The organism is Rhodovarius lipocyclicus (assembly GCF_009900765.1).
Taxonomy (GTDB): domain Bacteria; phylum Pseudomonadota; class Alphaproteobacteria; order Acetobacterales; family Acetobacteraceae; genus Rhodovarius; species Rhodovarius lipocyclicus.
In genome coordinates, this window is sequence record NZ_JAAABL010000014.1 from 1 (window position 1) to 54,969 (window position 54,969).

General features: G+C 70.1%; 57 protein-coding genes and 1 tRNA gene (1 of these 58 only partly in view). 26 read left to right on the forward strand and 32 right to left on the reverse strand.

Features of this window, described 5'->3' with window-relative positions:
* Positions 1-129: 129 nt before the first annotated feature.
* The 4 genes from GT007_RS22440 to GT007_RS22200 all read right to left on the reverse strand — a co-directional run bounded on the left by GT007_RS22440 (position 130) and on the right by GT007_RS22200 (position 1,821).
* Positions 130-357, reverse strand: coding sequence for a hypothetical protein (locus GT007_RS22440; protein WP_236571621.1), 228 nt, complete (start codon positions 355-357; stop codon positions 130-132).
* Entirely contained in the window at positions 290-490 is a 201-nt protein-coding gene (locus tag GT007_RS22940) for a LysR family transcriptional regulator (protein ID WP_236571622.1), read from the reverse strand. The genes GT007_RS22440 and GT007_RS22940 overlap by 68 nt, the downstream gene beginning before the upstream one ends.
* Before the next feature lie 60 nt (positions 491-550).
* A complete protein-coding gene (yghU, locus tag GT007_RS11575) occupies positions 551-1,450 on the reverse strand; it encodes a glutathione-dependent disulfide-bond oxidoreductase (RefSeq protein WP_160121774.1) in 900 nt (299 codons plus the stop codon).
* A 131-nt stretch (positions 1,451-1,581) separates the two neighbouring features.
* Entirely contained in the window at positions 1,582-1,821 is a 240-nt protein-coding gene (locus GT007_RS22200; RefSeq protein WP_201451889.1) for a hypothetical protein, read from the reverse strand.
* Positions 1,822-2,365: 544 nt separating this feature from the next.
* On the opposite strand from GT007_RS22200, the gene GT007_RS11585 reads away from it, so the two are divergent.
* A complete protein-coding gene (locus GT007_RS11585) occupies positions 2,366-3,676 on the forward strand; it encodes a hypothetical protein (RefSeq protein WP_160121775.1) in 1,311 nt (436 codons plus the stop codon).
* A 257-nt stretch (positions 3,677-3,933) separates the two neighbouring features.
* Here GT007_RS11585 and GT007_RS11590 read toward each other — a convergent pair.
* Positions 3,934-4,008, reverse strand: a tRNA-Val gene (locus GT007_RS11590).
* 121 nt (positions 4,009-4,129) lie between these two features.
* Here GT007_RS11590 and GT007_RS11595 point away from each other — a divergent pair.
* Positions 4,130-4,918 (forward strand): DUF3108 domain-containing protein, encoded by a 789-nt coding sequence (locus tag GT007_RS11595; protein ID WP_160121776.1) that lies wholly within the window; start codon positions 4,130-4,132, stop codon positions 4,916-4,918.
* A gap of 100 nt (positions 4,919-5,018) precedes the next feature.
* Here GT007_RS11595 and GT007_RS11600 read toward each other — a convergent pair whose 3' ends face one another.
* Genes GT007_RS11600 through gloB form a run of 4 tightly spaced genes read right to left on the reverse strand, consistent with a single transcriptional unit; the run spans position 5,019 to position 7,382 of the window.
* Complete coding sequence (locus GT007_RS11600) at positions 5,019-5,624, reverse strand: SAM-dependent methyltransferase (RefSeq protein ID WP_160121777.1); 606 nt, start codon at positions 5,622-5,624, stop codon at positions 5,019-5,021.
* A complete protein-coding gene (locus tag GT007_RS11605) occupies positions 5,621-6,049 on the reverse strand; it encodes a cupin domain-containing protein (protein WP_160121778.1) in 429 nt (142 codons plus the stop codon). The genes GT007_RS11600 and GT007_RS11605 overlap by 4 nt, the downstream gene beginning before the upstream one ends.
* Positions 6,046-6,642, reverse strand: coding sequence for a glutathione S-transferase N-terminal domain-containing protein (locus tag GT007_RS11610; RefSeq protein ID WP_160121779.1), 597 nt, complete (start codon positions 6,640-6,642; stop codon positions 6,046-6,048). Before GT007_RS11610 ends, GT007_RS11605 begins: the two co-directional genes overlap by 4 nt.
* A gap of 17 nt (positions 6,643-6,659) precedes the next feature.
* Positions 6,660-7,382: a hydroxyacylglutathione hydrolase gene (gloB, locus tag GT007_RS11615; protein WP_160121780.1), complete on the reverse strand. Its 723-nt coding sequence runs from the start codon at positions 7,380-7,382 to the stop codon at positions 6,660-6,662.
* A 54-nt stretch (positions 7,383-7,436) separates the two neighbouring features.
* On the opposite strand from gloB, the gene GT007_RS11620 reads away from it, so the two are divergent.
* Positions 7,437-8,129, forward strand: a complete 693-nt coding sequence (locus GT007_RS11620) for a methyltransferase domain-containing protein (protein WP_160121781.1) — start codon at positions 7,437-7,439, stop codon at positions 8,127-8,129.
* Positions 8,130-8,403: 274 nt separating this feature from the next.
* On the opposite strand, the gene GT007_RS11625 is transcribed toward GT007_RS11620, so the two are convergent.
* The 10 genes from GT007_RS11625 to GT007_RS11670 form a co-directional block, all read right to left on the reverse strand.
* Entirely contained in the window at positions 8,404-9,312 is a 909-nt protein-coding gene (locus GT007_RS11625; protein ID WP_201451890.1) for an SDR family NAD(P)-dependent oxidoreductase, read from the reverse strand.
* Positions 9,313-9,412: 100 nt separating this feature from the next.
* Positions 9,413-10,384 carry a tripartite tricarboxylate transporter substrate binding protein gene (locus tag GT007_RS11630; RefSeq protein WP_160121783.1) on the reverse strand — a complete coding sequence of 324 codons (972 nt, stop codon included), beginning with the start codon at positions 10,382-10,384 and terminating at the stop codon, positions 9,413-9,415.
* Between the two features lie 49 nt (positions 10,385-10,433).
* The gene (locus GT007_RS11635; protein WP_160121784.1) at positions 10,434-11,681 is read right to left on the reverse strand and encodes an NAD(P)/FAD-dependent oxidoreductase; all 1,248 of its coding nucleotides are present in this window, start codon (positions 11,679-11,681) and stop codon (positions 10,434-10,436) included.
* Entirely contained in the window at positions 11,678-12,859 is a 1,182-nt protein-coding gene (locus GT007_RS11640; protein ID WP_160121785.1) for an MFS transporter, read from the reverse strand. Before GT007_RS11640 ends, GT007_RS11635 begins: the two co-directional genes overlap by 4 nt.
* Positions 12,852-13,625: an ABC transporter permease gene (locus GT007_RS11645; protein ID WP_160121786.1), complete on the reverse strand. Its 774-nt coding sequence runs from the start codon at positions 13,623-13,625 to the stop codon at positions 12,852-12,854. The genes GT007_RS11640 and GT007_RS11645 overlap by 8 nt, the downstream gene beginning before the upstream one ends.
* A 24-nt stretch (positions 13,626-13,649) precedes the next feature.
* Positions 13,650-14,609 carry an ABC transporter substrate-binding protein gene (locus GT007_RS11650; protein ID WP_160121787.1) on the reverse strand — a complete coding sequence of 320 codons (960 nt, stop codon included), beginning with the start codon at positions 14,607-14,609 and terminating at the stop codon, positions 13,650-13,652.
* Between the two features lie 20 nt (positions 14,610-14,629).
* Positions 14,630-15,382, reverse strand: a complete 753-nt coding sequence (locus tag GT007_RS11655; protein ID WP_160121788.1) for an ABC transporter permease — start codon at positions 15,380-15,382, stop codon at positions 14,630-14,632.
* A complete protein-coding gene (locus GT007_RS11660; protein WP_201451891.1) occupies positions 15,372-16,148 on the reverse strand; it encodes an ABC transporter ATP-binding protein in 777 nt (258 codons plus the stop codon). Before GT007_RS11660 ends, GT007_RS11655 begins: the two co-directional genes overlap by 11 nt.
* Positions 16,149-16,169: 21 nt before the next feature.
* Positions 16,170-17,591: a glutamine synthetase family protein gene (locus GT007_RS11665; RefSeq protein WP_160121789.1), complete on the reverse strand. Its 1,422-nt coding sequence runs from the start codon at positions 17,589-17,591 to the stop codon at positions 16,170-16,172.
* A gap of 256 nt (positions 17,592-17,847) precedes the next feature.
* Positions 17,848-19,170, reverse strand: a complete 1,323-nt coding sequence (locus GT007_RS11670) for an aromatic ring-hydroxylating dioxygenase subunit alpha (protein WP_160121790.1) — start codon at positions 19,168-19,170, stop codon at positions 17,848-17,850.
* Positions 19,171-19,283: 113 nt separating this feature from the next.
* Between GT007_RS11670 and GT007_RS11675 the strand changes: the two genes are divergently transcribed.
* A complete protein-coding gene (locus GT007_RS11675) occupies positions 19,284-20,102 on the forward strand; it encodes an IclR family transcriptional regulator domain-containing protein (RefSeq protein WP_160121791.1) in 819 nt (272 codons plus the stop codon).
* Positions 20,103-20,202: 100 nt separating this feature from the next.
* Here the strand turns inward: GT007_RS11675 and GT007_RS11680 are convergent, their stop codons facing one another.
* The 4 genes from GT007_RS11680 to GT007_RS11695 all read right to left on the reverse strand — a co-directional run bounded on the left by GT007_RS11680 (position 20,203) and on the right by GT007_RS11695 (position 23,941).
* Positions 20,203-21,000, reverse strand: coding sequence for a ribonuclease H-like domain-containing protein (locus tag GT007_RS11680; RefSeq protein WP_160121792.1), 798 nt, complete (start codon positions 20,998-21,000; stop codon positions 20,203-20,205).
* Positions 20,997-22,130: an MFS transporter gene (locus GT007_RS11685; protein WP_160121793.1), complete on the reverse strand. Its 1,134-nt coding sequence runs from the start codon at positions 22,128-22,130 to the stop codon at positions 20,997-20,999. The genes GT007_RS11680 and GT007_RS11685 overlap by 4 nt, the downstream gene beginning before the upstream one ends.
* A complete protein-coding gene (locus tag GT007_RS11690) occupies positions 22,127-23,224 on the reverse strand; it encodes a DmpA family aminopeptidase (protein WP_201451892.1) in 1,098 nt (365 codons plus the stop codon). Before GT007_RS11690 ends, GT007_RS11685 begins: the two co-directional genes overlap by 4 nt.
* Positions 23,225-23,512: 288 nt before the next feature.
* Positions 23,513-23,941: a DoxX family protein gene (locus GT007_RS11695; RefSeq protein WP_160121795.1), complete on the reverse strand. Its 429-nt coding sequence runs from the start codon at positions 23,939-23,941 to the stop codon at positions 23,513-23,515.
* A 112-nt stretch (positions 23,942-24,053) separates the two neighbouring features.
* Here GT007_RS11695 and GT007_RS11700 point away from each other — a divergent pair, with 112 nt between their 5' ends.
* From GT007_RS11700 to GT007_RS11715, 4 genes are read left to right on the forward strand one after another with little or no spacing between them, the layout of a single operon-like run.
* Positions 24,054-24,986 carry a LysR family transcriptional regulator gene (locus tag GT007_RS11700; RefSeq protein ID WP_160121796.1) on the forward strand — a complete coding sequence of 311 codons (933 nt, stop codon included), beginning with the start codon at positions 24,054-24,056 and terminating at the stop codon, positions 24,984-24,986.
* Between the two features lie 30 nt (positions 24,987-25,016).
* Complete coding sequence (gene mobB / locus GT007_RS11705) at positions 25,017-25,508, forward strand: molybdopterin-guanine dinucleotide biosynthesis protein B (protein WP_160121838.1); 492 nt, start codon at positions 25,017-25,019, stop codon at positions 25,506-25,508.
* A complete protein-coding gene (locus tag GT007_RS11710; RefSeq protein ID WP_160121797.1) occupies positions 25,508-26,743 on the forward strand; it encodes a molybdopterin molybdotransferase MoeA in 1,236 nt (411 codons plus the stop codon). Before mobB ends, GT007_RS11710 begins: the two co-directional genes overlap by 1 nt.
* A gap of 33 nt (positions 26,744-26,776) precedes the next feature.
* Entirely contained in the window at positions 26,777-27,529 is a 753-nt protein-coding gene (locus GT007_RS11715) for an enoyl-CoA hydratase-related protein (protein ID WP_160121798.1), read from the forward strand.
* Between the two features lie 31 nt (positions 27,530-27,560).
* Here the strand turns inward: GT007_RS11715 and GT007_RS11720 are convergent, their stop codons facing one another.
* The 3 genes from GT007_RS11720 to GT007_RS11730 are packed head-to-tail and all read right to left on the reverse strand — an operon-like array spanning position 27,561 to position 30,216.
* On the reverse strand, positions 27,561-28,937 hold the full coding sequence (locus GT007_RS11720; protein ID WP_236571623.1) for an ATP-binding protein: 1,377 nt from the start codon (positions 28,935-28,937) through the stop codon (positions 27,561-27,563).
* Entirely contained in the window at positions 28,934-29,668 is a 735-nt protein-coding gene (locus GT007_RS11725; protein ID WP_201451893.1) for a response regulator transcription factor, read from the reverse strand. Before GT007_RS11725 ends, GT007_RS11720 begins: the two co-directional genes overlap by 4 nt.
* Positions 29,632-30,216 (reverse strand): MarR family winged helix-turn-helix transcriptional regulator, encoded by a 585-nt coding sequence (locus GT007_RS11730; protein WP_236571624.1) that lies wholly within the window; start codon positions 30,214-30,216, stop codon positions 29,632-29,634. The genes GT007_RS11725 and GT007_RS11730 overlap by 37 nt, the downstream gene beginning before the upstream one ends.
* Before the next feature lie 139 nt (positions 30,217-30,355).
* Between GT007_RS11730 and GT007_RS11735 the strand changes: the two genes are divergently transcribed.
* The 4 genes from GT007_RS11735 (at position 30,356) to GT007_RS11750 (ending at position 33,165) form a co-directional block, all read left to right on the forward strand.
* Positions 30,356-31,276 (forward strand): branched-chain amino acid aminotransferase, encoded by a 921-nt coding sequence (locus GT007_RS11735; protein WP_160121800.1) that lies wholly within the window; start codon positions 30,356-30,358, stop codon positions 31,274-31,276.
* Between the two features lie 283 nt (positions 31,277-31,559).
* A complete protein-coding gene (locus GT007_RS11740; protein WP_160121801.1) occupies positions 31,560-32,147 on the forward strand; it encodes a regulatory protein RecX in 588 nt (195 codons plus the stop codon).
* On the forward strand, positions 32,144-32,845 hold the full coding sequence (locus GT007_RS11745; protein ID WP_160121802.1) for an AzlC family ABC transporter permease: 702 nt from the start codon (positions 32,144-32,146) through the stop codon (positions 32,843-32,845). Before GT007_RS11740 ends, GT007_RS11745 begins: the two co-directional genes overlap by 4 nt.
* Complete coding sequence (locus GT007_RS11750) at positions 32,842-33,165, forward strand: AzlD family protein (RefSeq protein ID WP_236571625.1); 324 nt, start codon at positions 32,842-32,844, stop codon at positions 33,163-33,165. The genes GT007_RS11745 and GT007_RS11750 overlap by 4 nt, the downstream gene beginning before the upstream one ends.
* Here GT007_RS11750 and GT007_RS11755 read toward each other — a convergent pair.
* Positions 33,162-34,160 (reverse strand): dipeptidase, encoded by a 999-nt coding sequence (locus tag GT007_RS11755; RefSeq protein WP_201451894.1) that lies wholly within the window; start codon positions 34,158-34,160, stop codon positions 33,162-33,164. The genes GT007_RS11750 and GT007_RS11755 overlap by 4 nt on opposite strands.
* 104 nt (positions 34,161-34,264) lie before the next feature.
* Here GT007_RS11755 and GT007_RS11760 point away from each other — a divergent pair, with 104 nt between their 5' ends.
* Entirely contained in the window at positions 34,265-34,585 is a 321-nt protein-coding gene (locus GT007_RS11760; protein ID WP_160121803.1) for a hypothetical protein, read from the forward strand.
* A gap of 29 nt (positions 34,586-34,614) precedes the next feature.
* Here GT007_RS11760 and GT007_RS11765 read toward each other — a convergent pair whose 3' ends face one another.
* Both GT007_RS11765 and GT007_RS11770 read right to left on the reverse strand, forming a co-directional pair.
* Positions 34,615-36,936 carry a mechanosensitive ion channel domain-containing protein gene (locus tag GT007_RS11765; RefSeq protein WP_160121804.1) on the reverse strand — a complete coding sequence of 774 codons (2,322 nt, stop codon included), beginning with the start codon at positions 36,934-36,936 and terminating at the stop codon, positions 34,615-34,617.
* A 129-nt stretch (positions 36,937-37,065) separates the two neighbouring features.
* Positions 37,066-37,743 (reverse strand): tRNA1(Val) (adenine(37)-N6)-methyltransferase, encoded by a 678-nt coding sequence (locus GT007_RS11770; RefSeq protein ID WP_236571626.1) that lies wholly within the window; start codon positions 37,741-37,743, stop codon positions 37,066-37,068.
* 135 nt (positions 37,744-37,878) lie between these two features.
* Here GT007_RS11770 and GT007_RS11775 point away from each other — a divergent pair, with 135 nt between their 5' ends.
* From GT007_RS11775 to GT007_RS11800, 6 genes are all read left to right on the forward strand, one after another.
* Positions 37,879-38,448: an EF-hand domain-containing protein gene (locus GT007_RS11775; protein WP_160121806.1), complete on the forward strand. Its 570-nt coding sequence runs from the start codon at positions 37,879-37,881 to the stop codon at positions 38,446-38,448.
* A gap of 130 nt (positions 38,449-38,578) precedes the next feature.
* A complete protein-coding gene (locus GT007_RS11780) occupies positions 38,579-39,013 on the forward strand; it encodes a CBS domain-containing protein (protein WP_160121807.1) in 435 nt (144 codons plus the stop codon).
* Between the two features lie 85 nt (positions 39,014-39,098).
* A complete protein-coding gene (locus GT007_RS11785; protein WP_160121808.1) occupies positions 39,099-39,365 on the forward strand; it encodes a hypothetical protein in 267 nt (88 codons plus the stop codon).
* Positions 39,366-39,562: 197 nt separating this feature from the next.
* Positions 39,563-40,546, forward strand: a complete 984-nt coding sequence (locus GT007_RS11790) for a TRAP transporter substrate-binding protein (RefSeq protein ID WP_160121809.1) — start codon at positions 39,563-39,565, stop codon at positions 40,544-40,546.
* A 2-nt stretch (positions 40,547-40,548) separates the two neighbouring features.
* Positions 40,549-41,088, forward strand: coding sequence for a TRAP transporter small permease (locus GT007_RS11795; protein WP_160121810.1), 540 nt, complete (start codon positions 40,549-40,551; stop codon positions 41,086-41,088).
* A gap of 19 nt (positions 41,089-41,107) precedes the next feature.
* The gene (locus GT007_RS11800; protein WP_236571627.1) at positions 41,108-42,397 is read left to right on the forward strand and encodes a TRAP transporter large permease; all 1,290 of its coding nucleotides are present in this window, start codon (positions 41,108-41,110) and stop codon (positions 42,395-42,397) included.
* A 176-nt stretch (positions 42,398-42,573) separates the two neighbouring features.
* On the opposite strand, the gene GT007_RS11805 is transcribed toward GT007_RS11800, so the two are convergent.
* Positions 42,574-43,953 (reverse strand): aspartate aminotransferase family protein, encoded by a 1,380-nt coding sequence (locus GT007_RS11805; RefSeq protein ID WP_160121812.1) that lies wholly within the window; start codon positions 43,951-43,953, stop codon positions 42,574-42,576.
* 116 nt (positions 43,954-44,069) lie between these two features.
* Positions 44,070-45,818: an AMP-dependent synthetase/ligase gene (locus GT007_RS11810; protein WP_160121813.1), complete on the reverse strand. Its 1,749-nt coding sequence runs from the start codon at positions 45,816-45,818 to the stop codon at positions 44,070-44,072.
* Between the two features lie 61 nt (positions 45,819-45,879).
* Here GT007_RS11810 and GT007_RS11815 point away from each other — a divergent pair, with 61 nt between their 5' ends.
* The 3 genes from GT007_RS11815 to GT007_RS11825 all read left to right on the forward strand — a co-directional run bounded on the left by GT007_RS11815 (position 45,880) and on the right by GT007_RS11825 (position 50,510).
* Complete coding sequence (locus GT007_RS11815; protein ID WP_160121814.1) at positions 45,880-47,697, forward strand: M3 family oligoendopeptidase; 1,818 nt, start codon at positions 45,880-45,882, stop codon at positions 47,695-47,697.
* Between the two features lies 1 nt (position 47,698).
* Positions 47,699-49,063, forward strand: coding sequence for an ABC1 kinase family protein (locus GT007_RS11820; RefSeq protein WP_160121815.1), 1,365 nt, complete (start codon positions 47,699-47,701; stop codon positions 49,061-49,063).
* Between the two features lie 217 nt (positions 49,064-49,280).
* Positions 49,281-50,510, forward strand: a complete 1,230-nt coding sequence (locus tag GT007_RS11825; RefSeq protein ID WP_236571628.1) for a Bcr/CflA family multidrug efflux MFS transporter — start codon at positions 49,281-49,283, stop codon at positions 50,508-50,510.
* On the opposite strand, the gene GT007_RS11830 is transcribed toward GT007_RS11825, so the two are convergent.
* A complete protein-coding gene (locus tag GT007_RS11830; RefSeq protein ID WP_160121817.1) occupies positions 50,507-51,715 on the reverse strand; it encodes an O-antigen ligase family protein in 1,209 nt (402 codons plus the stop codon). The two genes, GT007_RS11825 and GT007_RS11830, sit on opposite strands and share 4 nt — an antisense overlap.
* Positions 51,716-51,880: 165 nt before the next feature.
* On the opposite strand from GT007_RS11830, the gene GT007_RS11835 reads away from it, so the two are divergent.
* The 4 genes in view from GT007_RS11835 to mrdA are tightly spaced (at most 52 nt apart) and all read left to right on the forward strand, a layout consistent with a single transcriptional unit that may run on beyond the window.
* Entirely contained in the window at positions 51,881-52,924 is a 1,044-nt protein-coding gene (locus GT007_RS11835; RefSeq protein ID WP_160121818.1) for a rod shape-determining protein, read from the forward strand.
* A gap of 52 nt (positions 52,925-52,976) precedes the next feature.
* Complete coding sequence (gene mreC, locus GT007_RS11840; RefSeq protein ID WP_268894555.1) at positions 52,977-53,834, forward strand: rod shape-determining protein MreC; 858 nt, start codon at positions 52,977-52,979, stop codon at positions 53,832-53,834.
* Positions 53,831-54,367 (forward strand): hypothetical protein, encoded by a 537-nt coding sequence (locus GT007_RS11845; RefSeq protein ID WP_160121820.1) that lies wholly within the window; start codon positions 53,831-53,833, stop codon positions 54,365-54,367. Before mreC ends, GT007_RS11845 begins: the two co-directional genes overlap by 4 nt.
* Positions 54,364-54,969 carry the 5' portion of a penicillin-binding protein 2 gene (gene mrdA, locus GT007_RS11850; protein ID WP_236571630.1) on the forward strand. The gene runs 1,281 nt beyond the window's last position, so only the first 606 of its 1,887 coding nucleotides appear in the window; its start codon is at positions 54,364-54,366; its stop codon lies beyond the right edge, outside the window. Before GT007_RS11845 ends, mrdA begins: the two co-directional genes overlap by 4 nt.

Here is a 54,969-nt window from a genome sequence, read left to right on the forward strand (position 1 = left end):
ACGGACCCGCTTCTCAAGGTCAACATAGCTGAACAAGGAACCAGCCACCGCGTCGCTGCCGCGCATTCTCACCCCGTCCGACTGCGCCAACAGCGAATCATGGACGGGAAATTCGGGCTACGAATTTCATCAGCCTGCTAGCAGCGGCTCCTCCAGCACCAGCGCATGGGCCAGCTCATCGTCTTGGGTGAGGGAGCGGACGAAGCCGACGGACAGGCGCCGGTCCTTCAGCGCCTGCACCTGGTCGCCCTTGCGGGCCTGGCGCACGCCGGCCAGCACCGGGCGGATCTCATGCAGGAAGGCGCGGCCGGCGTCGGTCAGGCTGACACGCCGGGCGTTGCGGGCCAAGAGCTCCACGCCCAGCTCCTCCTCCAGCAGGGTGGATCTGGCGGCTGAGCGGTGGCTGGGAACGGTGCAGCCGCTCCGCCGCCCGGCCGAAGTGCAACTCTTCGGCGAGGACGAGGAAATACTCGATCTGGTTCAGTTTCATGGTGCTGGATCATCCGCGCGGTTCCGCGCGGATGGCAAGGCGGCAGTGGCCCTGGGCGCGTCAGCCGAGCTTGTCGGCCGTCCTGGTCTCGAAATCCGAGGCGTCGTGCCGCTCATGCAGCTGGCTGGCCGGGTCGCCCCAGGCGCGGTTGACCATCTTTCCGCGCTTCACCGCCGGGCGGCCGGCGATTTCCGCCGTCCAGCGCTGGACGTGGGTGTAGCTGTTCAGGTCCAGGAAGGTCGCGGCATCGCCGTAATATTCGCCCTGCGCCATCCCGCCGAACCAGGGCCATGCCGCCATGTCCGCGATGGTGTAGGCATCGCCCGCGAGGAAGCGGGTTTCGGCCAGCCGGCGGTCCAGCACGTCGAACAGGCGCTTCGTCTCCATCGCATAGCGGTCGATCGCGTATTGGATGTGGAACGGCGCATAGGCGTAAAAGTGCCCGAAGCCGCCCCCCAGGAAGGGCGCCGAGCCCATCTGCCAGAACAGCCAGTTGAGCGCCTCGGCGCGGCCGTGGGGGTCGGAAGGCAGGAAGGCGTTGTCGAACTTCTCGGCCAGGTAGAGGAGGATGGAGCCGGATTCGAACACCCTGACCGGCGCGCCGCCGCCCTTGGGGGCGTGGTCCATCAGCGCCGGGATCTTCGAGTTCGGGTTGACGCCGACGAAGCCCGATCCGAACTGGTCGCCGCTGATGCGGATCAGCCAGGCATCGTATTCCGCCCCGGCATGCCCGGCTTCCAGCAGCTCCTCCAGCATGATGGAGGCCTTGATGCCGTTGGGCGTCGCCAGGGAGTAGAGCTGCAGCGGATGCTGGCCGACCGGCAGTTCCTTGTCATGCGTCGGCCCCGCTATCGGGCGGTTGGTGCTGGCGAAAGCACCGCCATTGGCTTGCTCCCAGGTCCATACCTTGGGGGGCTCATATCCCGCCGGGAGGCTTTCAGCAGGGTTTCTCGATGCCATGGGATTATCTCGTTCTTGATGCTGATGGTGCATCTGGTGGCGCGCTGGGGTCTGGGAAGGCCGGCATCGCATTTCGCGGTCGGTTGCAGGTATGTGGGCTGTGGTGTGCAGGCGGTAGAGCTGAAGAGTAGCTAGCCCTGGCCGCGGGTGCGGGTGGCCATCTGATCGCGTTTTGATTCACGTTCCTGCGAGGGGAGCGACCAACTGCGCATCGAGATGGGCATCAGCAGGCTTGTCTCGATCCACGTTCCAGCGAACCGGAACGCCGCGTCGCCGCCGCGGATCATGTGATCGAAGATGCTGAAATAGGCCGCCGCCACCACCCCTTCCAGCGTGTGCAGCGGTACCCGGCCGGTTTCGGTTCCCTCCACCTCCACCTCCAGATTGGCGCCGTCCTTGCGCAGCTAGGCGCCGTCGGTGGTGACATAGATGGTGTTCAGCATTCGCCGCATCACTCACTCCCGAGTTGCGCGGCCAGCCAGCGCGCCACGGCTAGCGGCTTCTCCTGCCGCTCAGGGCAGCACAGGTCATGCAGCGAGCAGTGCGGACAGCCCGCCAAGAATACCGCCGGCGGCGTGACCTAGTTAGGATGTTGTCCGGTGCCTTACGCGCTACGCGCCGCGTCGGTTCACGCAGCTGCGACGTCACAATTACGGGCCAGTTTCACTACAGCAGCATTGAATTTCCGGCTGAACACCCGTCGTTGCATGCTGACCTCCGATAAGGTTGGAAAACCTTACCTCTGTCTGCGCCAAGCCCGCAGTAGCGCAAATGAATTTTCGTGCAGCCAGGTACCGTCTCAAGCGTCCGAGCGCATTGTCGAAAATCACCAGAATTCATGAGCATACTGATCCCTGCTCAGGCTTGCTCTTGCAGGAAAAACTTGGACTATTACTGTGAAGTCAGGGGGATCGAATGGCGATTCGAAACATTCCGCTCAGTTCGCTCATGGTTAACCGTGCCAATGATCGGCACGGCGAACTCGAAAACGAAACAGCCGCTATCGCTTGGCTCTTCAAAGAGCGCGAGCAGCATATGCGCAATCTGACGAAGGACATTGTTGATCGGGGTGAGATCTACGAAGTTCCCCTGGTCGGCCCGGAAAAAAGCCAGTTCATCGTCTTCGACGGCAACCGCCGCGTGACGTGCCTGAAGCTGCTCGACGACCCACGCCGTGCGCCGACAGTGGAACTGCAAGCCTTTTTCAAGGAACAGCGGGCGTGCTGGAGAGGTGCTTTCCTGAAAGACATCCAGTGCCAAGTTGAGACGGACCGCGACCGCATCGACGAGATCCTGTTCCGGCGACATACCGGCACGCAGAATGGTGTGGGCCAGAGCACCTGGGACGACCGCATGAAGTCGACCTTCGTTGCCCGCACGGGCAAAGGAAACGGCCCGAGCGTCGCCGACGAAATTGAAAAGCGCTTGAGCGATGCCCGCCTGTTACCGGCGCGGCGGAAAATCCCGCGCTCCACCCTCAATCGCCTGCTGTCTGCTGAGCCCTTCCGCAGTCGGGTCGGGTTCAGCATGAAGGGTGGCAAATTCGAGTTTACCCACGACCCAGCAAAGTCGCTCAACGCGCTTGCGCGGATCGCCACCGACTTGACGAACCGCGATCTTGTCCTTGGTGACATCTGGGACGTGGACGGGAAGCAGCGCTATCTGGACAAGCTCGCGAGCGAAGGAATCCTTCCTGCCGCTGGCGACTCCCTGAATGGGAGCGACGAAGGAAAACTCAAGCCCAAAGTGCGAGCGAAACGCAGCAAGCCGACCGCGAAGGCCACGCCAACGGTGCGGTCAACGCTGATCCCACAAAAAGATTTCGCGTTCACTTGGCCCGGCCGTCTCCAGCGTCATCACCAGATTTGGGAGGAACTCCAGTTCCACCTGGATGTGCGGAGGAACCCTAACGCCATCTCGGTTCTACTGCGCGTTCTGCTGGAACTTGCCCTTGAGAACTACATTAAGGAGGCGAAGGTCTCGGTCCACGAGAACGACAAACTCGCAATGCGGCTGGAGAAAGTCGGCCTGCACCTTCAAGCGGCGGGCAAGATCGATGCGAAGCAACTGGATGTAATCAAGAAGTTCAAACAGGGCGAAAAGCTCGTCTCGGCGGACACACTCAACAAGTACGTTCACTCCCCGAATTTCGCGCCATCGCCTGAGCACCTCATGTCGATGTGGGACAGCTTGGCGGACGTCGTCGTGCTTTGCTTGAAGGCTTAGGTTGCGTGGACAAACCTGATCGACGCTGTGCTGGACGCGGCGTTTCCGCTTGGTCAGGATTTCCGGCGCTATGGTCGTGCAGATCCTGCCGGATGCCTGCATAAGGGGTCTCAACCGCCTGGGGCCGTTCCAGCAAGCGCAAGCGAATTACAGACAGGCCGATGCGGCGACCGTATGCGCTTCTGGCGACTGCGTGATATGCGCGCGATGGCGGCACGCCTGAAAAAGTGCCTAACGCTCTAACCGCTTGAAAAGGATGGTGGGTGCGACAGGGATTGAACCTGTGACCCCTGCCGTGTGAAGGCAGTGCTCTACCGCTGAGCTACGCACCCATCGTGTGTGGGGCGCCATTTGCCTGTCCCGCGCGCCAGTGTCAACCCGGGGGGGCGCCATCATGTGCCCGCACCGCAGAAACCCCTTGCGCCGAGGCCATCGCATCCCTGATTCTACACCATGCGACGCATCCTGCTTCCCTTGCCGATCCTCGGCCTGGCCATGCTGGGCATGCGCCCGGCGGCCGCCGCCATCTGGTATGCCACCTACGATCTGCACGTCGCAGGCCTGCACGTGATGCAGACGCGCGTCACCATCGATTCGGACAGCACCCGCTACCGGCTGGAAATGCAGAGCCGCTCCCGCGGGATGCTCGGCATGCTCTCGCGCTCCGACCAGACCACGGTGGTGGAGGGCGATTGGCGCGGCAACACCCCGCGCCCACGCCGCTACAGCGTCAGCGGCATCATGCGCGGCGAACGGCGGGAAGCCCTGATGGACTACGCCGCCGACGGCCGCCCGCTGGTGCGTGCCCTCATCCCCTCCCTGATCACCGAGGACCGGGAGGATGTGGCCGCGGACCAGCTCTCCGGCACCATGGACAGCCTCTCGGCGCTGCTGATGCTGTCGCGCAACGTGGCGGCGACGAACCGGTGCGAGGGCGGCGCCCGCCTGTACGACACCCGCCGCCTGAGCCAGGTGGAGGCCCGCACCGAGGGGCAGGAGATAGTACCGAACGAATGGGGCGTGATCATGCCCGGCCCCGCCCTGCGCTGCACGCTGGAAAGCCGGATGCTGGGTGGCTTCCTGCGCGGCCAGGATCCCGCCCGCGCGCGTGAGCCCAGCCAGATCACCGCCTGGATCGCCGTGCCCAGCCCCGGCGCGCCGCCCCTGCCGCTGCGGGTCGAGATCGCCTCCCGCTGGTGGGGGCGGGTGTACGCGACGCTGACGCGGATCGAGGGCGGTTAGAGCATCATCCGATCGGATGGAATCATCTGATCGGATAAAGATGATCGTGAAAACAAATACCTGGAGCGGTTGCCGTGAGCCGGTGCGAACGGAAACCGGTCTAGGGCGCGCGCAGCACGGCGCGCACCACCTCGGCCAGCCCCTGGTGCTTCGGGCCCTCATCCAGCCGGACGGCGCCTTCCAGCAGCGCCAGCACTGCGAAGGCAGGGAATTCTGCCTCCACGATCGCGCGGGTCCACAGCAGCGCGGCCTCACGCGGGCCGCCGCTGCGCCGGCCTTCCTGCGCGGGGGAAAAACATTCCAGCACCAGCAGCCCGCCGGGCTTCAGCGCGCGGCGCACGCCGGCGCAGGCCTTGGTGCGGTCCTCGGGCGGCAGGTGCACGAAAATCCAGGCCACCAGATCGAAGGCGGCCTCCGGCCAGTCCCAGGCGGTGGCATCGGCCACCACGGTGGTCAGCGCCACGCCCTCCCGCGCCGCCAGCTCCGCCGCATGGGCCATGCCGGTGGCGGACCAGTCCAGCGCCGTCACCTCCAGCCCCTGGCGGGCCAGCCAGACGCCGTTGCGCCCCTCCCCGTCGCCCAGCGCCAGGGCCTGCATGCCGGGGCGCAGGCGGTGCGCCTGCGCGGTCAGGAATTCATTGGGCGCCCAGCCGAACATGCCCGGGGTGGCACCATAACGGGCGTTCCAGGCGGCGCTGTCGCTCATGCCCCGGGTTCCCAGCCTGGCGGGGCCATCTCGAACCCCGCGAACTCGAAGGCGGGTGCCACGGTGCAGCCCACCAGCACCCAGCCCGCCCCGGCCGGTTCCGCCGCCTGCCAATGCCCGGCCGGCACATGGCCGAAAGGGCGCTGCCCGGCGGCTAGGTCCAGCCCCAGCACCTGCTCCGTCACCGCCACGCCATCGGCGGAGATCCGCAGCCGCAGCGGCACGCCGCCATGCCAGTGCCAGCCCTCGGCGGCGTCCAGTACGCGGTGCCAGTGGCTGCGCTCGCCCGCCTTCAGCAGATACAAGATGGCCGTGCCGGCGCCGCGCCCGCCCCCGGGCGGGGCGTCGCGCCAGACCTCGCGGTAATAGCCACCCTCGGGGTGCGGTTGCAGCCCGAGGGTGGCGATGATCTCCTCGGCGGTCACGCCGGGGGCATGGTCTCGGCGAAGGCGCGGTTGGCCTTCACCGCATCGAACCAGGCGGCCAGCTTGGGGTGCGTGGGCCGCCAGGGTTCATGCGCGTAACGGAAATCCAGATAGCCCAGCGCGCAGCCGATGCTGACCAGGCCGAGATTGCCCAGCCCTTGGGGCTCCGCCTTCTCCAGCGCCGCCAGGGAGCGCTCCATCACGCCCTTCTGCCGGGCGTCATAGGCGCGGCGGCCGTCATCCTGCGGCAGTTGCGCCATGCCGCGCCGGGCCACCGCCGCATCCATCAGCCCATCGGCGATGGCGTGCAGTTGCAGCACCTTGATGCGCTCGGGCCCGGCGGCCGGGATCAGCCGGGGCGCATCGCCCAGCGTGTCCAGGTATTCGCAGATCACCAGGCTGTCGATCAGCGCCACGCCGTCATCGGTCACCAGCGCCGGGATCTTGGACAGCGGATTGTCCACCAGCAGATGCGCCGGGCTTTCATGCGGGTTGGTCGGGATCTTCTCGATCTTCCCGTCCAGGCCGCGCAGGATGGCGGCGGCCATCACCTTGCGCACGAAGGGGCTGGACGGGCTGTGATGCAGTTTCATGGAATTCCTCCCCGGATTCAGCGGAAAGAGTCCTTCCCGGCGCGGATTTCCGCAAGCCGTTCCACCGAGGAAACCCGCAGGAAGGGGTTGGTCGCCAGCTCCTGCGCCAGGGTGGTGGGCACGGTGGGCTCGCCGATCAGCCGCAGGGCATGGGCTTCCCGCCCGCGGGCCTGCAAGGCCTCGTTCTCCGGCTCCACCGTCAGGGCGAAGCGGATGTTGCTCTCGGTGTATTCATGGCCGCAGCAGACCAGCGTCTCCGCCGGCAGCTTCGCCAGCTTCTGCAGAGAGGCGAACATCTCCGCCGCCGTGCCCTCCAGCAGCCGCCCGCAGCCCACGCTGAACAGCGTGTCGCCGCACAGCAGCACATCGCCGAACAGCAGCGCGATATGGCCGCGCGTGTGGCCCGGCGTGTCGAACACCTGGCCCTTGGTGGCGCCCAGCGCCGGGGTGTCGCCCTCGCTCAGCGCCAGGTCCAGCGCGGGCAGGCGGTGGGCGTCGGCGCGGGCCCCCATCACTTTCGCGCCGAAGGCCGCGCGCACGCCCTCCACCCCGTTGATGTGGTCGCCGTGGTGGTGGGTCAGGATGATCCAGTCCAGCTTGCCGCCATGGCCGTTCACGAAATCGATGATGGGCTGGGCCTCGCCCGGGTCCACCACGGCGGTCTGGCCGGTTTCGGCATCCTTCAGGAACCAGGCGTAGTTGTCGGACTGGTGCGGAATGGGCAGGACGGACACAGGCATGGAAGGTTCCTTGCGAATCTCCCGCTCAGGCGCGGTTGCCCCTATATCCCCTGCATGAGCCATGAGGTCCACGCCCTGCCGGCCTTCTACGCCAGCCCGCCCGGGGAGGCAGCCAGCCGCGTGCTGGCCACCGCCCTGGCCGGCTTCTGGCCGCTGCTGCCCGGCATGGCCGTGGCCGCCGTGGGCTGGGGCGCGCCCTATCTGCCGCTGTGGCGGGGCCAGGCGGAGCGCTGCCTTTCCCTGGTGCCGGAACCGCTGGCCGATGGCGCGATCCCGCCCGCCGCCGTGATGCCCGAAGCCAGCCTGCCCCTGCCGGACCTGTCGCTGGACCGCATCCTGCTGATCCATGCGCTGGAGCACGTGGAACGCCCCGACGCGCTGCTGCGCGAATGCTGGCGCGTGCTGCGCGACGATGGCCGCCTGCTGGTGGTGGTGCCGAACCGGCTGGGCTGGTGGTCGCTGACGGACCACACCCCCTTCGGCCAGGGGCGGCCCTATTCGCGCGGACAGATCACGCGGCTGCTGCGGTCCCGCCTGTTCGCGGTGGAACGCTCGGCCCCCGCGCTGTTCGTGCCGCCGTTTTCCAGCCGCTGGGCCCTGGCCGGGACCGGGCTGTGGGAGGCCGCGGGCCATCGCGCCTTCGGGCGCTTCGGCGGGGTAATCATCGCGGAGGCGCGCAAGGATGTGTTCGGAGCCGTGCCCACCGGGGCGGTGCCGGCGCGGCGGATGGTGGAAGTGCCGGCTTAAGGGCGGTGGCTCGGGGTGGGCGGTATCCAGGGGGCGCCGCCCCCTGGACCCCCGGCAGGAGCCGAAAGGCCCCTGCACCCCATGAGTTTGGCGCTTTACAGTGCCAAGGGGTTTCCCATTGAATTTTATAAAGAAAAAGGCGCCCCACCTGCCAAGGTAAGGCGCCAATTCCTGAGTTCCAAGGGCCTTTCGGTCCCTGGGGTGTGGGGCTGGGTTGTCAGGGGCGGAGCCTCTGACCGGGGGGGCGAAGCCCCCCCAACCCGCGCCCGAAACCTCAGACCGGATCCCAGCTGAACACATCGCCCGAGCGGTCGAGCGGCGTGAAGTTCGCCTTGAACGCCGGCAGCGCGATTTCCGCGATGCGTTCCGGCGTCCAGCCATTCTCGCTGTGGATGGAGCGGATGGGGCGGGACTGGTTGAACAGGAACAGCTCATGCATGCGGGGCGCGAAGATCTGGCCCGACACTTCCTTCGCCGCGTCGGAGGCGAGGAACACCGCCAGCGGCGCGTTCTTCTCGGGCCCCATGCGGGAGATGCGCTCGACGCGCGCCTTCTGCTCCGGCGTTTCCGCCGGGATGGAGCTGGTCATGCGGCTCCAGGCAAACGGCGCGATGCAGTTGGAGCGCACGTTGTAGCGCTGCATGTCCAGCGCGATCGACTTCGACAGGGCGGCGATGCCCAGCTTGGCCGCGGAATAGTTCGCCTGGCCGAAATTGCCGATGAGGCCGGACGTGCTGGTCATGTGCACGAAGGCGCCGCTTTCCTGCTTGCGGAAATGCTCGGCCGCGGCGCGGGAGACGAAGAAGCTGCCGTTCAGATGCACGGAGATGACGGAGAGCCATTCCTCCGGCGTCATGCGGTGGAAGATCTGGTCGCGCAGGATGCCGGCGTTGTTCACGACGATGTCGATCTTGCCGAAATTGTCCAGCGCGCACTGCACGATGCGCTTGGCGCTGTCCCATTCGGAGACGCTGTCGGTGTTGATCGCGGCCTGGCCGCCGCGCTGCTCGATCAGGGCCTTGGTCTGCTCGGCGGGGCTGGTGGAAAAGCCCTCGCCGCCCAGGGAGGCGCCGACGTCATTGATGACCACCTTGGCGCCGGCGGCGGCCATGGCCAGCGCGATCTCGCGCCCGATGCCGCCACCGGAACCGGTGACGACCGCGACTTTGCCTTCGAGAAGCATGCTGCGTTTCCTCATTGATGCATTGCTGCGCAAACGCTAACCCGGGGCGCGCGGCAAGTGAAGCCCCGGGTGGCCAGCATGCCCGACCGGCCGGTAGGTATCAGTCCAGGCTGACGTTGCCCGCCCGCACCACCTCGGCCCATTTCGCCGTCTCCGCCGCCACGAAGGGCGCGAATTCGGCCGGGCCCACCGCTTCCACGATGAAGCCCTGGGAGGCGAAGCTGTCCTTCACCTCCGGCAGTGCCATGATTTTCGCGATTTCCTCATGCAGCCTCGCCACCACCGGTGTGGGCGTGCCGGCGGGCGCGAACACCCCTTGCCAGGAGGTCGCCGAAAACCCCGCCAGCCCCGCCTCCTGCATGGTGGGCACCTGCGGCAGCATGGGGTGGCGCTGGGGGGAGGTCACGGCCAGCGCCCGCAACTGCCCGTCGCGGATCAGCGGCATGGTCACCAGCATATCCGCGAAGGAGGAAACCAGCCGTGCCGCGATCAGGTCCGTCGTCATCTGGGCCGTGCCGCGATAGGGCACATGGGTCAGCTGCGTGCCGGTGGCGTTGGCGAACATCACGCCCGTCAGGTGCATGGAGGTGCCATTGCCCGGCGTGCCGTAGGTGACGGCGTTGGGCGCGGCCTTCGCGGCGGCCACATAGCCCGCCACATCCGTCACGTTCATCGAGGGATGGGCCACCAGCACCAGCGGCGCGGAGATGACGCGCGTGACCGGCGCGAAATCCCGCACCGGGTGATAGGGCAGGTTGCGGAACAGGCTGACGGCGATGGCGTTGCTGCCCGTCACGCCCATCAGCAGGGTGTGGCCGTCGGGGGCGGATTTCGCCACCGCGTCGGCCCCCGTGGTGCCGCCGGCGCCGGGCCGGTTTTCCACCAGCACCGGCTGGCCCAGCGCCACCGTCAGCTTCTCTCCGATGCGCCGCGCCAGCACATCGGTGCTGCCCCCGGGCGGGAAGGGCACGACGAGGCGGATGGGTTTTTCCGGCCAGGACTGCGCCCGGGCGGGGGCTGCGGCCAGGGCCGACAGGCCCAGCGCCCGGCGCCCGATCTTCAAAGACATCATGCAAGCTACTCCTGTGTTCGTGACACCGGTTTCTGGCTGGCTTTGTTGTTCAAGCGGCCCGGCGGAAGCGTGTCGGGCTGAAGGGGGAAAGGTCGATCTGCGGCATGCGCCCGGCGACGAGGTTCGCCACCTCCCGCCCCGTGCTGGCGGCGCCGCACATGCCCACATGGCCGTGGCCGAAGGCGAACCAGGCGTTCTCCGCGCGCGGCGCGCGGCCGATCACCGGCAGGCTGTCCGGCAGGCAGGGGCGGTGGCCCATCCATCGGGTGGTGCGGCTGGTGTCCAGATGGGGGAACATCTCCTGCCCGCGGGCGAGCAGGCTGTCCGCGCGGCGCCAGTCGGGGGCGGCCTTCAGGCCCGCGAACTCCACCGTGCCCGCCAGCCGCAGCCCCATGCGCATGGGGTTCACCATCAGGTTGTGCTCGACGGCCATCACGGTGTGGGTCAGGGCCAGGTTGTTGCTCTCGACGGTCACGTGATAGCCGCGCTGGGTCTCCAGCGGGATGGCGGGGCCCAGCTGGTTGGCCAGCTTCGCCGACCACGCGCCGCCCGCCAGCACCACGCCGTCCGTCTCATGCCGCGTGCCGTCATCGAGCTGCACGGCCCGCACGGTGCCGCCCGCCATGTCGAAGCCGGTGACGCGCTTTCGCACCACCGCCGCGCCATCCTTCACGCATTGCTCGAAGATGGCCCGGGTGAAGGCGGCGGGGTCCAGCGTCGAACCGTTCTCCGGCGCCAGGATGCCGAAGCGGAAGCGGCCCTTCAGGTCGGGTTCCAGGCTGACCAGCTCATCCTCGGCCACATCGCGCATGTGCACGCCGAGCGAGCGCCGCAGCTTCATGCCCCAGGCCCATTGCCGCGCCGCTTCCTCGCCGGAATAGACGTAGAGGCAGCCGCTGCGCCGCATCAGCCCCATGGCGCCCGCGCGTTGCAGCAGCGGCTCGTAGCAGTCGAAGATGGGTTCCAGCAGGTGCCGCAGGGCGGTGGCGATGCGCACCACCTCCGCGCGGTCGGAGGCACGCAGGAACCGCACCAGCCAGGGTGCGACGACGGGCGCGTACCACCAGCGCACCGCCAGCGGCCCCAGCGGGTCCAGCAGCCAGGACGGCACCTTCTTCCACATGCCCGGCATGCCCACCGGCAGGCAGGCGCTGGGCGACAGCGAGCCGGCATTGCCGAAGCTCGTGGCCTCGGCGGGGCCCAGCGGGTCGATGAAGGTGACGTGATGGCCTTCGCGTTGCAGCCAGGCCGCGGCGCAGGCCCCCATGATGCCATTGCCGATGACGGCGAGTTTCATGCCCTGTCCCCCAGACGCATCAAAGGCCACGCGCACAGCGCCAGCGTGACGCCCGCCAGCAGCAGCGGCACCGCCGACCCGCCCCAGCCATGGCCCACGGCGGCGGCGATGATGGGCGGTGTCAGCACCTGCCCCAGATTGTTGCACTGGATCACGAGGCCCATGGCGGGCCCGATCAGCCCCGGGCCCGGCACCACCAGCGGCACGGTGGCGAACAGGCAGGCCGGCACCGCGCCGCCCACCAGCGACGCCGCCATGGACAGCGCCAGCGCCACCACCAGCCCCGGAGAGGCCGCGTAGCTGGCCGCCGTCAGCACCGACATCGCCACCCCCGTGACCAGCACCAGCCGCCCGGGATTCATGCCGCGCCGCAGCGCCTCTCCGGCGGCCAGGTTGCCCACCACATTCGCCCCCGCGGCCACCGCGCCGATCGCGCCCGCCAGGCTGAGCCCGGCGCCGAAACGCTCGATGACGAAGGCCGGCAGGAAGGCCGCGATGCCGAAATAGATCGCCACATAGCTGGCGAAGCAGCCCGCCACGAGCAGCGGCCGCCGCGCCGCCACCAGCGCCCGCAGCGCCGCCAGCGGCGAGCCCAACCCCCTCTGCGGCCCGCCCACCGCGCGCGGCACCAGCGCCGTCACCACCAGGGCCATCAGCAAGGCCAGACCGCTTGCCAGCACCCAGGCCCCGCGCCAGCCCCAGGCGCCGATCAGCGGCGCGCCCAGCATGCCCAGCGCGATGCCCGCCGGCATGAAGGCCGCCCAGATCGACAGCGCCATCGCCCGGTCGCGCGGCGCCGAGCGCTGCGCCACCAGCGTGGGGGCGGAGACGACGATGGCCAGGAAGCCCAGCCCCTCGACCAGCCGCGCGCCATACAGCAGCGGCACATTGGGGGCGGCGGCCAGGGCCAGCCCCGCGCCGCCCGCCAGCCACAGCCCGCCGATCAGCACGCGGCGCGTGCCCAGCCGCGCGGCCGTGCTGCCCGCCACGCAGCCCATCAGCCCGGTCAGCAGCGCGAAGAAGGAGAGCAGCAGCGCCGCCCCCGGCAGGCCGAAGCCGAAATCCGCCGCCAGCACCAGCAGGGCGGGCGGCACCTTGCCGGTCTGCAGCGCGCCGATCACGCCCGCGCCGACCAGGGCCGAGACCTCGGCCCAATCCGTGCGGGCGGGTTCAGCCATCCGCTTGCCGGCCCAGCGCGAACCACCAATGGATCGCCCGGCGCTCCACCGCCACGAAGCCGCGGTTGAGCGCATAGCCCAGCACCGAGAGCAGGATGATGGTGGCGTACATCTCGGGCGCGCGGCCGGCGAATTGCATCATCACCAGATAATGGCCGATGCCGGCCTCGCCCGCGATCATCTCCGCCACCACCGCCACCACGAGGGAGAGGCCGAGCGCCACCCGCACCCCCGCCAGCGCGTAGGGCAGGGTCGCGGGCAGCACGATGAAGGCCGCGCGTCGCAACGGCCCCACGCCGAAGGTGCGGCCCATCTGGATCGCCTCGGCCTCCACGGCGGCGACACCCTGCATGGTGTTGGTCAGCACGGGGAAGAAGGCCGTGAGTGCGACGACCGTGATCTTCATCGGGTCATCGAGGCCCAGGAACAGCACCAGCGGCGGGATGACGGCGGGCACCGGGATGGGCCGCAGCAGCTCCACCGCCGGCGCCAGCAGCATGCGCGTGACCGGGGCCAGGCAGAAGGCCAGCCCCACCACCACGCCCGCCACGCTGCCCGCCGCCAGCCCCGCGCCCATGCGCCACAGCGTGCCGCCGATCAGCGGCGGCAGCTCGCCGGAGGCGATGTCGTGGAACAGCGCCGCCAGCACCTGGGACAGCGCGGGCCAGTTGGGGCTGTCCACCCAATGCAGCCGGGCGGACAACTCCCACAGCGCCAGCAGCGCCGCGACCAGCCAGAAGCCGGAGGTGATCCGGCCTGCCTTCACTGGCCCACCCTCACTGGCCCAACCTCACTGGGCGGTCTTGTGGATCAGGCTGGCGCTGGCCGGATAGCGCCCGGTCAGGCCATAGCGCTGCATGGTGCCCACCAGCTCGTCGATCTCGGCGGGCGTCACGTTCTTGGCGTAGGCGGGCAGGGCCACATTGCGCATGCGCTCCAGCGGCACGCGGGAGAAGTTGGAGATCAGTTCCAGCAGCGGCGGCTGGCCCAGGCGCTCATTCACCCAATCCACGCCCTTGTGCAGCGCGCGCGCCCAGCGGTCGAAGATCTCGCCGTTGCGGGCCAAATCGGGGCCCATGCCCACGTAATGCGCGTTGGTGCAGCCGGGCTGGGTTTCGCTCATCGGCCAGCCGATGCGTTCGATCTGCCCGGTCTCCAGTGCCGCGGCCACGAAGGGCTCGGAGGAGATGACGGCATCCACCCGCCCGCCGATCAGCGCATCGGCCATCTGCGGGAACGGGATTTCGACGGTGGTGACTTTCCGCCAGTCGCCGCCGGTCTTTTCCACCCAGGCCATGCCGCGCAGCCAGACAATGTTGTTGCGCGTGTTGCTGGCGATGCGCTTGCCTTCCAGGTCCTTGCCCGAACGGATGCCGCTGCCCTTGCGCGTCAGCACCGCCAGGATGTCCGGCGGGCCCATGGTGGCGCGGGAGGCCCCGGAGATGAACTTGAACTCCTGCCCCTCACGCACGCCCAGCATGGTGGACACGCCGTTGGAGAACACGGCGCGGAACTGCCCCGCGATCAGCCCCGGCAGGCCGGTGGCGCCGCCGGCGGTGGTGGAGGTGTCGATCTCGATGCCCTCGGCCGCGAAGAAGCCCTGGGCGATGGCCGCGTGCAGCGGCGCCACATCCAGCACCGGGATGACGCTGACGCGCATCTTCGTCAGCGCCTGGGCGTTGATCGCCGGCGCCATCAGGGTGGAAGCGCCCAAGCCCAGCAGGGCGGCGCGGCGGGTGGCTTGCGTCATCACTTGGGTCTCCGTGGTGGTCAGCGGCGCTGCCAGAACAGCGCGCGCCGTTCCGCCAGCAGGAAGATCGAATTCAGCAGCAGGCCCAGCACGGCCAGGATGACCAGCCAGGCGTACATCTGGCGCAGCTGGAAGCTGCGCTGCATGTCCAGGATCAGGAAGCCGAGGCCCCCCTGGCCGGCCAGCATCTCGCTCAGCACCGCCAGCACCATGGCCAGGCCCAGGCTGACGCGCATGCCGGCCAGGATGAAGGGCAGGGCCGCGGGCAGGATCATGTGCCACAGCGTGTGGCCCAGCCCCCAGCCATGGGTGCGGGCCGCGTCCAGCATCACCCGGTCCACCCCGCGCACGCCCTGAAGCGTGTTCAGCAGCACGGGGAAGGTGACGACGAGGGTCACGGAGGTGATCTTCATCGCGTCGTCGATGCCCAGGAACAGCATCAGCGGCGGCACCAGCGCGGATTTCGGGATGGGACGGATCAGCTCCACCAGCGGCTCGAACAGGCGGTACATGGCGGGCGAGACGCCCATGGCCGTGCCCAGCCCGATACCGATGGCGCTGCCCAGGAAGAAGCCCGCGAAAACCAGTTTCAGCGTGGACAGCAGCGGCGGGAGGAATTCCCCGGTGCTGAGCAATTCCCACAGCACCTCGGCCGTGGCGCTGGGCGGCGGCAGCAGGGCGCGGCGGATCATCCCCGCATCCACGGCGAATTCCAGGAAGGCGATGATCATCGCCACCACGAAGAGGCCGGGAAGCAGGGTCCTAAGCCGCATCGCGCGCCAGCAGCCGGTTCAGCAGGTGGTGGCGCAGTTCCAGGAAGCGCGGCGCCTCCCGCGTCGCGATCGCGTCGCGCGGGCGCGGCAGGCCGACCTCGATCACCTCCCCGATCGTGCTGGGGCGGGGCGTCAGCACGGCGATGCGGTCGGCCAGGAAGATCGCCTCCTCCACATCATGCGTCACCAGCATCACGGTCAGTTTGCGGCGTGCCCAGATGTCCAGGATCAGCGATTGCAGCTGGATGCGCGTCAGCGCGTCCACCGCGCTGAAGGGCTCGTCCATCAGCAGCAGGGCGGGTTCGGCCGCCAGGGCGCGGGCGATGGCCACGCGCTGCTGCATGCCGCCCGACAGTTGCCAGGGGTAATGGTCCCCGAACCCCGCCAGCCCGACCTGGGCCAGCTGCTCATCGGCCGCCGCGCGCGCGGGTTTGCGGCCCAGGCGATGCTCGGTGGCGAAGGCCACATTGTCCCGGCAGTTCCGCCACGGCAGCAAGGAACGGTTGTATTGCTGGAACAGGTACACCGCCTCCGGCGGCGGCCCGGCCACGGCGCGGCCGTTGATGCGGGCCTCGCCCTCGCTGGGCGTGGTCAGCCCCGCCACCATCTGCAACAGCGTGGACTTGCCGCAGCCCGAAGGGCCCAGCACGGCCAGGAACTCGCCCTCCGGCACGGTCAGGGAGACGCGCTCCATGATCCGCGCCGGCGGCGCGCCGCCCGGCTGCGGGTAGAATTTCCCGAGTGCGTCCAGTTCCAGGAACGCCATAAGCCCCACCCCGCAGCGCTGTCAGAAAAGCTCGAAATACTCCCGGTGTTCCCACTCCGAGACCTCGGCCTCGAAGCGCGCGATCTCCGCGCGCTTGATCCGCAGGTAGTAGTCGATGAAGCCGTCGCCGAAGCTGGCCCGGGCCAGCGTGTCGGCATCCAGCGCGTCCAGCGCCTCGGCCAGGCTGCGCGGCAGCATGGGGGCCTCGGTGTCATAGGGGGCGTCGGCGCTGGGGCCGGGGTCCAGCCCTTCCTCGATGCCCGCCATGCCGAAGGCCAGCTGGCTGGCGATGTACAGGTACGGGTTGGCCGCCGGCTCCCCCACGCGGTTCTCGATGCGCGTGGCGGGGTCGCCCGGCGTGCCCAGCGCGCGCAGCATCACGCCGCGGTTGTCGATGCCCCAGATCGCGCGGTCCGGCGCCAGGGAATGCGAGCGGTAGCGGCGATACCCGTTCAGCGTGGGCGTGGCGAAGGCCGCCGCCGCGCGCGCATGCCGCAGCAGCCCGCCCAGATAGTGCTTCGCGGTGCCCGACAGCAGCTCGCCCTCACCCACGAAGGCGTTGCGGCCGCTGGCGGTGTGCTTCATCGACTGGTGCAGATGCCAGCCGCTGGACATCACCTGCGGGATGCGCGGGCGGCACATGAAGGTGGCATGATAGCCATGCCGCCGCGCCACCTGCTTCACCGCCGAGCGGAACAGCACCATCATGTCCGCCGAGCCCATGCCCGGCAGCGCGCTGAAGGTGAACTCCACCTGGCTGGGGCCGAACTCCACCTCGATGGAGCGCAGCGGCAGGCCCAGCGCCTGCACTTCCCGGCGCAGGATCTCCACGGCGGGGTCGAGCTGGTCGTAGCGCAGCTCGGTCAGGTAGTTGTAGCCCTGGGTCAGCAGCGCGACATCAGGCGGCGTGCCGGGCTGGCCGGCGTCGCTGGGGGCCAGCTTCGGGTCCAGCAGCTTGAACAGGTGGAACTCCACCTCGAGGCCCGTGATCAGCTCGAAGCCTTTCGCCTCGGCCCGGGCCAGTTCGCGCGCCAGCATGGCGCGGGTGGCGAAGGGCGCGACGCGGCCATCGGGCATATAGGCATCGCACAGCATCCAGCCCGTGTGCGGCGCCCAGGGCAGCACCTTGAAGGTGGAAGGATCGGGGATCAGCACCAGGTCGGCGGCCCCTTGCAGGGCGGCATCGCCCAGACCCCCGCCCGCGCTCCAGACCGGGAAGACGGTGCGGTGGGACGTGTCCTTCAACAGCAGGGTGGAGGTGAGGGCGACGCCATTCTCCATGGCCGAACGCGCCTCGGCGGCGACCAGGGTCTTGCCGCGCAGGATGCCGTGCTGGTCGGGGAAGGCGAGGCGCAGCATCTCCACGCCGCGCACCTCGATCTCGCGCAGCACCTCGGCGCGATGGGCGGCGTCCGAGAGGGAATGTCGGGCGACGAAACTCATCGGGCGGCACTCCGGGGGCCTTTCCCCCGGGCCCCCACCGAGGGGCGCCGCCCCTCGGCACCCCGGCAGGAGCCGAAAGGCCCCTGCACCCCATGAGTTTGGCGCTCTACCTTGCCAGGTGGGGTGCCAATTTCATGATAAAATTCAATCGGTAACATGTTTTGAAGGCCAGGTGCCAAACAGACCGAAGGTCCAGGAAACTGAGTTTCCTGGCGGGGTGCAGGGGCAGAGCCCCTGCGTTGCGCGACCACCCCCATCACTCCGCCGCCAGGGCCGGCGGTGCCCAGGGGGCGGCGGCGCGCCTGCGGGCCACGGCCTGTTTCCAATGCGCTTCCCAGCCTTCGGCCGGGGCCATGCAATCGATGGTGGAGGGCCCGGTCATCGCGGCGGTGCCTTCGCCCTGCATCAGCGGCGGGCGTTCGCCGGCCTCGATGGCGGCCATGGCGCGCAGCAGCAGGCGGCGGTTGGCGGCGATGGCCTTGTCGGTGCTGGCCAGGTGTTCGCGCGTGCGGTCCTGGATGCGGCCCTGGCTTTCCACCGCCCATTGGTCATGGACGTTGATGTCCTCGCCCATGCCCGTGTAGGTGCTGCGCGTCTGTTCGTCCGCGTCGAAGCCATAGTCGTTGGTGGCGTTCTTCTTCGGCAGGTAGTCGGGCAGGGAGTAGCTGTCGAGCCGCTGCGCGCGCATCTGGGCGCGGTCCACGGGGGCGGCGAAGCTGGTGAAGATCGCCACCCAATAGCAGTTCTCGTCATCCACCGGCATGTGCCACTGGGTGATGGTCATCTCGGCGCTCATCGGGATGACGAAGGCGGTGGGGAAGAAGCTGTTGGTCACCCGCACATGGGTGGTTTTCTCGTTGATCTCGCGCAGGGCGAACACGCGCAGGCCGTGGTCGGTGTTCTCCACCTCGATGCGCGGGCGCGGGAATTCGCGCAGCACATAGGTCATCGGCAGGTCGGAACCGTCCGAGGTCGCGCGGAACTGCTTGCCATAGGCATCGTCCTGGTCGCCGTCCTCGAAGAAGCGGTGCAGGAAGCTGGCATGGGCGGGGTCGATGCCCACCTCCAGCGCCTGCAGCCAGTTGCACTCGATCAGGCCCTTGAAGGCGAAGGTGTGCGTCTCGGGTGCCGCGAAGCAGTCGAAGGCGGGGAAGGGCGCGGGCTCGGCATCGCCCAGCCAGGCGAAGATGACGCCGCTGCGCTCCACCACCGGATAGCTCTTCTGGCGGATGCGCTGGCACAGGGTGCTGCCCTCTGGTTCCGCCGGCGTGTCCAGGCAGGTGCCCTTGGTGTCGAACAGCCAGCCATGGAAGGGGCAGCGCAGCCCGCCATCCTCCAGCCGGCCGAAGGCGAGGTCGGCGTTGCGGTGCGGGCAGTCGCGGTCCAGCAGGCCCAGATTGCCGGCCTCGTCCCGGAACAGCACGAAATCCTGGCCCAGCGCGCGCACGGGGCGGATGGGGCGCGGGCCCGCCACCTCATCGGCCAGCGCGATCGGCTGCCAGTAATGGCGCAGCACGGCGCCCCCCGGCGTGCCGGGGCCCACCCGGGTCAGGCGGTCATTCTGTTCGACGGTCAGCATGCGCTTTGTCTCCCGCTGGCGGCGGCGAATAGGGAGTGTTCGCAGAGCGAACATATGTGCGATGATAGCGAGGCGGCTTGACCTGCATCAACGGTGAAGCCGTGCACCGCACCATGCGAAGGAGCCTGACCCTGCCGAGATTGCGCGAAGAGGATGCGGTGCTGCGCAAAGCATCGGCAAACGGCCCCGATTTCCTGGAGGCATTGGCCCGTGGCCTGGCGGTGATCCAGGCCTTCGGCGCCGGGCGCCGCCCGATGACCCTGGCCGAGATCGCCCGCGCGGTGGACCTGCCGCGCGCCACCGCGCGCCGCGCGCTGATCACCTTGCAGGCGCTGGGCCATGTGGACAGCGACGGCCGGCTGTTCCGCCTGACGCCCCGGGTGCTGACGCTGGCCGCCGCCTATCTGGGTTCCAACGGTGCCTCGACCGTGTTGCAGCCTCGGCTGGAGGCCCTGGCGCTGGAGCTGGGCGTCGCCTGCAGCGCGGCGGTGCTGGATGGGCCGGATGTGGTGTTCATCGCCTATGGCCGGCCCACGCGGATGCCCAGCATGTCCTCCATGCTGGGGGAGCGGCTGCCGGGTTTCTGCTCCGCGCTGGGGCGCGTGCTGCTGGGCGCGATGGAGGACGCGGCGCTGGAGGCCTTCCTGGCCGGGCTGTCGCCGCAGCCGGTCACGCCGCACACGGTGCTGGATGTGCCGGCGATCCGCGCCAGCATCCTGGCCGCGCGGGCCGAGGGCTTCGCCCTGGTGGAGCAGGAGGCGGAGCAGGGCTTCCTGTCGCTGGCCATTCCGCTGACGCGCTTCGACGGGCGGGTGGTGGCGGCGGTGAATATCGGCTGCCCCGCCGGGGGGGCGGGGGCGAAGGTCCGGCTGCTGGCCATGCTGCCCCGGCTGCGGGACGCGGCGGAGGAGGTTTCGGCGCAGTTGGTTTAGATCATCAGCCGATCAGATGGAATCATCTGATCGGGTAAAGATGATCGTGAAAACAAATGCCTAGGGCGGTTGCCGTGAGCCGGTGCGAACGGAAGCCGCCCTAGGCGGCCAGCCTGCGCAGCCCCTCCAGCAGCGGCAGCAGTTCGGGTTTGCCCGCCTCCTCCACATGGTCGGCCAGCGCGGCCATGCTGGCCCGCGTGTCCTCCGGGCCCAGCAGGCCGGTTGCCAGCATCCAGCGCAGGCACAGCGCCCAGGTGTTCACCACATCCTGCTCGCAATAGGCCGCGACATCGCCCAGCTTGCCGGCCTTCGCCGCTTCCTCCACCGCCGCCCCGCCCATGAAGGATTTGGCATCCAGCCCCAGCAGCGCCGCGGCCTCCGCCAGGGAGGGCGGCGTGCTGGCGCGGTGGCCTGAGAGCCGGTCGCACAGGTCGATGTGGTCGTTGCCGTAGCGGTGGCCGTAATCCCGCCCGCCGCGCCCGAACAGGTTGGGCATGGCCACGCCCAGCGCCATGGCGCGATAGCGCAGCACCGGCAGGTCGAAGCCCTGGGTGTTGAAGCCCACCAGCACCGGCTGGTTGCGGAAGGCGTGGTCCAGGCGTTCCAGCAGCGCGGCCTCCGGCACGTCATCGGTGCCGCGCGCTTCCAGCTGGGTCACCTGCCAGGGCTCGCCCTGGCCGTCGCGGCGCAGGCGCAGCACGCCCAGCACCACCAGCCGGTGCAGCGGCGCCTTCAGGAAGGCATGCGCCGGGTCCTCCCCCGCGCGGGCATAGCGGGCGCCGAGCGCCGCGCGCAGGGCGGTGTCGTCCATCCCCTCGGCGGCGGCGCCCAGCAGGGTGCGGCCGGTGGCCAGGTCCGGCACGGTTTCGATATCCAGCACCAGGATGCGATCGGTCACGGCAGGGCCCGCCACAAAGCCAGGGTGCAGACCAGCACGGCCACCCACATCAGCGCCAGCGCCATGGCGGTGCCCAGCGCGTCCGCCCCCAGCCCCACCAGCAGCGGCACGGCGGAAAACCCCACATGCGCGATCAGGAAGAAGCCCGCGGTGGCGCGCGGCCGGTCATCGGGGGCGGCGATGGTCGCCGCCGCCAGCCCGCCCAGATAGACCAGCCCGTGCGCCGCCAGGCCGATGATCGCGGCCCCCAGCATCAGGGCCGGCAGCCCCCCGCCCAGTGCCCCCCAGAACATCACGCCGCCGCCCAGCACCAGCAGCGGCAAGCCGAGCCGCAGGGACCGCGCGGGCGGCAGCGCCCGCGTGCGCCCCTGCACCGCCAGCCCCATCAGGATCATGCAGGCCACGGCCCAGGCGCCCGCGCGCGGCTGCCCGGCGGCGGCCAGCGCGGCGGGCACGGTGGTGATGGCCACCCCCGTCAGCCCCCAGGCCGGCACCATCGCCAGCGACGACGCCAGCGTGCCGCGCGGAAAGGCCGGCCAGCGCAGCGCGGGCCCGCCCAGCGGCACCCGGGTTTCCGGCAGGCGCAGCGCCATCACGATGCACAGCCCCAGCAGCAGCAGATGCAGCGGCAGGGTGATGGGCGGGCGCGCCAGCGGCCAGGCCAGCAGCGCCAGCAGCGTCAGCACCGGCCCCAGCCCGAAACTGCCGGAGGTCCCGGCGGTGACGGTGGCCGCGCCCTCCCGGCTGGCCTGTTCGCGCGGCCTGCCCTGGCGTTCCAGCAATTCGGCGGCCCAGGCGGCGGCGGCATTGGCCACGCAGCCCATGCCGAGGCCCTGGAACACGCGCGCCAGCGCCAGGCTGCCCAATCCCGGCCACAGCGCCAGGAACAGGCTGGAGGCCGCGGCGAGCGCCAGCCCCAGCACCATGGTGCGCCGCCGCCCGATGCGGTCCGGCAGCGGCCCCAGCAGGGGCGCGGTCAGGATCAGCACCCCGGCATAGCAGGCGAAGGCGGCGGCCAGCGCCCCATTCCCCGCCCCATCGGCATATTCCACATACAGCGGCAGCGGCAGGGTGGTGGACAGCCCCGCGGCGAACACCATCAGCCCGACGCGCCAGGCGGGGCCGGTCATGGGGCCTCGCCGCCCAGCCCGTGCCGGGCCAGCACCTGGCGCACCGCCTCGGGCGGGATGGCCTCCAGCCGGCGGCCCTGGTGGCCGGTGATCGTCACGGCCCGCAGCATGGCGTTGCAGACCGCCTCCTCCGTCGCCTCCACCACCGCCTGGAACAGGGGGGACATGGCATCGTTCGGCCAGTCCTCGATGGTGCGCGGCCCGGGCGTCCGCCGCACGGAAGCGGCGGTCGAGAAAGCCAGCGCATAGTCGCCAGACCCGTTGGCCATGCACGACCCCGTGCGGCCCAGCCCCAGGAAGGCCCGCTGGGCCAGGCGCTTCAGGTTGCGGTCCGACAGCGGCGCGTCGGTGGCGATGACGATCACGACCGAGCCATCCCCGCCATGATCGTCGATCCGGTCCTTCAGGAAATACCGCCCCAGCGCCCGCCCCACCGGCGCGCCCCCCATCGAGAGGATGCCGCCGTAATTCGTCTGCACCAGCACCCCCACCGCATGCCCGCCCAGCGAGCCGGGCAGCAGGCGGGAGCTGGTGCCGATGCCGCCCTTCCAGCCGAAGGCCTGGGTGCCGGTGCCGGCACCCACGCAGCCCTCGGCCACCGGGCCCGGGGCGCTGGCCGCGATCGCCGCCAGCACATGCGCCGCCGTGACATGCCGGCCCCGGATGTCGTTCAGCACGCCGTCATTGGTCTCACCCACCACGGCGTTGACGGAGACCACGGCCTCATTGCCCGGCTGGGCCAGGGTCCAGGCGACGGCGCCCGCGATCCCCTCCGCGACCGAGAGGGTGTTGGTCAGGATGATGGGGGTCTCGATCTCGCCCAGCTCCTCGATCTGGGTGGAACCCGCGAACTTGCCGAAGCCATTGCCCGCGGCGAAGCCGGCCGGGGTCTTGTCCTGGAACAGGTTGCCGGGGTGGGGCAGGATGGCCGTGACACCGGTGCGGATGGCCTCGCCCTCGATCAGCGTGACATGGCCCACGGCCACGCCCGCGACATCGGTGATGGCGTTCAGCGGGCCAGGGCGCAGCACGCCAGGGGCGATGCCCAGGTCACGGGCACGGGGCCGCTGTTCGTCAGGGGAAAATGCGGCCATCGAAGGGCTCCTGCTGCCTGCGGGGAGCATGACAGGCAATGGAGCGCGCCGGGAGGCACCAGGGGGCGCTGCCCCCTGGACCCCCGCCAGGACCGTGCTCGGTCCTGGACCTAGATCAGTTGGGCGCTGATCCTGGGAAGGTGTTTCCCATTGATTTTTATCATGAAAACGGCGCCCCGCCTGCCAAGGTAAGGCGCCAATAATTGGGTTCCAAGGGCCTTTCGGCCTTTGGCGGGGATGCAAGGGGCAGGGCCCCTTGCTGGGGGGGTCAGGGGGCGAAGCCCCCCCTTACACCGCCCAGCCCGGCAGGAACTGGCGTAGCTTCTCGCGCACCGGCTCCAGCGCCAGGGCGCCCGTGCCCAGCAGTGCCTGCACCACGGCCAGCACCACCAGCAGCAGCGGGTATTCCCACCCGCCGCGCGGGGCGGAGAAGGACCAGCCATTGCCCGCATGCTGCCAGAAGGCGCCGATCAGGATCGGCAGCAGCAGCACGGAGACCGGGCGCACCATCACGCCCAGGATCAGCGCGATGCCCGCCGCCGTCTCGGCGAAGGCCACCACGGCGCCCAGCGCCGGCGGGTAACCGATGCGCTCGAAATAGCCCATCGTGCCGGCCAGGCCGAAGGTCATGATCTTCAGATACAGGCCATGCGCCAGCATGGTGACGCCCAGGGAAAGACGCAGCAGCAGCGTGCCACAGGCAACGGAGGAGGGCATGCGGGGGGTCCGGTCAGAATGACAAGCCGTTCATATAGAACGGCATGCACCAACCCTTCCAACTCGCCCGGTGAACGATCATTATCACCCGGATGAATGATGCGGGGGCCGCATGAGCGGGCTGGATGGGCTCGACCTCAACCTGCTGCGGGTGTTCGACGCGGTGGCGCGCGAACGCCATGTCACGCGCGCGGCCCGGCGGCTGCGGCTGTCCCAGCCCGCCGTCTCCAACGCGCTGGCGCGGCTGCGCGTGGCGCTGAACGACGAGCTGTTCCTGCGCAGCCCGGGCGGGGTGGAGCCCACGGCCCTCGCCCTCAGCCTGATGGGCCCGGTGGCGGAGGCGCTGGACCGGCTGGAGGAAACCCTGGTCGCCACCGCGCCCTTCGACCCCGCCACGGCGCGGCGCGTCTTCACCATCGCCATGTCCGAATACGCCGAAACCGTGCTGGCCCCGGCCCTGCTGGAGGCGATGATGCGCGAGGCGCCGGGCTGCATGCTCGCCATTTCCCACGCGGACCGCACCAACGCCTTCGCCCTGCTGGAATCGAGCGTGGCGCAGATGGCCGTCGGCGTGCTGCCGGAGCCCACCGCGCTGTATACCAAGCTGCGCCTGCTGCCGGAGGCTTTCATGGTGCTGATGCGTCCCGACCACCCGCTGGCCCAGGGCGAACTCACGCTGGAACGCTATGTCTCGGTGCCGCATCTGCTGCATTCGCCCAATGGCTCCCGCGATGGCGCGCTGGACGCGCCGCTGCGGGAGGCCGGGCACCCCCGCCGGCTGGGCGCGGTGGTGGCGCATCTGTCCGCGGTGCCGGAGATCCTGAAGCGCACGGACATGATCATGACCTGCTCCGCCCGGCTGGCGCAGCTGCTGGCGGAGGCCCATGGCCTGGTCTGCCGCCCGCCGCCGATCGAAACCCATCACACCCGCCTGTCCCTGATCTTCCATCGTCGCTTCGAGGCCGACCGCGGCCATGCCTGGCTGCGCCGGATGATCCTGGCGCTCGCGCGGGAGACACCGGAGGCCGAGGCCCCCCATGCTTGACCTCCCTGTTGGGCAAGGCTTGATACCGTGATGCGTGTGATCGGCCTGGCGGGATGGAGCGGGGCGGGCAAGACGACCCTGCTCAAGGGGTTGATCCCCGAATTGCGGCGGCGCGGCCTCAGCGTCTCCACCATCAAGCACGCGCATCATGCCTTCGACGTGGATGTGCCCGGCAAGGACAGCTATGAGCACCGCGCGGCGGGCGCCGAACAGGTGCTGGTGAGTTCCGCCAACCGCTGGGCGCTGATGACCGAGCTGCGCGGCGCGCCCGAACCCCCGCTGGCCGAACTGTTGGGCCGGCTGAACCCGGTGGATCTGGTGATCATCGAGGGCTTCAAGCGTGACAGCCACCCCAAGATCGAGGTGCACCGCGCCGCCAACGGCAAGCCCTGGCTGCATCCGGAGGACCCGCGCATCCTGGCCGTCGCCTCCGATGTCGCGCCGCCGGGCCTGCCGCACGCGGATATCGACGACATCGCCGCCGTGGCCGATCTGGTGCTGCGCCTGGCGGAGCCGGTCTGATGGCCCAGCTTTCCGATGATTGCTTCGCCTTCGGCGGCCAACTGCTGTCGGTGGACGCGGCGGCGGCGCTGATCGCCGAACGCATCCCGCCCATCGAGGGGCTGGAGCGCGTGGCGCTGGCCCAAGCCCATGGCCGGGTGCTGGCGGGCGGGCTGGTGGCGCGCACGCCGCTGCCGCCCTTCTTCAATTCGGCGGTGGATGGCTATGCCTTCGCGCATGCCAGCCTGGGGGCGGAGGCCACGCGCCTGCCGCTGGCCGGGCGCCTCGCGGCCGGGGATGCGGCCCGCCCGCTGCCCCCGGGCACCGCCATGCGCGTGCTGACCGGCGCGCCGATGCCCGAGGGCGCGGACACCGTGATGATGCAGGAGGACGCGGTGCTGGAAGGCGACGCCCTGCTGCTGCCCCCCGGCCTGAAGCGCGGCGCCAATTGCCGCCCCGCCGGCGAGGACGTGCCCCAGGGCGCCGAGGCCCTGCCCGCCGGCGCGCTGCTGACCGCGCCCGAAATCGGCCTGGCCGCCGCGCTGGGCTTCGCCGTGCTGGACTGCCGCCGCCCGGTGCGCGTCGGCGTGTTCTCCACCGGCAATGAGCTGGCGAGCCCCGGCCAGCCGCTCGGCCCCGCCCAGACCTATGACAGCAACCGCTTCACGCTGATGGCGATGCTGGCGCGGCTGCCGGTGGTGGTGACCGACCTCGGCATATTGCCCGACCGCGAGGACGCGACCCGCGCCGCCCTGGCCGCCGCCGCGTGCGACCACGATGTGCTGATCACCTCGGGCGGGGTGTCCGCCGGCGAGGAGGACCATGTCCGCGCCGCGATCGAGAGCTTCGGCAGCCTGGTGTTCTGGCGCCTGGCGGTGAAGCCGGGGCGGCCGGCGGCGCTCGGCGTGGTGGGCGGCACCCCGGTGCTGGGCCTGCCGGGCAATCCGGTGGCGGCCGTGGTGTGCTTCCTGCATCTGGCGCGGCCACTGATCCTGCGGCTGGCGGGGGCCATCGAGCAGCCGCTGCCGCGCTTCCCGGTGCCCGCGGGCTTCCACCACAGGAAAAAGGCCGGCCGGCGCGAATACCTGCGCGTGCGGATCGAACCCGGCCCCGTCGCCCAGCGGTTCGAGCGCGAGGGGGCGGGGCTGCTGACCAGCCTCACGCAGTCCCATGCCTTCTGCGAACTGCCGGAGGAGATGACGCAGCTGGAACCCGGCACCTTGGTTCAGGTGCTGCCCTTCGCCGCGATTTTCTGACAGGCTGCGGGCAAACAGCCTGGAGGAACCCCGATGTCCGAATTCGTCACGCGCCATGTCGACAACGGCGTGATGCAGTTGCGCCTGAACCGCCCCGAGAAGAAGAACGCCCTGACCCTGGCCATGTATGAGGGGCTGGCCGAGGGCCTGCGCGCCGCCGCCGCCGACCCCGCCGTGCGGGTGGTGCTGCTGGGCGGCGGCGCGGATTTCACCGCCGGCAACGACCTGAAGGATTTCGCCGCCGCCGGCAGCCAGGAAAACCGCCCCGGCTCCGCCTTCGATTTCCTGCGGGAGATCCGGGTGTTCCCCAAGCCCGTGGTGGCCGCCGTGCGCGGCGTGGCGGTGGGTATCGGCACGACCATGCTGCTGCATTGCGACGTGGTGGTGGCCAGCGCCACCGCGCGCTTCCAGATCCCGTTCTCCCGCCTGGGCGTGACGCCGGAGGGCGGGTCCTCGATGCTGCTGGCGGGCCGGGTGGGCGATGCCCGGGCGCGCTGGCTGCTGATGGCGGGGGAGGCGTTCTCGGGCCGGCAGGCGGCGCTGTGGGGCCTGGCGCTGGAAGCGCCGGAGGATGACGAGGTGGAGGCCGTGGCGATGGAGCGCGCCCGCCTGCTGGCCGGCCTGCCGCCGAAAGCCCTGGCCGAGAGCAAGCGCCTGCTGCTGGAACCCCAGCGGGAGAAGCTGGCGGCGGTGATGGACGAGGAACGCGTGGTGTTCAGCAAGGCCCTGCGCAGCGAGGAAGCCCAGGCGGCCTTCCAGGCCTTCCTCAGCCGCGCGAAGGGTTAGATCGTCACCCGGTCGGAGGAAGCGTCAGGCCCTAGCGCGGCAGCCGCACCCGGGCGCGCAGCCCGCCCATCGGGCTGCGTTCCAGCAGGATATCCCCGCCATGGCCGCGCACCACATCCCGCGCGATGGCCAGCCCCAGCCCGGTGCCGGTCGCGGAGCCGCTGGCGAAGGGCTTGAAGGCGCTCTCGCGCTCCGCTTCCGGGATGCCGGGGCCGTCATCGTCCACCAGCACCTCCACCCAGGCCTCGTCCTCCTGGGTGGACAGGCGCACGCGGCCCGCGTGGCGGCGGGCATTGTCCAGCAGGTTGCCGATGGCCCGGCGCAGCGCGCCTTCGCGCAGCGGCAGGCGCAGCGTCTCGGGCAGGTCGATGGCCAGCTCGCCGCCGCTGCGCCGCGCGCTCTCGGCCAGGTCGCGCAGCATGGGGATCAGGTCGGTCTCGCGCGGCTGCTCGATGCCCTCGCCGCGGGCGAAGGCCAGGTAGGTCTCCACCAGGCGCTCCATCTCCTCCGTGTCGTGCACCAGGGCCTCGACGTCTTCCTCGGTGTCCGGGGCGCGGGGCAGCATGGCCAGCGTCAGGCGCATGCGCGTCAGCGGGGTGCGCAGGTCGTGGCTGATGCCCGCCAGCATGTCCGTGCGCTGGGCCACGAAGCGGCGGATGTTCTCGCGCATCGTGTTGAAGGCGATGGCGGCCTGGCGCACCTCGGCCGCGCCCTCCGGCTTGATGGAGCCGCTGTCCCGCCCCTGGCCGAAGCTTTCGGCGGCTCCCGCCAGCCGGCGGATGGCGCGCACCTGGATGCGCATGAACAGCACGGCGATGAGCGCGAACAGCATCGCGCTGCCCACCAGCCAGATCATGAACAGGTACAGGGTGGAGCTGAACAACCGCTTGCGCGGTGCCTCCACATGCAGCACGCCGCTGGGCAGCTGCACGCGGATCACGATGTTCTGCGGGTCCGACTGCCAGTCGGCGTCGAAGGGCAGGGCGACGAGGCGGGAGAGCGCCTCATGCAGATCCTCCTCCAGCGGCAGCAGGGCGTTCCAGGCCGGGCGCTGCGGCACCGGGCCCAGCTGCGCCCCGGGCTCATAGGCGGCCGACAGGCCGAGCCGCCAGGTCGCCTCCCGCAGGACCATGCCGTGCATCTCGTCCGGCGTGCGGGTGATAAGCTGGGCGACCATCCCGATCTCCCCGGCCAGGGAGGCCGAGAGCCGGCGGGAGATCACGTCCAGATGCCCGCCATAGAAGGCGGTCAGCGCCACCACCTGCACCACCAGCAGCGGGCCGAGGATGATGATGACGGCGCGCGCCAGCAGCCCCTTGGGCAGCAGCCGCCGCAGCCTGCCGCGCCGGATGGCGCAGGCGCTGGGCTCCTCGGCCTCGGCCAGCGGCGGCAGGGCGGCGGTCTTCAAGGCCCGGGCCTCAGCACATAGCCCTTGTGGCGGATGGTGTGCAGGAATCGCGGCTCCCGCGGGTCGGGCTCGATCTTGCGGCGCAGGCGCGTCACCTGCACGTCCACCGCGCGCTCCCCGGCATCGGGCGTGCCCAGCGCCTCGGCGATCGCCTCGCGGCTCAGCACCTCGCCCGGGTGGGCGGCCAGCGCGCCCAGCAGGGCCGCCTCGCCGCCGGTCAGGCGCTGGGTGCCGTCGGGGCCGCGCAACTCGCTGCGGTCGGGGTCGAACCAGCGCTGGCCCAGCTGCACCGGGCCCTGGGGCGGCGGCACGGCATTGGGCGCGGGGACCGCGCGGCGCAGGATGGTGCGGATGCGGTGCGACAATTCGCGCGGGTCGAAGGGCTTGGCCAGGTAGTCGTCGGCGCCGGATTCGAAACCCGCCACGCGCTCATCCGGCGCGCCGCGCGCGGTCAGCATCAGCACCGGCACCTCATTGCGGCGGGCGCGCAGGTCGGCGACCAGTTCCAGGCCCGTCTCGCCCGGCATCATCACATCCAGCACCAGCATGTCGAAGGCCACGGCCTTCAGCGCCGCCCGGGCCTCGACCGCATCGCCCGCCACGGTCACGCGGAAGCCGGCCTCGGTCAGGAAGCGTTGCAGCAGGGAGCGCAGGCGCGCGTCGTCATCCACCACCAGCAGATGCGGCTGATCGGTCACGGCTGGCAGCCCTTCTCCAACTGGTCGATCCATCCATTGGCCTCGGCGCCCATCAGCCCGCGCATGACGCGGCGGAAGCCCTCGACCGCCTGCGGCCCGGCCTCACGGTAGGCGCGCATGACCACCTCCCGCTGGCATTCGAACAGGCGGCGCTCGAAGGCCTGGCCCTTTTCCGTCAGGGAGAGCAGGCGCTGGCGCTTGTCCTGCCGGCCGGGGTTCTGCAGCACATAGCCGTCCTCGATCAGCGGCTGCAGCACCCGGCCCAGCGACTGCTTGGTGATCGCCAGGATCGACAGTAGCTCTCCCACCGTGATGCCCGGCCGCCGGCCGACATAGTGCAGCACGCGGTGATGGGCGCGGCCCATGCCGAGTTCCGCCAGGATCTGGTCGGGCCCGGCCGTGAAATCCCGATAGCCGAAGAACAGCAGGTCCTGGGCCAGGCGCAGCTCCGCCTCCCGCAGGAACAGCAGGTCGCGCGTGGTGGCCGCCCCGCCCAGCCCCTGGCGCGCCGCGTCCGGGCGCGTGGCATCCGGGCGCGCCGATTCGGGCATGGCTGCCATGCCGGGGGATTTGGTCAGCATTGTTGACGCTTCTCCATGGGATGTTTTAAAACCCCCTCAGTAAACGACATAAAATTGCGCGAACGACTGGTATTTTGAACTTACCGTAGAAACCCAAGCCTGACCCACAAGGCTCACACCGCAGAGAGGACACCATAACATGGCCCTGATCCCTTACGACGCCGCGCTTTCTTTCGATAATCGTGAAGGCTTCATCTGGCTGGACGGCGCCCTGGTGCCCTGGCGGGATGCGAAGCTGCATGTTCTGACGCATGGCCTGCATTATGCCAGCGCCGTGTTCGAAGGCGAACGCTGCTATGCGGGCCATGTGTTCCGCCTGCGCGACCATACGGACCGCCTCCATGCCTCCGCCCGCATCCTGGGCTTCGAGATCCCCTACACCGCCGAGGCGATCGACGCGGCCTGCATCGAGACGCTGAAGGCGAACAACCTGACCGAGGCCTATCTGCGCCCCATCGCCTGGCGCGGCAGCGAGGAGATGGGCGTGGGCGCGCGCGCCACCAAGACCCATCTGGCGATCGCCGTGTGGGAATGGGGCGCCTATTTCGGGGTGGAGCAGCGCATGAAGGGCGTGCGGCTGGCACTGTCCGCCTGGAAGCGCCCGGCGCCCGATACGGCGCCCACCGCCTCCAAGGCCTCCGGCCTGTACATGATCGGCACCATGTCCAAGCACGCGGCACAGGATGCGGGCTTCGACGACGCCTTCATGCTGGACCACAAGGGCGACCTGGCCGAGGCCACCGGCGCCAACGCCTTCTTCGTGATCGACGGCGCGATCCACACGCCCAAACCCACCTGCTTCCTGGACGGCATCACCCGGCGCAGCGTGATGGCGCTGGCCCGCCGCCGCCAGATGGTGGTGCATGAGCGCGTGATGCCCGCGACCGACCTGGCCCGCGCCTCCGAAGTGTTCCTGGCCGGCACCGCCGCCGAAGTGACACCCGTCGCCTGCATCGCGGAGCACGCCTACACCCCCGGCGCCATCACCCGCACACTGATGGAGGATTACGACCGGCTGGTGCGGATGCCGCCGGCGGAAGTGGCGAAGATCGTGGGGTGAGGGGGGGAGCCCCCACCAGGGGGCGCTGCCCCCTGGACCCCCGCCAGGACCGTGCTCGGTCCTGGACCTAGAGCAGTTGGGCGCTGATCCTGGGAAGGTGTTTCCCATTGATTTTTATCATGAAAACGGCGCCCCGCCTGCCAAGGTAAGGCGCCAATCTGATGGGTTCCAAGGGCCATTCGGCCTTTGGCGGGGATGCAAGGGGCAGGGCCCCTTGCTGGGGGTCCGGGGGCGAAGCCCCTGGGGCCTGCCGCCGCGCCCGATATCTGACATAAGGAAACCCATGCCTGCGTCCAGGAAAGCCGGGCCGCGCCCACTGGGCCCCGCCCCCACGGAATCCTCCCTGCGGGAGGCCGCGCTGCGCCATCTCTCGCGGTTTTCCGCGACCGAGGCCGGGCTGCGCCGCGTGCTGACCAACAAGGTGCGCCGCTGGGCCGCGCTGGCCGCCGCCGAGGGCCGGGACCCCGCCGAACCCGTCGCCCGTGCCCTGGCCGCCATTCCCGCCATTGTCGCCGCCATGGTGGGGTCCGGGGCGGTGAATGACACGGCCTTCGCCGAGGCCCGGGCGCGGCGCCTGCTGCGCAGCGGGCGGTCCCGCCGCGCCGCTGCCGCGCATCTGGCCGCCAAGGGCATCGCGCCCGAGACCGCCAGCGCCGCCCTGGATGAGGCGCCGGCAGAGCGCGACGCCGCACTCGCCCTGTGCAAGCGCCGCCGCATCGGCCCCTTCGGCCCGCCCGAACCCGCGCCCGAGCTGCGGATGAAATGGCTGGCCGTGCTGGCCCGCGCGGGCTTCGCGCGCGACATCGCCGAGGCCGCGCTGCGTTGCGACCCCGAGGAAGCCGCGGACCGGCTGTTGGCGCTGAAGCAATGACCGCGCCCGTCACCTTCACCTGGGCGGGGTTCCGCGCCGGAATGCGCCTGGTGGCGCCGGCCCTGCCCAGCTTCGTGCCCTTCGGCCTGGTGGTGGGGTTGCAGGCGGCGGGGCAGGGGCTCTCGGCGCTGGAGGTCATGCTGATGAGCCTGTTCGTCTTCGCCGGCACCTCGCAGCTGGTGGGGCTGGGGGCCTGGGGCTGGCCGGTGCCGATGCTGGCCGTGACGCTGGCGGCCATGGTGGTGAACCTGCGCATGGCGCCGATGAGCGCCGCCCTGTCGCCCATGTTCAACGGGCTGCATGGCTGGCGGCTGTGGGCCAGCCTGTTCACCGTGACGGACCATTCCTTCGCCATGTCGGTGAACGAGATGCGCCAGGGCAACCGCGACGCCGCCGTGCTGCTGGGCATGGGCATCCCCACCTGGCTGTGGTGGACCAGCTGCGTCACGCTCGGCCATGCGCTGGCGGGGGTGATGACCATCTCGCCCACCCATCCGCTGATCTTCGCGGGGCTGGCCACCATGGCGGCGCTGACCGTCACGCTGTGGCGGGGCCGGGCCGACCTGCTGCCCTGGGGCGTGGCGGGGGCGGTGGGCGTGGCGCTGAGCCAGGCGGGGCTGGCCACGCCCTGGCCGGTGCTGGCCGGGGCCGTGGCGGGCAGCGCCGTGGGCGCCGTGCGGGACATGCGCCGCCCATGACCGAGCCCAGCCTTTTCACCCTGCGGCCGGAGGTGTTGCTGGCCATCCTGGGCATGGCGGCGGCGACCTATGCCTGCCGCGCCGGGGGCTATGCGGTGCTGCGCGGGCGGCGGCCGCCGCGCTTCGTGCAGGCTATGCTGCAGCACCTGCCGGGCTGCATCTTCGTGGCCTTCATCCTGCCCGGGGTTGTGGCGCAGGGGCCGCTGCACCTGGCGGGGGCGGCGGCGGCCGTGCTGTGCATGGCGCTGACGCGCATGCTCACGCTGTCCATCATCGTGGGGGTGGGCGTGGTGTGGGGGCTGGTGGCCATTCTCGGCTAGGTGGGCAGCACGGCTTCCAGCACCCGGGCGCAATTGCCGCCCATCACCTTCTTCACGCCTTCCGCGTCCATGCCGGTTTCCAGCAGGGCCTGGGCCAGATCGGGCGTCGCGTCGTAATTCTCGAAGGCGCCGCGCCCCAGCAGGCCGCGCATGTCGCTGCCGATGCCCACATGGTCGATACCGATCGCGTCCACCATGCGGGCCATGCTCTCGGCATAGCGGCGCGGCGTGGGGTCGCTGCCGACCAGCGGCCAGATGCCCACCACGCCGCCGGTCCGGGCCACCACCCGCGCGTGCTCGGCCGTGATCAGCCGGCTGTAGGGGCGCGGCTGGCTGGACAGCGCGGTGTGCGACAGCACGATGGGCTTGCCGCTGATCTCCGCCGCGCGGCGCACCATGGGCAGGGTGGCGTGGGCCAGATCCACCACGATGCCCAGGCGGTTGCAGGCGCGCACCACCTCGGCGCCGAAATCGGTCAGGCCATTGTGCACCGGGTTCACGGTCTGGATGTCGCCCAGCTCATTCACCCGGTAATGCGTCAGTTGCAGGTGGCGCAGGCGCTGCTCGCGAAAGGCCCAGTCCAGCCGGTCGATCTGGCCTTCCATGAAATCCCCGCCTTCGGAGGCCACGACCACGGCGGGCGGCGCGCCGGGACGCTTGGCGCGCGCCAGCCCCGCGCGGCTGGTCACGATCTCCAGCCGCTCCTGCGCGATCAGCCGGTGCAGGCGGGCGAAGGCCGCCTGGCCATGGGCCCACAGCTCCCCGGGGTCCGGTGTGCGATAAGGCTGGATGTAGCGGTCCACCACCCGCGTCGCCGGGCTGTCGGGCACGATGGCCAGCGCGGCCAGCCCCATGCCGCCCTCTCGCATGGGGGCCGCGACGGGGATGAAGGGGCGGTCGGGTTCGCTGCGGGAATGGATGGCGCGGCCGGCATGGCTGTGCAGATCCATCGCCACGGCGGTGCCCAGCAGCGCGCGCCCGGCACCCGGGGCCACCTGCGCCCGCGCGGGGCGCGGGGCGGCGCATAACAGGGGTGAGGCCGCGAGCACCGCGCGCCGGTTGATCCCCCCCCCTTGTCATCCACGGCCCGCCGGTGGCGATGGCCACGACCCGCGCGGCCTCGATCCGCCAGCGCCAGGGGGCGCCGGCGGGCAGGTTGCGCCAGGTGCCGGTCACGCGCAGGGCGCGGCCAACGGGTGCGGCACCGCTGGGCAGCACCTCCACCGTGGTCTCCGGTTCGGGCCGGCAGCCGATGCAGCAGGCGGCCTCCGGCACCAGCAGCAGGGGGCCGGGGGCGGGGAATGCCTCGCCCTCCAGCGTTACCTGCTCGCCATCCGCGGGCCGTGCGCGGCCGCGCAGCAATGCGTTCCAGTCCAGTGCCATGATGCGGGTGCCCCCGGTGTCAGGGCCGGAACCCTAACACCGGCCCCCGCCTGGGCGCGAGGCGCCTCAGCCCGATGTCGGCATGATGAACTGCACGGGGGCGGCGGGCTTGGGCTTGGTGGCCAGCACGATGCCGTGCTCGTCGCAGTAGCGCTTCACCCGCAGGTTCAGCTCCCGCGCCACGGCCCAGCGTTTGGCCGGCTCCGTCTTGATGCGCGCGCGCAGGATCACGCCGCTGTCCACCAGCTTGTCCACGCCCATCACCTCGATGGGCGCCATGATATAGGGGCCGAACACCTCGTCCTTGCGCATGTCGCTGCCGACCTGCTTCAGCGCCTCGGACACGCGCTCCACGTCCTCGTCATAGTCCACGCCCAGGTCGAGCACGGCATAGCCGTAGTCGCGCGTCTGGTTGGTCACGGTGGTCACGGCGCTGAAGGGCACGATGTGGATGGACCCGTCCAGCGCCCGCAGCCGGATGGAGCGGATGGACAGCTGCTCCACCGTGCCGGACAGCCCGCCGAGCGTGACCGTATCGCCCACCGCCACCGCGTCCTCGAACAGCAGGAAGATGCCGGTGATCACGTCGCGCACCAATGTCTGCGAACCGAAACCGACGGCCAGACCGATGACACCGGCACCGGCCAGCAGGGGGGCCACGTTCACCCCGATCTCCGACAGGATGGACAAGCCCGCCGAGACCAGCACCACCACCGCGAAGGCCGTGCGCAGCATGGGCAGCAGCGTGCGCACCCGGGCGGAGCGCGCGGTGGCCGCATTGGCCGAGAGCTTGACCAGGTGGCGCTGGATGGCGGTGTTCGCCGCCTCCCACACCGTCAGCGCCACCGTCAGCGTCAGCAGCACGGAGATGGCGGAGGACAGCAGCCGCGCCCCGAACCGCCCCTGCCCGAACCAGGAGAAGGCGCCGAGGCCCCAGATCTCCATCAGGATGATCAGGGTGGCGAACATGATGCTGATGCCGATGAAGCCCTTCAGCGCGGGCAGGTAGCGGTTGGCCCGTGCCTCCAGCCCCGGATAGCGGCGGGCCAGGTCGGGGCTGATGCGGAAGGCGCGCGCCAGCAGGCGGCGCGCGCCCTCATCCAGCCCCTTCGCCGCCGAGACGACGAGCAGGGTGAAGAAGCTGGCGCGCAGCAGGCGCTCGAACCCGTGCTCGATGTTCAGCGCCCAGCCGCCCCACAGGGCGATGACCCACAGGATGACCAGGATGTGCCAGACATCGGCCAGCCGGTCGCGCGTGGTGCGCAGCAGGCGGCGGGCGCGGTCCGGGGTGTCGGTTTCGCGCAGGGGCGGGGCGGCCAGGAACTGCGCCACCGCCAGCTTGTTCTGCAGCACGATGATGACGACGAAGACCGAGACGATCAGCAGCCCCGCGCGGAACATGCCGGTCTGCACGCCGCGCGGCAGGCCCAGCAGCAGGCCGAATTCGCTGGCGGCATAGGCCACGACCGTGACCAGCGCGATGCGCCGCAGCCAGACGGTGGCATAGGCCGCCGTCTCGTCCGCGCAGCGCAGCAGGCGCAGGTGGTTGGAGGCCGGGCTGAACACCAGCCGCACCACCACCATGACACCGCGCGCATACAGATAGGCGCGCGCCACCGTCCACATCACCACCCGCTGCGAAGGCCAGCCCGGCAGCAGGGAGATGGCGATCTTGGCCACCACGCCGAAGGCCACGACGGGGATCAGGTCCAGCAGCAGCCGGATGCCGATATAGGGCAGGCGGCGCAGCACGGCGTGGCGGACGTGCTCGGGCGGGGTGGCGGCGTCCAGCCGGTCGGTCCAGCCGCGCAGCAGGCGGGTGGCCAGCGTCTCGGCCGCGATGCCGGCGCCGAACACCAGCAGCAGCTTCCAGCCCAGCTCCAGGATGCGGGCGCGGACGGAGGCATCGGTCAGCGCGTCGCTGAACCACAGCAGCAGGGCCGGCAGGTCGGCGGCGGCCTTGATGGTGTCGATCACCCGGCCCACCGCGTCGCCCAGCCGGGCGCTGAGGAAGCCCAGCGGGTCGGTGGCCTCGGGTTCAGCGGCGGCGGGGGCGGGCGCCGGGGCGGGCGCGGGGGCCGCCCCGGGGGCAGCCCCAGGGGCAGCCACGGGCGGTGCGACGGGGGCGGGGGGCACGGGCTGGCCGCGGGCGGCGGCCATCGCCTCCAGCATGCGGATCAGCTCGGCGCGCTTCGCGTCATCGCGCAGGGTGGCGATGGTGCCCGCGATCTCGGCATTGCTGGGGCCGGCCGCTGGCACTGGCGCGGGCGCTGGCGCGGCCAGCGCGGCGGCGGGCTGTGGCGCCGGATGGGCGCGCCCGGCCTGGCCCTGGGCGATGGCCGGGGCGGCCCCCAGCAGCAGAAGCAGCAGCGGAATGACGAATTTCATAGGCAATGCACTTCCTTCCGGCTGGCCCTGGGGTCAAGCCGTGATCGCATGGTGGCCCCGGCGGGCCGGTATATGCGGGGCTTCATGCGCGCAGTTCTGGGCAGTCCTGTGGCAGAACCGGCCGGGGCATCATTCCCATTCCAACGCGGCGGCATGGCGCAGGATCGCCTCCGCCCCCGCCGAGAAGCCCGCATCCTGGTGCAGCACCAGCCCGGGCAGCACCGCATCCGGCCCCCGCCCGCCCTTGATGGCGTGCAGCAGCACGCGCTTGGCGGCCACCCCCTGGCGCGGCCACAGCGGCAGCAGCCGCACCGTGCCGAAGCCCGATGCCCGCAGGGCGGCCATCGCCTCCGCCACGCGCTGGGCCGGCAGCACCAGCGTGGCGCCGCCCCGGTGCCGCAGCCCGCGCGCCATGGCCTGGGTCCAGTCGGCCAGGCTGGCCTCGCCCTCATGCGCGGCGCTGCGGCGCAGCGCGTGCGGAGACGCCGTGCCCCGCGCCCAATAGGGCGGGTTGGCGAAGGCCTGGCGGAAGCGGGGCTCGATGGGGGCGCGGATGTCGGCGTGCTCCACCACGGCGTCCAGCCCGGCGGCCTCGGCGTTGCGGCGGGCCAGCGGCACCAGCGCGGCGTCGCCCTCCAGCGCATGCACCGCCAGGCCAGGCACCCGCGCGGCCAGGCACAGGAAGGCGGCGCCGGTGCCGCAGCCCAGCTCCAGCACCGCATCGCCGGGGCGCGCGGGCACAGCGGCGGCCAGCAGCACCGCGTCGATCGCGGCGCGCAAGCCCCCCGCCGGCTGCAGCAGGCGCACGCGCCCTCCCAACAAACCATCCTGGGTGTAGAACGTTGAATGCGTGTCCGTCACAATTCCTCACGGTTCAGGCGCGCCAGTGTAACAAGCAACACCCAGTATAATCCCGTGAGCAAAACCCAAGGGAGTCTCGCCGTGACATACCGTTCCAGTCTTCGATACCCGCTGGCCCTGGCCGCGATGCTGCTGGCGGTGCCGGCCTTCGCCCAGGCCCCCGCCGCCCCTCCCGCAGGGGCCCCGGGCGCTCCGGGTGCCCCCGCCGAGCGCGGCCGCATGGCCGAGCGCATGTTCCAGGCGCTGGATACCAACCGCGATGGCCGCGTGACCTTCGAGGAGATCTGGGCCCAGACCCAGGCCCGCTTCTCGGCGGCCGACGCGAACCATGACGGCTATCTGACGCCGGAGGAATTCCGCGCCATGCGTCCGCGCCCGCCCCGCCGCGAAGGCGCCGAACGCCCGGTGCCCGAGCACATGCAGCGCTTCATCGACGCGCGCTTCCGCGCCGCCGACGCCAACCGCGATGGCCGCGTGACGCTGGAGGAGCTGCGCCCCGGCGCCGAGGCCCGCTTCCGCGCCATGGATGCGAACGGCGACGGCGCCATCACGCCGGACGAGCTGCCCCGCCACCCGCCGCGCGGCCCGCATCACCACCGCCATGGTGGCCCGGGCGGCGAGGGCCCGGCAGGGGCGCCCCCGGCGCGCTGAAGCCCGCATCTCATGAAGGCGTGATGCTGCGCCGCACAGCTATTGTGCGGCGCAGCGCGCGCATTTCTTGACCCCCCGTCGGCGCGGCGCCCAGCATGGCCCCCTGGCACGCACAACGGAGGATATCGCCATGATCGGTTCCATCCTGAAGCAGAAGGGCGGGCAGGTGATCGCCGTGGCGCCGAACGACCAGGTGGCGTCCATCACCCGCACCCTGGCGCAGCACCGCATCGGTGCGGTGCTGGTGCTGGAGCGCGACGGCAGCGTCTCCGGCATCGTCAGCGAGCGCGACATCGTGCGCGCCCTGGCCGGCGGCGGAGAAGCCACCCTGCGCATGAGCGCGGGCCAGTTGATGACCCGCGTGCTGCACACTGTCACCCCGGAAACCACGGTGCAGGATGCCCTGCGCGTGATGACCGACCGCCGCATCCGCCACCTGCCGGTGCTGGAACGCGACGGCAGGCTGGTGGGCATGGTCTCCATCGGGGACCTGGTGAAGGAACGCATCGCCGATGCCGAGCGCGAGGCGGCGGACCTGAAAGCCTATGTCAGCAACGCCGGCTGACGGCTGCTTGAGCCACCTCAAGGCCGCGTGAGCCGCCCGGTGCTTACATCCGGGCAGCCAACGGCTTCGAGGAGGCACCCAGTTCATGAACCACAAGCACCGCAAGATCCTGCACGCGGTCTTCGCCCACCCCATGCCGCACAACATCGACCCCAAGGGGCTGAACCATGTGCTGGAGGCGCTGGGCGGCGAGGTCGAGACCGCCGGCAAGGGCGGGCTGACCGTGCGCCTCAACGGCCACCAGGGCACCTTCCATTTCGGGGAGCACGACGTGCCGGGGGCGGAGGTGGTCCGGCTGCGCCGGCTGATCGAGGAGGCCGGAATCGAACCGGCCCGCGACTATCCGCTCTGAACGATATTAAAGTTTGGCAAGAAGGCCGGCGCTCGCGCCGGCCTTTTTTGTTGTGCCGCCTGGGCATGGCCTGAGCGTTGTGCCCGATTGCGCGCCAGCGGCAGGGCTGCGCCCCCTGTGGCCCCCCCGCAGGCCGGGCTTGCCATGGGCGGCCGATACGCCCGATCCTCTGTCACAATCCTGCAGGGAGCAGTTTCATGGACATGACCCGTCGCGCCGCGCTCGTCGCCGGCGCTTCCGTCGCCGGCGCCGCCGGCACCGCGGCCGCCCAGGCCCGTTGGCAGATCGCCTGCGCCTATCCGGACAACAACTACTTCACGCGCAACCTGCGCCAGTTCGCCACCGAGGTGGAACAGGCGACCGGCGGGCGCGTCGGCTCTCAGCTGCACACCAATGGCAGCCTGCTGCCGATGCCGCAGATCAAGCGCGGCGTGCAGCAGGGCCAGGTGCAGATCGGCGAGATCCTGCTCAGCGCCTATGGCAATGAGGACCCGTTCTTCGAGCTGGACGGCATCCCGCAGCTGGCCCGCAGCTATGACGACGCCAAGCGCTTGGCCCAGCTGACGCGCGGCTTCATCGAGGAGCGCTTCAACCGCCAGGGCCTGTCCCTGCTGTACCTGTCGCCCTGGCCGCCGTCGGGCTTCTACACCAACACGCCGCTGACCAGCCTCGAAGGGCTGCGCGGCACGCGCTTCCGCACCTACAACGCGATGACCAACCGCTTCGCCACGCTGATCGGCGCGGTGCCCACCCTGGTGCAGTCCGCCGAAGTGCCGCAGGCCTTCGCCACCGGCGTGGTGAACGCCATGGTGACCAGCGCCACCACCGGCGTGGACAGCAGCGCCTGGGACTATTGCCGCATCTTCACGCCCGTGGGCTTCACCTACACGAAGAACGCGGTCTTCGTGAACCGCCGCGCCTTCCAGGCGCTGTCCGCTGCCGACCAGGCCGCGATCCGCGCTGCGGCCGCCGCCGCCGAAACCCGCGGCTGGGCGCTGTCCGAGGAAGCCAAGACCAGCCAGGAAGCCATCCTGGCCCAGCACGGCATGACGGTCGCCACCGCCACCCCGCAGCTGCTGGCCGACATGGACCGCGTGAGCGAGGCCCTGGTCACCGAATGGCTGGCCAAGGCCGGTGAGGAAGGCCAGCGCGTCATCAACGCCTATCGGGCGCGTACCTGATCATGGCACTGCGGCGGGCGCTGGATGCGCTGTACTGGTGCAGCGCGGCGCTCGCCGCGTTGTGCCTGCTCGGTATCTTTTTCATCATGATCGCGCAGATGCTGCTGCGGCAGTTCAACATCCCCATCCTGGGGGCTGATGACGTCACGGCATTCCTCTGCGTCGGCAGCGCCTTCTTCGCGCTGGCCTATACGTTCCGCCGCGGTGAACTGATCCGGGTTGGGCTGCTGATCGAAAAGCTCTCCCCCAAGGCCCGCCAAGCGATGGAGGCCGTGGTGCTGGCCCTGGCCGCCGTCCTGACGGCCTACATCACCTACTGGTGCGCCAACGATGTGATGTTCAGCTACGAGATCGACGACATGGCGCAGGGCAGCATCGCCTTCCAGCTGTGGATCCCGAAGCTGGCCATGCCGCTCGGTGCCGGCATCATGCTGATCGCCGTGCTCGACGAGCTGGTGCGCGTGCTGCGCGGCCAGAAACCCAGCTATCAGGTCGCAGCGGAAGACCGTGCCGCACGCGGCGATTTCTCGGCGGAGGTCTGAGACCATGGACCTCATCACGATGTCCCTTTTCCTGCTGTTCGTGCTCTGCCTTCTGCTGGGCAGCGGGTTGTGGATCGCCCTCTCGCTCGCCGGCGCGGGCTGGATGGCCATGACGCTGGTGAACCCCAACCCCGGCCTGTTCCTGGCCAGCGCCTATTGGGAAAGCACCGGCTCCTGGACGCTCGCGGCGCTACCGATGTTCGTGTGGATGGGTGAGATCCTGTTCCGCACCAAGCTGTCCGAGGAACTGTTCAACGGCCTGGCCCCCTGGGTGCGGCGCATCCCCGGCCGGCTGCTGCATGTGAACATCCTGGCCTGCGGCATCTTCGGCTCCGTCTCCGGCTCCTCGGCGGCCACCTGCGCCACCGTCAGCCGCATCGCGCTGCCGGAACTGCGCAAGCGCGGCTATGACGACAGCATCTCGATCGGCAGTCTGGCCACGGCCGGCACGCTCGGCATTATGATCCCGCCCTCCATCATCATGGTGGTCTACGCGGTGGCGGCCGAGGTCTCGATCGTGCGTGTCTTCATCGCGGGCTGCCTGCCGGGCTTGCTCGTGATGATCCTGTTCAGCGGCTACATCGCCATCTGGGCCAAGCTGAACCCGGACAAGCAGCCCCCGCAGGACCCGCCGATGTCCTTCATGGCCAAGATGAAGCAGTCGGCCCAGCTGATCCCCTGCGCCATCCTGATCGTGGTCGTCATCGGCTCCATGTTCGTGGGCTGGGCGACGGCGACGGAAGCCGCGGCCTTCGGCGTGCTGGGCAGCCTGGTGCTGGCGGCGGTCACCCGCACCCTCACCTGGGCCAGCTTCTTCGAGAGCCTGGCGGCGGCCACCCGCCTGTCCTGCATGATCCTGTTCATCCTGGCCGGCGCCGCCTTCCTGACCAAGGCGATGGCGCTGACCGGCATCCCCGCCGCCCTGGCCCAGGCCGTGGCCGAGGCGGGCCTCGGCCCCTACTCGATCATCGCCATCCTGACGCTGGTCTACGTGGTGCTGGGCGCGGCCCTCGACGGCGTGTCGATGATCGTGCTCACCACCTCCGTCGTCGTGCCCATCGTGCAGCACGCGGGCTTCGACCTGGTGTGGTTCGGCATCTTCATCGTGCTGCTGGTGGAAATCGCGGAAATCACCCCGCCGCTCGGCTTCAACCTGTTCGTCATGCAAACCATGACCGGCAAGGAACAAACCGAAGTGGCCTGGGCCTCCATGCCGTTCTTCCTGATGCTGGTGCTGACCGTGGTGCTGATCACCATCTTCCCCGTCGCCCTGGTGACTGGACTGCCGGAATGGCTGCTGGCGCGCTGAACGGGTAGGGCGCCGCGGGGAAGGGCTCTGCCCCCCCCCGCACCCCCACCCGCCAAGGGCCGCGAGGCCCTTGGAACCCGGCCTTTTTCAACTAACTGATGGGGGTCCAGGGGCCACTGGCTCCTGGCGGGGGGAGCGCGAGGGGGGCAGAGCCCCTCTCGCATCGCCCTGCCGGTTCAGATCTCGCCTTCGGCTTTCAGTCCGCGCAGGGTGTCGCGGAAGGCGGTGGTGATGGCGGCCACTTCTTCCGGGCCGTGGGTGGCGGACAGGATGCCGCCGCGGAAGCCCATGGGGTCCACGCCGTTGGTGATCATGCCCAGGTGCAGTTTCTGGGTCAGGGTCTTGCGCGGGTCGGGCCCGAAGGTGCTGGACGGCACGGAGAAGCTGTTGAAGGTCAGCGGGTCGATATCCAGCTTCGCGGCGTTGGTGAAGATGAAGAAGAAGCTGAACTCGCCGTAGATGCCCCAGGGCACGTTCTCCTCGACCAGCACGTTGCGCAGGCTGGTGCGCACCGCCTCGCCGGCGGCGTTGGCCCGCGCGCAGGCGTCGGTGTCGCGGATGGTGCGCAGCGTGACGATGCCGGCGGCGGCCGAGACCGGGTTGGCGTTGTAGGTGCCGGGGTGCTTGATCTTCTCGCGGCCCTTGGCGGCCGAGACCTCGAAGTCCAGCTCGTCCAGCAGGTCCTTGCGGCCGGCGACGGCGCCGCCGGGCAGGCCGCCGGCGACGACCTTGGCCAGGGTGCACAGGTCGGGCGTCACGCCACGGGCTTCCTGCGCGCCGCCGGGGGCCAGGCGGAAGCCGGTCACGACCTCATCCATGATCAGCAGCACGCCGTATTCCTGGGTCAGCGCGCGCAGCGCCTTCAGGAAGCTGCCGGGGATGGGCACGTTGCCGGTGTTGGCGCCGATGGGTTCGATGATGACGGCGGCGATGTCGTCGTCGGCCTCGAACAGGGCGCGGACGGCGTCGATGTCATTGGGCGGCAGCAGCTTCACGCCGTCGGCCACGGCCTCGGTCACGCCCGGGGTGGGGGTGCCGTCGAAATGGCCGTCCACGCCGAAGGCCATCACATCGTGCCAGCCGTGGAAGTGGCGGTGGAAGCGGGCGATCTTGCTGCGGCCGGTGTGGGCGCGGGCCAGGCGCACGGCCATGTGCGTGGCCTCGGTGCCCGAGGAGGTGAAGCGCACGCGCTCGGCCGAGGGGACCATCTCCTGGATCAGGTTGGCCCATTCGATTTCCAGCGCGTGGCTGGCGCCGAACTGGCTGCCCTTGCGCATCTGCTCGATGGTGGCTTCGACCACGTCATCCGGGCAATGGCCCAGCAGGTGGGAGCCATGGCCGCCGAACAGGTCCACATAGCGGTTGCCGTCCACATCCCACTTGATGGGGCCTTTGCCCTTCGCGCAGGAGAGCGGGTAGGGCTTCAGCCAGCGGCTGTCATGGGTGATGCCGCTGGGGAAGGCGCCGAGCGCCTTGGCATGGAGCGCCGCGCTGCCCGGGGTGGCGGCGATATAGGCGTTGATGATGGCACTGTTCGTCAGGTTGGTATCGGGCATCGGCAAGGCACTCCTGAGAGCGTGATCCGCTCGCATCCGCTTACGGCACACGCTCCCAACTACTGGTTGTTCGCGTGATTCACGCCTCCGGTGTTTCCACCTCCGGCGATCACGCTCTATGCCGGCAAGGCAGCATGGGGCGTCCCGCTCTGCAAGGCCCGGACCAGGGCCGAATGGTGTTCCAGCACCTGTTTCCGCCTGGTTTTCAGGCTGGGTGTCAGCAGGCCGTTCTCGATGCTGAAGGCTTCGTCCAGCGCGGCCCAGCGGCGGATGCGTTCATGCGGGGCCAGCTTGGCGTTCACGCGGGCGACGGCGGCGGCAAGGTCCCCCTCCCGCCCCTCGGCGGGCACCAGCAGGGCGACCAGGGCGGCCTGGCCCTCGCCGGACACCACGGCCTGGGTGATGGCGGTTTCGGCGGTCAGCAGCGCCTCGACCCGGGCGGGAGCCACCATCATGCCGCCCACCAGCTTGATGAAATCCTTCTTGCGGTCGGTGATGCGGATGCGCCCGGCCGCGTCCAGCATGCCGATATCGCCGGTGTGCAGCCAGGGGCCGCCCGGGCCGTCGGGGGCGATGGCGGCGGCGGTGGCCTCGGGCTGGTTCCAGTAGCCCGCCATCAGCAGCCCGCCGCGCAGCAGGATCTCGCCATCGGCGGCCACCTTCACCTCCACCCCCGGCAGCGGGTGGCCCACCGTGTGGCGGTCATTGTCCCAGGGCAGGTTGACCGAGACGACGGGCCCGGCCTCCGTCTGGCCATAGCCCTGCAGCACCGGGATGCCCATGGCCAGGAAGAAGCCCGACAGCTCCGGGTCCAGCCGCGCCCCGCCCGAGATCAGCGCGGCCAGCCCGCCGCCGAAGCGCGCCTGCACGCGGGCGCGCACCAGGCGTTCCAGCGCCGCGTCCTCCAGCCGTTCCAGCGGGTTCAGGGGCGGGCCGTCCATCTTGCGCAACCCCAGGGACAGCGCGCGGGCGAACAGCCAGCGCCGGGCGGCGCCCGCATCCTCCAGCTGGTTCAGGATGCGGGTCTTCAGCACCTCGAACAGGCGGGGCACGGCGGTGATCAGGGTGGGGCGGATCTCCTGGAACTCCCGCGCCAGGTGTTCCGCCCCGCGGGAGAACACCAGCTCCATCCCCAGGCTGGGCAGCAGGAAGCCGCCGGCCGTGTGCTCATAGCTGTGAGACATGGGCAGGAAGGACAGGTAGCGCCCGCCCTTGAACGGAATGCCCCGCCCCGCGATCCGCACGCCCTCGCAATTCGACAGCATGGCGCGGTGCGGCAGCATGGCCCCGCGCGGCGCGCCCCCGGTGCCGGAGGTATAGATGATGCAGGCCACGGCCTCCCCATCATCGGCGAAGGGCGGGGGAGGGGCTTCGGTGGCCAGCGCCTCGGCCCAGCTGGGCCAGGGGCCGCCCGGCCCGGCGTCGAAGACCAGGATGGGCAGGTCGAGCCCCGCCATCTCCGCCGCCTGGCGCAGCTTCGCCGCGTTCTGCGCCGAGTCGGCGATGGCCAGGCTGGGCGCGCAGTCGCCGATCACATGGGCATGGTGGGCCACGGTGTTGGCCACATAGGTGGGCACGGTGATGGCGCCGAGTGCCATGATGGCGTTGTCCGCGATCAGGAATTCCGGCCGGCTGGCGGAAACCAGCAGCACGCGCTGGCCCGGTCGCACGCCGCGCGCGGCCAGCCCCGCCGCCGCCCGCCGCACCGCCTGGCCGAATTCGCCCCAGCCCATGCCCCGCCAGCCGTCCCCCTGCCAGAAACGCAGCATGGGGGCGGTGGACTCGCGCTCCGCCAGTGCCAACATCATGCCGTGCAGGGTGGTGGCACCCGTGGGGGCGAATTCCTGGTTCGCCTGATCCGTCATAGACTTGCCGCCTCCCCCGCTTGGCCCTGGCCCGTTCGGGCATATATGGAAGCTTATGCAGATGTCCCAAGCCGCGCACCCCATCCCTTTCGCCCCGCTCGATGCCTCCGCCGGCGGCGGAGAGGGCCTTCCGGTCTGGGATCTGTCCGATCTCTATGCCGGGCAGGACGATCCGAAGCTGAAGGCCGATCTGGACAAGGCCGGCACGGATGCCCAGGCGTTCAAGGCGCGGCTGGCCGGAAAGCTCTCGGGCATCGGCGGGGATGCGCTGGCCGAGGCCATCGCGGAATATGAGGCGATCGAGGAAGTGCTGGGCCGGGCGATGAGCTTCGCCAGCCTCACCTTCGCCTCGGACGCGCAGAGCACCGCCAATGGCCAGTTCTACCAGGCGATCCAGGAGAAGGTGACGGAGATCTCCTCCCACCTCGTCTTCTTCACGCTGGAGATCAACCTGCTGGACGAGGCGCTGCTGGAAACCTGGTCCGAGGGCAGCCCCTCGCTGGCCGGCTGGGGCCCCTGGATCCGCGACCTGCGCCTGTTCCGCGACCACCAGCTGTCGGATGAGCTGGAGCGGCTGCTGAACGAGAAGGACATCTCCGGCCGCGCGGCCTGGAGCCGACTGTTCGATGAGACGATGGCGAACATGACCGTCACCGTCGCGGGCCAGGAGGTCTCGGTCAGCGCGGCGCTGAACCAGCTCTCGGACCGGGACCGCGAGAAGCGGCGCGCCGCGGCCGAGGGCGTTTCCGCCGCCTTCGCCAGCCGCATCAAGCTGTTCAGCTTCATCACCAACACCTTGGCCAAGGACAAGGAGGTGATGGACAAGTGGCGCCGCTATCCCACCCCCGCCTCCTATCGCAACCGCGCGAACATGGTCGAGGATGAGGTGGTGGAGGCGCTGGTCTCCTCCGTCTGGGCCTATCTGCCCAAGCTGTCGCACCGCTACTACGCGCTGAAGGCGAAGTGGCTGGGCATGGAGAAGCTGCAGCACTGGGACCGCAACGCGCCCCTGCCGGCCGACGCCGACACCACCATCGCCTGGCCCGATGCCGTGAAGCAGGTGCGCGCCGCCTATCACGCCTTCAGCCCCAAGCTGGCGGAGATGGCGGCCCCCTTCTTCGAGAAATCCTGGATCGACGCGGCGCTGCGGCCGGGCAAGGCGTCCGGCGCCTTCGCGCACCCGACCGTGCCCTCGGCCCACCCCTATCTGCTGCTGAACTATCACGGCAAGGCGCGGGACGTGATGACGCTGGCCCATGAGCTGGGCCATGGCGTGCACCAGCGCCTCGCGGCCGACCAGGGCTACCTGATGTCCTCCACCCCGCTGACGCTGGCCGAGACCGCGAGCGTGTTCGGGGAGATGCTGACCTTCCAGGCCATGCTGAACGCGGAGACGGACCCGGCGAAGAAGCGCATCCTGCTGGCCGGCAAGGTCGAGGACATGCTGAACACGGTGGTCCGGCAGATCGCCTTCTATCAGTTCGAGACCAAGCTGCACGCCGCCCGCCGCCAGGGTGAGCTGTCGCCGGAAGACATCGGCAAGATCTGGATGGGCATCCAGACCGAGAGCCTGGGCCCGGCCTTCGAGTTCTCCGGCGACTACAATGTCTATTGGGCGTATATCCCGCACTTCATCCACACGCCCTTCTATGTCTATGCCTACGCCTTCGGGGATTGCCTGGTGAACGCGCTGTATGGGGTCTACAAGGACGGGGCGGTGCCGGATTTCGAGCAGAAATACCTGGACATGCTGGCCGCCGGCGGCACGCTGCGCCACCAGGAGCTGCTGGCCCCCTTCGGCCTGTCCGCCGCCGACCCGGAATTCTGGAAGCGCGGGCTGGACGTGATCTCGGGCTTCATCGACCAGCTCGAAGCCTGACATGGCCGACGACAAGCCCCTGTTCGGTGAGGTGCGGCGCTTCGTCCGCACCTCCGGCGCTGTCACCGGCATCGCGGCGCGGGTGGCGGGCGAGCGGTTCCTCGGCATCAAGACCAACAAGGCCGCCCATGCGGCGGACCTGAGGGCGGTGCTGGGCGGGCTGAAGGGCCCGCTGATGAAGGTGGCGCAGTTCCTGTCCACCGTGCCGGACGCCCTGCCGGAGGAATACGCGGCGGAGTTGCAGGAGCTGCAATCCAACGCGCCGCCCATGGGCTGGGCCTTCGTCAAGCGCCGGATGACGGCGGAGCTGGGCCCGCACTGGCAGTCCCGCTTCAAGGAGTTCGGGCAGGAAGCGGCCGCGGCCGCCTCGCTGGGGCAGGTGCACCGCGCGGTGCTGCCCGATGGCACGCCGGTGGCCTGCAAGCTGCAATACCCGGACATGCCCAATGTGGTGGATGCCGATTTGCGGCAGCTGCGCATGGCGCTCGGCCTGTATCAGCGCATGGATTCCACGCTGGAGAACAGCGAGGTGTTCCAGGAACTGTCCGACCGCCTGCGGGAGGAGCTGGACTACACCCGGGAGGCCAAGCACCAGAAGCTGTACGGCATCATGCTGCGCGGCTCGGTCCAGGTGTGGGTGCCGCAGCCGGTGGAGGAACTGACCACCCAGCGCCTGCTGACGATGAACTGGCTGCCCGGCCGCCCGCTGCTGAAGCGGTTGGAGGAAGACCCCTCCGCCGAGGAGCGCGGCGTCTATGCCCGCGCGTTGTTCGAGGCCTGGTACAAGCCGCTGTATGTGTGCGGCGTGATCCATGGCGACCCGCATCTGGGCAATTACCTGGTGCGCCAGCCCGGCGACGAGCAGCCCGGCGGCATCAGCCTGCTGGATTTCGGCACCATCCGCGTGTTTCCGCCGCGCTTCGTCGGCGGCGTGGTGCGGCTGTTCGAGGCGATCCGCGACGGGAACGAGGCCCGTGCCTATGAGGCGCTGGAGGATTGGGGCTTCACCGGCCTGTCCAAGGAAACCCTGCGCCTGCTGAAATCCTGGGCCGAGTTCCTGTACGACCCGCTGATCGAGGACCGGGTGCGCCCGATCCAGCAATCGGACGACCCGAATTACGGGCGCAACGTGGCCCAGGCCGTGCATGGCGGGCTGAAGGCGGAGGCCGCGCGCACCGGCAAGCCGGTGAAGGTTCCGCGCGAATTCCCCTTCATGGACCGCGCGGCGGTGGGGGTGGGCTCCGCCTTCATGCGGCTGAAGACGGAACAGAACTGGCACCGGCTGTTCATGGAACTGATCGACGGTTTCGATGAACAGGCGCTGGCGGACCGGCAGGCGAAGGCATTGGTCGAGGCGGGGCTGTAGCGCCACCCTCATCCATGCCGCCCACCGATTGGGCGCTGGCATGAACAATCGCCCATGAACCCAGCGCTCCGCGCCGCCCCGCCGTCTATTTGGGCGGCCGGGGCGGTCGCGCGCCGGCGTTCCGGGTCTAGCTATGACCATCCGAGGAAATGTCCGTTTCCCCCGACCCCCCACCAGGGGCCGGGCCCGTCACATTATGCCTCGGGGGCCCTCGCCCATGCCGCTCGCCATCTCCAGCAAAGCCGTGCCCGGCGCCATGCCGCGCGCCAGGGCGGAACTGCGCTTCACCGTCGTGCTGGCGGCGCTGATGGCCTTCGCCTCCATCTCCACCGACATCTACCTGCCGGCCCTGCCATCCCTCAGCGCCTCGCTCGGTGCCTCGGCGGGGCAGGTGCAGCTGACCCTGTCGGGCTTCCTGATCGGCTTCAGCCTGGGGCAATTGTTCTGGGGGCCGGTGGGGGACCGCTATGGCCGCCGCATCCCGATCATGGTGGGCATGGCGCTGTTCATGCTGGGCTCCATCGGCTGTGCGCTGTCGGGCTCGGCGCTGGAGATGATCGCCTGGCGCCTGGCCCAGGCCCTGGGCGCCTGCGCCGGGCCGGTGCTGGCGCGCGCCATGGTGCGGGACCTGTACGCGCGCGAACGCTCGGCGCAGATGCTCTCGACCCTGATGCTGGTGATGAGCATCGCCCCGCTGCTGGGCCCGATCCTGGGCGGGCAGATCCTCGGTATCTGGTCCTGGCGGGGGATTTTCTGGACCCTGGCGGGCTTCGGCCTGCTGGCACTGCTGGGTGTGGCCAGCCTGCGGGAAACCCTCCCGCCCGACCGGCGCCTGACGGAGCGCCCGGCGGCCATCGTCACCACCTATGTGCTGCTGCTGCGGGACCGGCGGGTGCTGGGCTATGCCGCGGCGGGCGGGTTTCTCTACGCGGGGGTCTACGCCTTCCTGGCGGCCTCGCCCTTTACCTACATCGAGTATTATCACGTCTCGCCCCAGGCCTATGGGCTGCTGTTCGGCATCAACATCGTGGGCATGATGCTGGCCAACCTGCTGAACAGCCGGCTGGTGATGCGCTTCGGCACGGACAGCATGCTGCGGGCGGGGGCGGCCATCGCGGGGCTGGCGGGGGTGGCGCTGATCCTGGCCAGCCGCTCCGGTTGGGGCGGGCTGCCGGGGCTGGTGGTGCCACTGTTCTTCTATTTCTCGATGATGGGCTTCATCGTGGCCAATTCGGTGGCCGGCGCGCTGGCGGGCTTTCCGCAGCGGGCGGGGGCGGTCTCGGCGCTGGTGGGAGCCATGCATTACGGCACGGGCATGGTCAGCACCGCCCTGGTGGGCTGGCTGGCCGATGGCACGCCCTGGACCATGGGCTGCATCGTGGGCGTGTCCGGGGTGGGTGTGCTGCTTAGCGTGCTGCTGCTGGTGCGCACGCCCGCGCGGGGTTAGCGCGCGGGTCGCACCGCCACTGCCTGGGTCACCACCGCCTGGGCCGTCAGCGCCAGCAGCACCAGCAGGGCCACCCACCAGCCCTGCCACGCGCCATAGCTGAGATTCGCCACCGCGAAGGCCGCGCAGAACGCCCCGAACCGGCCCGGATGGTCCGCGGCCCGCAGCAGCACCGCCAGCAGCGCCGCTGTCAGCGCCGCACCCACCGCGCCCAGCTCCAGCCAGATCTGGATGATGAAGTTGTGCGTGTGCAGCGGCAGGCGCTGGGCCCGCACCTCCGCGAACCAGGCGGCCTGGGGTTCCAGGTGGAAGCGCGCCAGCTGCTCGGCGGAGACCTGCAATTCCCCGCCCGGGATGGCGCGCGCGGCCTCCATCCCCCAGCCCAGCAGCGGGTGTTCCAGCATGCGCTGGATGGCGAAATCCCAGATCAGCACGCGGTGGGCGGCGCTGCCCTGCATCCAGTTCACATCGGGGCCGGTGGCCAGCAGGGCGCCGAGCCCCAGCGGCAGCAGCAGCACCAGCGCCACCACCAGCGGCACCGCCAGCCGCAGCACCCGCGTGCCCAGCAGCGCGAAGGCGACATACCCCGCCATGCCCGCCAGCACGCCGATCTTGGCCGCCTGCGCCGGCATGCTGAAGATGGCGACCACGGCCATCAGCGTCAGCGCGATCTTCCGCCGCGCCCCCGGCTGCACGAACACCGCCAGCGGCAGCAGCACCGCGACGACCGAGGCCGCGGGCTTCAACCCATAGCCCAACGTCAGATCCCAGTGCCGCAGCCCGCGCACCAGGGCACGCAGGGTGTGGAAGCTGGTCTGGTCCGCGAACATCAGCAGCGTGCCCGCCACCAGCCCCAACGTCAGCCAGCGCAGCACCGGGCGTGGCGTCTCCTGCGGGCCGCCCAGGGCGGTGGCGGCCAGCCCGCCCAGCAGGGCCAGCGCACCGATGCGCGCGCCCTCCAGCGCGCTGCGGCCGGGGTCCACGGCCCACAGCGCGCTCAGCAGCCCCCAGCCGCACAGCGCCAGCGCCAGCCAGGCCGCCAGCGGCAGCTTCGGGCCCCGCCCGGCGGCCAACCCGCCCGCCGCCATGGCCAGCAGCGCCACCGTGCCCAGCGGCGCGATGCCCCGGAACTGGAACACTGCCAGCACCGGCGCCAGCGCCAGAAAGCATGCGAGGGACAGGGAAGGGCTGGGGAATCTGCTCACCTGTGCCGCTTGGCACGGCTGCAAGGGCCCCGCAAGCAGGCGTTGCGGGGGCAGGGCTGCGCGGCTTGCACCGGTATGGCCCTTGAGCCTGGGCCCACATGGGGCTAGCTACCGCGGCTAGCCCACCCTCTTTCCAAGTCAGGCCCCGGGCCGGAAGGGTTTCTCATGCTGTCTCGCCTGTTCGGCTTCCTCTCGGCCGACATGGCCATCGATCTCGGCACGGCTAACACGCTGGTCTATGTGAAGGGCCGCGGCATCGTGCTCAATGAGCCTTCGGTGGTTGCCATCTCCGACAATCGCGGCCGCAAGCAGGTGCTGGCGGTGGGCGAGGAAGCCAAGATGATGCTGGGGCGCACCCCGGGCAACATCGCGGCCATCCGCCCGATGCGTGACGGCGTGATCGCGGATTTCGAGGTGGCGGAGGAAATGATCAAGCATTTCATCCGCAAGGTGCACAACCGCCGCGGCTTCGCCTCGCCCATGATCATCGTCTGCGTGCCCTCGGGCAGCACGGCGGTGGAACGGCGCGCCATCCAGGAAAGCGCCGAGAGCGCGGGTGCCCGCAAGGTGCTGCTGATCGAGGAACCGATGGCCGCCGCGATCGGCGCCGGCCTGCCGGTGACGGAGCCCTCGGGCTCCATGGTGGTGGACATCGGCGGCGGCACCACGGAAGTGGCCGTGATCTCGCTGGGCGGCATCGTCTATGCGCGTTCCGTGCGCGTGGGCGGCGACAAGATGGATGAGGCGGTGATCAGCTACATCCGCCGCACCCACAACCTGCTGATCGGCGAGAGCAGCGCCGAGCGCATCAAGATGGAAATCGGCGCGGCCGCCCCCCCTGATGACGACAGCGACGGCATCCTGACCGAGGTGAAGGGCCGTGACCTGATGAACGGCGTGCCCCGCGAGGTGATCGTCAGCCAGCGGGAAATCGCGATCGCGCTGGCCGAGCCGGTGACGAACATCGTGGAGGCCGTGAAGGTGGCGCTGGAGAACACGCCCCCCGAACTGGCCGCCGACATCGTGGACAAGGGCATCGTGCTGACCGGCGGCGGCGCCCTGCTGCACCGCCTCGACGAAGTGCTGCGGGATGCGACAGGCCTGCCCGTTGTGGTGGCGGAGGAGCCGCTGAACTGCGTGGCACTCGGCACCGGCCGCGCGCTGGAGGAGCTGAAACGGCTTCGCCAAGTCCTCTCCTCCATGTATTAAAGGGTTCGGGCAGGCATCAGATCGGGGCTGAAGGGACCATTCGTTGATCCGGTTGAGCATCCCTTTGCGTCAGGCATTGGGCCGGCTTTCGCTGCCGGTGCTGATCGCCATGGCCTTCGGCGTGATGCTGCTGGGCAAGGCGGACGCCCTGCTGGTGGAGCGCATGCGCACCATGGTGACGGATATCGTCACCCCCATCTGGTCCGTGTTGCAGCAGCCCGTCTCCGCCGTCAGCGATGCCGTGACCGAGGCCCGCACCCTGTGGAACATGCGCGCCGAGAACCAGCGCCTGCGGGAGGAGAACGACCACCTGCGCCGCTGGCAGGATACGGCGCTGGCGTTGGAGGCTGAGAACTCCCTGCTGCGCCGCCAACTGGCCTGGGTGCCGGAACCCGCGCCCAGCTTCTTCACCGCCCGCGTGGTGGCCGATGGCGGCGGCACCTATGCCCGCGCCGTGCTGCTGGCCACCGGCGCCCGCGCGCCCGTGCGCAAGGGCCAGATCGCCCTCGATGAGCGCGGCTTCGTCGGCCGCGTGACGGAGGTGGGCAGCCGCTCCGCCCGCGTGCTGCTGGCCACCGACATCAATAGCCGCATCCCCGTCACCTTCGAGGGCACGCGCGCGCGCGCCATCATGGTCGGCAACAACTCCGCCCGCCCCCGCCTGCAGCATTGGCCCGAGGGCCAGCTGCCGCGCGATGGCGACCGGGTGGTCACCAGCTCCGAAGCCTCGGCCTTCCCGGCCGGCCTGCCGGTCGGCATCGTGCGCTGGCCAGAGGGCGGCGTGCCCGAGGTGGAGCTGTTCGCCCGCCTCGACCGGCTGGATGTGGTCCGCCTGTTCGATTTCGGCCTGCAAGGCATCCTGCCGCCAGAGGCGGTGGCCCGGCCGGAACCCCGCCAGGGCCGCAGATGAAACGCCCCAAGCCGGGGAAGGTCGAGCCACCCTCCGGCTTTCTTCGCTTCCTCGATAATTTCATGCGCAACGCGCTGCCGGTGCTGGTCACGGTGGTGCTGGCGGTCGCCGTCATCACGCAGGACCAGGGGCCGAGCTTGGCCCTGCCGGTGGTGCTGCCGGCGGTGTTCTTCTGGACCATCTTCCGCCCCGCCGCGATGCCGCCGCTGGCGGTGTTCCTGCTGGGCGTGGTGCTGGACCTGCTCGTCTCGCCCAATTTCGGCGCGCTGACGGTGTGCCTGATCATCACCTACGCGGTGGTGTTCCGCATGCGCGGATCGCTCATCAAGCAGAATTTCTATGTGATCGCGCTGGTCTATGCGCTGGTGGCGCTGGGCTGCTTCACCCTGTCCTGGCTGATGAACAGCATCGGCTATTTCAGGCTGCTGTCCCCGCGTTTCATCATGTACGAAACCCTGGTTTCCACCGGCATGTACCCGATATTGGCATTGGCCTTCACCGGCATGCACCGGGCCATGGAACGATTCGAATGAGCTTGAACCCCTTCGGCCGCAAGCAGAAGGACCGCGCCGTGCCTGGCTCCATGCGCGGGGTCAAGCGCGACGAGGAGATCCGCCGCACCGTCTTCACCCGCCGCGCCATCATGTATGGCGCGGTGCAGCTGGGGCTGTTCGGCTTCCTGGCCTCCCGCCTCTATCAGCTGCAGGTGGTCGAGGGCGGCCGCTATGCCACGCTGGCCGAGGAGAACCGTGTCTCCGCCCGGCTGATCGGCGCGCCGCGCGGGCGCATCACCGACCGCGCGGGCACGCTGGTGGCGGGCAACCGGCTGAACTGGCGTGCCCTGCTGGTGGCCGAGCAGACCAGCGATGTCGCCTCCACGCTGGAGAACTTCTCCCGTATCATCCCGCTAACGGAAAACGAGCGCGCGCGCGTGGACCGCGAGCAGCGCCGCCGCCGGCGCTTCGTGCCCACCATCGTGCGCGAATTCCTCACTTGGGAGGAAATGGCCCATATCGAGGTGAACGCGCCCGACCTGCCGGGCATCCTGATCGACGTGGGCACCACCCGGCAGTACCCGGAAGGCGAGAATCTGGCCCATATGGTGGGCTATGTGGCGCCCCCCAGCGACCGCGAC

Bases quoted from the DNA above. Each gene is read 5' to 3' on its own strand.
- GT007_RS11820 (WP_160121815.1), top strand. From the start codon at position 47,699: ATGGCCGACGACAAGCCCCTGTTCGGTGAGGTGCGGCGCTTCGTCCGC.
- GT007_RS11760 (WP_160121803.1), top strand. From the start codon at position 34,265: ATGGCCACGACCCGCGCGGCCTCGATCCGCCAGCGCCAGGGGGCGCCG.
- yghU (WP_160121774.1), bottom strand. From the start codon at position 1,450: ATGGCATCGAGAAACCCTGCTGAAAGCCTCCCGGCGGGATATGAGCCC.
- GT007_RS11630 (WP_160121783.1), bottom strand. From the start codon at position 10,384: ATGATGTCTTTGAAGATCGGGCGCCGGGCGCTGGGCCTGTCGGCCCTG.
- GT007_RS11600 (WP_160121777.1), bottom strand. From the start codon at position 5,624: ATGAGCGACAGCGCCGCCTGGAACGCCCGTTATGGTGCCACCCCGGGC.
- GT007_RS11700 (WP_160121796.1), top strand. From the start codon at position 24,054: ATGAGCGGGCTGGATGGGCTCGACCTCAACCTGCTGCGGGTGTTCGAC.
- GT007_RS11715 (WP_160121798.1), top strand. From the start codon at position 26,777: ATGTCCGAATTCGTCACGCGCCATGTCGACAACGGCGTGATGCAGTTG.
- GT007_RS11805 (WP_160121812.1), bottom strand. From the start codon at position 43,953: ATGCCCGATACCAACCTGACGAACAGTGCCATCATCAACGCCTATATC.
- gloB (WP_160121780.1), bottom strand. From the start codon at position 7,382: ATGCCTGTGTCCGTCCTGCCCATTCCGCACCAGTCCGACAACTACGCC.
- GT007_RS11815 (WP_160121814.1), top strand. From the start codon at position 45,880: ATGTCCCAAGCCGCGCACCCCATCCCTTTCGCCCCGCTCGATGCCTCC.
- GT007_RS11610 (WP_160121779.1), bottom strand. From the start codon at position 6,642: ATGAAACTGCATCACAGCCCGTCCAGCCCCTTCGTGCGCAAGGTGATG.
- GT007_RS11660 (WP_201451891.1), bottom strand. From the start codon at position 16,148: ATGGCGTTCCTGGAACTGGACGCACTCGGGAAATTCTACCCGCAGCCG.
- GT007_RS11710 (WP_160121797.1), top strand. From the start codon at position 25,508: ATGGCCCAGCTTTCCGATGATTGCTTCGCCTTCGGCGGCCAACTGCTG.
- GT007_RS11835 (WP_160121818.1), top strand. From the start codon at position 51,881: ATGCTGTCTCGCCTGTTCGGCTTCCTCTCGGCCGACATGGCCATCGAT.
- GT007_RS11585 (WP_160121775.1), top strand. From the start codon at position 2,366: ATGGCGATTCGAAACATTCCGCTCAGTTCGCTCATGGTTAACCGTGCC.
- GT007_RS11625 (WP_201451890.1), bottom strand. From the start codon at position 9,312: ATGCTTCTCGAAGGCAAAGTCGCGGTCGTCACCGGTTCCGGTGGCGGC.
- GT007_RS11800 (WP_236571627.1), top strand. From the start codon at position 41,108: ATGTCCCTTTTCCTGCTGTTCGTGCTCTGCCTTCTGCTGGGCAGCGGG.
- GT007_RS11695 (WP_160121795.1), bottom strand. From the start codon at position 23,941: ATGCCCTCCTCCGTTGCCTGTGGCACGCTGCTGCTGCGTCTTTCCCTG.
- GT007_RS11670 (WP_160121790.1), bottom strand. From the start codon at position 19,170: ATGCTGACCGTCGAACAGAATGACCGCCTGACCCGGGTGGGCCCCGGC.
- GT007_RS11690 (WP_201451892.1), bottom strand. From the start codon at position 23,224: ATGGCCGCATTTTCCCCTGACGAACAGCGGCCCCGTGCCCGTGACCTG.
- GT007_RS11750 (WP_236571625.1), top strand. From the start codon at position 32,842: ATGACCGAGCCCAGCCTTTTCACCCTGCGGCCGGAGGTGTTGCTGGCC.
- GT007_RS11675 (WP_160121791.1), top strand. From the start codon at position 19,284: ATGCGAAGGAGCCTGACCCTGCCGAGATTGCGCGAAGAGGATGCGGTG.
- mobB (WP_160121838.1), top strand. From the start codon at position 25,017: ATGCGTGTGATCGGCCTGGCGGGATGGAGCGGGGCGGGCAAGACGACC.
- GT007_RS11620 (WP_160121781.1), top strand. From the start codon at position 7,437: ATGAGCCATGAGGTCCACGCCCTGCCGGCCTTCTACGCCAGCCCGCCC.
- GT007_RS11785 (WP_160121808.1), top strand. From the start codon at position 39,099: ATGAACCACAAGCACCGCAAGATCCTGCACGCGGTCTTCGCCCACCCC.
- GT007_RS11780 (WP_160121807.1), top strand. From the start codon at position 38,579: ATGATCGGTTCCATCCTGAAGCAGAAGGGCGGGCAGGTGATCGCCGTG.
- GT007_RS11735 (WP_160121800.1), top strand. From the start codon at position 30,356: ATGGCCCTGATCCCTTACGACGCCGCGCTTTCTTTCGATAATCGTGAA.
- GT007_RS11655 (WP_160121788.1), bottom strand. From the start codon at position 15,382: ATGCGGCTTAGGACCCTGCTTCCCGGCCTCTTCGTGGTGGCGATGATC.
- GT007_RS11640 (WP_160121785.1), bottom strand. From the start codon at position 12,859: ATGGCTGAACCCGCCCGCACGGATTGGGCCGAGGTCTCGGCCCTGGTC.
- GT007_RS11740 (WP_160121801.1), top strand. From the start codon at position 31,560: ATGCCTGCGTCCAGGAAAGCCGGGCCGCGCCCACTGGGCCCCGCCCCC.
- GT007_RS11595 (WP_160121776.1), top strand. From the start codon at position 4,130: ATGCGACGCATCCTGCTTCCCTTGCCGATCCTCGGCCTGGCCATGCTG.
- GT007_RS22940 (WP_236571622.1), bottom strand. From the start codon at position 490: ATGAAACTGAACCAGATCGAGTATTTCCTCGTCCTCGCCGAAGAGTTG.
- GT007_RS11825 (WP_236571628.1), top strand. From the start codon at position 49,281: ATGCCGCTCGCCATCTCCAGCAAAGCCGTGCCCGGCGCCATGCCGCGC.
- GT007_RS11635 (WP_160121784.1), bottom strand. From the start codon at position 11,681: ATGAAACTCGCCGTCATCGGCAATGGCATCATGGGGGCCTGCGCCGCG.
- GT007_RS11685 (WP_160121793.1), bottom strand. From the start codon at position 22,130: ATGACCGGCCCCGCCTGGCGCGTCGGGCTGATGGTGTTCGCCGCGGGG.
- GT007_RS11650 (WP_160121787.1), bottom strand. From the start codon at position 14,609: ATGACGCAAGCCACCCGCCGCGCCGCCCTGCTGGGCTTGGGCGCTTCC.
- GT007_RS11790 (WP_160121809.1), top strand. From the start codon at position 39,563: ATGGACATGACCCGTCGCGCCGCGCTCGTCGCCGGCGCTTCCGTCGCC.
- GT007_RS11725 (WP_201451893.1), bottom strand. From the start codon at position 29,668: ATGGATCGACCAGTTGGAGAAGGGCTGCCAGCCGTGACCGATCAGCCG.
- GT007_RS11730 (WP_236571624.1), bottom strand. From the start codon at position 30,216: ATGCTGACCAAATCCCCCGGCATGGCAGCCATGCCCGAATCGGCGCGC.
- GT007_RS11665 (WP_160121789.1), bottom strand. From the start codon at position 17,591: ATGAGTTTCGTCGCCCGACATTCCCTCTCGGACGCCGCCCATCGCGCC.
- GT007_RS11810 (WP_160121813.1), bottom strand. From the start codon at position 45,818: ATGACGGATCAGGCGAACCAGGAATTCGCCCCCACGGGTGCCACCACC.
- GT007_RS11745 (WP_160121802.1), top strand. From the start codon at position 32,144: ATGACCGCGCCCGTCACCTTCACCTGGGCGGGGTTCCGCGCCGGAATG.
- GT007_RS11795 (WP_160121810.1), top strand. From the start codon at position 40,549: ATGGCACTGCGGCGGGCGCTGGATGCGCTGTACTGGTGCAGCGCGGCG.
- GT007_RS11765 (WP_160121804.1), bottom strand. From the start codon at position 36,936: ATGAAATTCGTCATTCCGCTGCTGCTTCTGCTGCTGGGGGCCGCCCCG.
- GT007_RS11845 (WP_160121820.1), top strand. From the start codon at position 53,831: ATGAAACGCCCCAAGCCGGGGAAGGTCGAGCCACCCTCCGGCTTTCTT.